We start from the raw sequence: 57671 nt of genomic DNA, 5'->3' as shown, positions 1-57671 counted from the left end.
AACCGCGAGCGACAGTTAGAAAAGAAAGAGGAATCTCTTGTAGCGAAACAACAACAGATTGAAGAGTTGGAAAGCAAAGTGGGAGAGTTAGTTCAAAAGCAACAAACAGAATTAGAGCGCATTTCCAATCTGACCCGCGAACAAGCGAAAGCAATTATTCTTGGTAAAGTGGAAAGTGAAGTTTCTCATGAAATTGCCGTTATGGTAAAAGAAAGTGAAGTTCGCGCGAAAGAAGAAGCGGATAAGAAGGCAAAAGAGATTTTATCTCTTGCAATGCAAAGATGTGCAGCTGATCATGTTGCTGAAACAACCGTTTCGGTTGTAAATCTTCCAAATGACGAAATGAAGGGACGTATTATCGGACGTGAAGGTCGTAACATTCGTACGTTAGAAACGTTAACAGGTATTGACCTTATTATCGATGATACACCAGAAGCTGTAATTCTATCTGGATTTGACCCGATTCGTCGTGAAACAGCTCGTATCGCTCTTGATAAACTAGTACAGGACGGACGTATTCACCCAGCGCGTATTGAAGAGATGGTCGAAAAATCAAGACGTGAAGTGGACGAGTATATTCGTGAAGTCGGAGAGCAAACAACGTTTGAAGTGGGTGTTCATGGCTTACATCCAGATTTAATTAAAATTTTAGGTCGTTTAAAATACCGTACAAGTTACGGACAAAACGTCTTAAAACACTCTATGGAAGTTGCATACTTAACTGGACTTATGGCAGCGGAGCTTGGTGAGGATGAAAAACTAGCAAGACGTGCTGGTCTATTACATGATATCGGAAAAGCAATCGATCATGAAGTAGAAGGTAGCCACGTTGAAATTGGTGTTGAACTCGCAACGAAATATAAAGAGCATCCTGTTGTAATAAACAGTATCGCATCTCACCATGGTGACACAGAACCAACTTCTATCATTGCAGTTCTAGTTGCTGCAGCAGATGCATTATCAGCTGCAAGACCGGGAGCTCGTAGTGAAACGCTTGAGAATTACATTCGTCGTCTTGAAAAGTTAGAAGAAATTTCAGAGTCTTATGAAGGCGTAGAAAAATCTTTCGCAATTCAAGCAGGACGTGAAGTTCGTATTCTGGTAAAACCAGATACAATTGATGATTTAGAAGCTCATCGTTTAGCTCGTGATATTCGAAAACGTATTGAAAATGAACTGGATTATCCAGGACATATTAAAGTAACTGTTATTCGTGAAACACGTGCAGTGGAATACGCAAAATAAAGTGGTGAAACACCACTTTATTTTTTTGTGTTGGAATTGGGTAAAATAAAGAAAATTATTTATGAGCAGTATGCAAGTGAAAGAAACTTATAATAGATAAATTGTAACTGTTGTAAGGAAATAGCTTTAAGGTTATAGTATGGTAATAAAAAATGTAGTACATAGAAAGGGTAAGACATATGAGAATATTATTTGTTGGGGATGTAGTAGGATCTCCTGGTAGAGACATGATTCAACAGTACGTACCGGCATTAAAGAAGAAATATACACCGACAGTAACAATTATTAATGGAGAAAATGCTGCGGGTGGACGTGGAATTACGGAAAAAATATATCGAAACTTTTTAGAGTGCGGGGCACAAGCGGTTACGCTTGGAAACCACGCTTGGGATAACCGTGAAGTATTTGAATTTATCGATGATGCAAAATATCTTGCAAGACCAGCTAACTTCCCAGAAGGAACGCCGGGAAAAGGGCTTATCTTTGTAAATTGTAATGGAACAGAAGTTGCAGTTATTAACTTACAAGGACGTACTTTCCTTCCTCCAATTGATTGTCCATTCCGTAAAGTGGATGAGTTAATCAGTATTGCAAAAAAACGTACAAACATTATCTTTGTTGATTTTCATGCTGAAACAACAAGTGAGAAGCAGGCGTTAGGTTGGTATGTAGACGGTCGTGCTACAGCGGTAGTAGGTACACATACACACGTTCCTACAGCTGATAATCGTATTTTACCAAGCGGAACAGCTTATATTACAGATGTTGGTATGACAGGCCCATATGATGGGATTTTAGGTATGGATCGCGAAGCGGTATTGAAGAAGTTTTTAACGAACTTACCAGTGCGTTTTGAAGTGACGAATGGTAGAACACAATTAAGTGCAGTGTTAATTGATGTGGATCCTAATACAGGGAAAGCAAAGAAAATTGAGCGCATTTTAATTAATGATGACCAGCCATTTTTTGACTGATTTTTAACGAAAAGTTAGAGAATTCGTTATATTTTAATTTTTTAGAAAAATTACAGAAATTTAGCAGGAATACGTGCCATTCCTCGTGAATATAAGTTAAAGTGAAATAATTGCTATTACTTTTTATAGAAACGAGGAGGAAACGCGGAATGGAAATATTAAAAGTTAAAGCAACGTCGGTCCCTAATTCTGTAGCTGGTGCACTTGCAGGTGTTATTCGCGAACGCGGAACAGCAGAAATTCAAGCTATTGGTGCAGGTGCATTGAACCAAGCGGTAAAGGCAGTAGCAATTGCAAGAGGATTTGTAGCGCCTAGCGGTTTGGACTTGATTTGTATCCCAGCGTTTACAGATATTATGATTGATGGTGAAGAGCGTACAGCGATAAAATTAATTGTAGAACCTCGTTAAGTTGAAACAACCTGTTTGCATGTATGCAAACAGGTTGTTTTTGTAATGGAGGAATGAAAATGAAAATTTTTGATGCACATTGCGATGTACTCTTTCAGTTATGGAGTGCAAAGGGAAAAAAAGACTTTCAAAACGATTCACAATTACATATTACATTTGAACAATTAATGAAAAGAAAAGGAAGTATACAATGCTTTGCTATATATATACCAGAAACAGTAGCGTATGAAAAGCGTTTTGAAGTTGCGCTGCAAATGATAGATATTTTTCATAATGAAATTCTATCGCTACCAGGAATGAAGTTTATTCAGACAAAAAACGATATTAACATGCTAAAACAGGACGAGATTGGAGCATTATTAACATTAGAAGGATGCGAAGCAATTGGAAAAGAAGAGATGAAATTACGTTTGTTTTATCGCTTAGGTGTACGTTCCTTTGGATTGACATGGAACTATGCCAATCTGTTAGCTGATGGAGCGCTAGAGGCACGTGGAGCAGGTTTAACTACATTTGGTAGACAAGTTGTACAAGAACTTAATACGTTACATTTATGGACCGATGTGTCTCACTTAAATGAAAGAAGCTTTTGGGATGTTATTGAAATTGCTAAAAACCCAATTGCATCTCATTCAAACTGTTATCAACTTTGTGGGCATCCACGCAATTTAACCGATGAACAAATAAGAGCCCTTATAAAGAAAAATAGCATTATTGGTATTACTTTCGTACCGCAGTTTTTAACGAATGAAAGACAAGCGAATATAGCAGATATATTAAGGCATGTGGAATATATTTGTTCATTAGGTGGAGAAAAAAATATAGGATTCGGTTCTGATTTTGATGGGATTTTAGAAACTGTTGTAGGTGTAGAAGTATATAGGGATTATGAAAATATAATTAATCAACTGTGTAAAAAGTATAATGAATCAACTGTAGAGCGATTTTTGTATAAAAATTTTGTTGACTGTATAACGTTCTAAAGAATATGTTTTAAAAATTCAGAAGAATTAAAATAAATTCACTTGAATTTATTGATTTTTTTAAGACCTAATACTAGAATGGTAAACGAAATAGCATTATACTAAAGATTCAGGGAAAACAGAAGAGGCATAATTTGCGTCCATTGTAGTTTATTTGCATAAAAAATGCTAAACTAATACTGTAAAAAAATACACTACAATGAATGCAGCCAAAAGGGGTGTAGGAGATGATTAGTCAACTTTCATGGAAAGTTGGAGGCCAACAAGGTGAAGGAATTGAAAGTACAGGGGAAATCTTCTGTATTGCATTAAACCGATTAGGATATTACCTATACGGTTACCGCCACTTCTCATCACGTATTAAAGGCGGCCATACAAATAATAAAATTCGTGTAAGTACAACAGAAGTACGCGCGATCTCAGATGATTTAGATATTTTAATTGCTTTTGATCAAGAAACAATTGATTTTAACTTCCACGAACTACGTCCGGGCGGAATTGTAGTTGCGGATGCGAAATTTAATCCGACAATACCTGATAATACAGATGTAAATCTATATGTGATACCGTTTACAGATATTGCTTCAGAATTAGGCACATCTTTAATGAAAAATATGGTTGCTGTTGGGGCATCTAGTGCGGTATTAGGATTAGACGAAACAGCTTATTTAGAGGTTGTTGAAGAAATCTTTGGTCGTAAAGGAGAGCAAGTCGTTCAAAAGAATATGGAAGCAATTAAACGCGGCTCTCAATACATGAAAGAATTGCTTGGTGAGAAAGTAAACATGATGCAGCTTGAAAAAGCTGACGGTAAGAAACGCATGTTTATGATTGGAAACGACGCAATCGCATTTGGTGCGGTAACTGGTGGCGCTCGCTTTATGTCTGCATATCCAATCACACCTGCATCTGAAATTATGGAATATTTAATTAAAAAGTTACCGAAAGTCGGCGGAACAGTAATCCAAACTGAGGATGAAATCGCAGCTTGTACAATGGCGATCGGTGCAAACTACGCTGGTGTTCGTACATTAACAGCATCTGCTGGTCCTGGTCTTTCTTTAATGATGGAAGCAATTGGTTTAGCAGGTATTACTGAAACACCGCTAGTTATCATTGATACACAACGCGGTGGTCCAAGTACGGGCTTACCAACAAAACAAGAGCAGTCTGACTTAATGGCTATGATTTACGGAACACATGGTGAAATTCCAAAAATCGTAATGGCGCCAAGTACAGTTGAAGAAGCTTTCTATGATATTGTAGAAGCGTTTAACTTAGCAGAAGAATATCAAGTGCCTGTTATTTTCTTAACAGATTTACAGCTTTCTTTAGGAAAGCAAACAGTAGAACCACTTAAGTTAGATAAAGTGGAAATTCGTCGTGGTAAGCTTGATTTAGAAGTAGAATTACCAGAACGTGAAAATAAAGCATACTTCAAGCGTTATGAAGTAACAGAAGATGGAATTTCACCACGTGTTTTACCTGGTATGAAAAATGGTATTCACCATGTTACAGGTGTAGAACATGATGAAACGGGTAAACCATCTGAATCAGCGTTAAATCGTAAAGATCAAATGGACAAACGTTTCCGTAAAATGGCGAATTTACAGTTTAATACCCCTATTTACAAAAATGCTAAGCATGATGACGCAGACGTATTGTTAGTAGGCTTTAACTCAACTCGTGGTGCGATCGAAGAGGCAATGCAGCGTTTAGAACAAGAAGGAATGAAAGTAAACCATGCCCATGTACGTTTAATTCATCCGTTCCCAACAGCTGAAATCGATCCACTTGTGAAAAAAGCGAAGCGTGTTGTAGTAGTAGAAAACAATGCAACTGGTCAGCTTGCTAACATTATGAAAATGAATCTTGGCAATGGTGAGAAAATTTCTAGTCTTTTAAAATACGATGGAAATCCATTCTTGCCGAAAGAGATTTACAACGAATGTAAAAAAGGGGTTGTATTAAATGGCAACATTTAAGGACTTTCGTAACAGCGTAAAACCAAACTGGTGCCCAGGTTGCGGAGATTTCTCGGTGCAGGCTGCGATTCAGCGTGCGGCAGCTAACGTTGGTTTAAATCCAGATGAGCTAGCTGTTATTTCTGGTATCGGCTGTTCCGGTCGTATTTCAGGGTATATTAATTCATATGGTTTGCATAGTATTCACGGACGTGCCCTTCCGATTGCACAAGGTGTGAAAATGGCAAATCGTGATTTAACAGTTATTGCATCCGGTGGTGACGGTGATGGTTTTGCGATTGGTATGGGACATACAATCCATTCTATTCGTCGTAACATTGATATTACGTACATCGTAATGGATAACCAAATTTACGGATTAACAAAAGGTCAAACTTCACCACGTAGTGAAGCTGGATTTAAAACGAAAAGTACACCACAAGGTTCAATTGAACCATCACTAAATGTTATGGAAATGGCTTTAACAGCTGGTGCGACATTTGTGGCGCAAAGCTTTTCAAGTGATTTAAAAGAATTAACGCAAATTATTGAAGCTGGTATTAACCATAAAGGCTTTTCATTAATTAATGTATTTAGTCCATGCGTTACTTATAATAAAGTAAATACTTATGATTGGTTTAAAGAGAATTTAACGAAACTAAGTACAGTAGAAGGATATGATCCATCTAACCGCATGATGGCTATGCAAACATTAATGGAAAAGAACGGGTTAGTAACAGGTTTAATTTATCAAAACACAAAGCAGCCTTCTTACCAAGAGCTTGTAAAAGACTATAGTGAAAAACCTTTAGTGCAAGCTGATTTGAATATGGATCAGAAAATGTTTGATGAGCTTGTTGCTGAATTTATGTAATGATCGGAGAGAAGGTTGCCGCTTGGTAACCTTCTTTTTGAGTGAATAAAAATAATTAATAGATTTGTTTACTTAGAAAATTCAGAATGATAAAATAATATATAAATCGTTGTATAAAAATAGCATGTTCAATAACTGTGAAATGAAATATAGGATAAGAAGCCTTCTTCGTTAAAGTTGGCTAAAGGCTCTATACTATGATAATGTGTATAGGGATAAAGCAATATACTTTTGGGTAGGACAAGATGAAATAAAAAAAGGGAATGTCTATTTGTGTGGGGAAGACTTCATTCTTACGGATGATTAGATCGATTACTCAAGTTTCAAAGGGCAAGTTATCTCTCATGCTATCTAACATCATTGAGATGGGTCTAAGCGCATTAAAATGGACTACAGAGTGTGTGTATAGTTAAGGGTGAAAGGAGATTACCGATGAACGAGCAACAACGATTAGCAAGTCGACAAGCAAATTCCTCTACGAAAAAAGAAGAGAAAGATTATAGTAAATACTTTGAAAGTGTATACCAACCACCTTCCTTGAAATTGGCGAAAAAGCGTGGGAAAGAAGAAGTTAAAATTGAAAGAGATTTTGGCCTACCTAAAGAGTTTCGCGATTTTGGCGCAGGAAGAAAGTTTTACATTCGTACATATGGCTGTCAAATGAATGAGCATGATACAGAAGTAATGGCTGGGATTTTTACAACACTTGGATATGAGCCAACCTTTTCAACTGAAGAGGCAGATGTGATTTTATTAAATACTTGTGCAATTCGTGAAAATGCTGAAAATAAAGTGTTCGGTGAACTTGGTCATTTAAAATCATTAAAGCGAAGAAATCCGGATCTTATAATTGGTGTATGTGGTTGTATGTCTCAAGAGGAATCTGTTGTAAATAAAATTATGCAAAAAAATCAGCATGTAGATATGGTGTTTGGTACACACAATATTCATAGATTACCGTATATCTTAAAGGACGCAATGTTCTCAAAAGAGACGGTAGTTGAAGTTTGGTCAAAAGAAGGGGATGTAATTGAAAACCTTCCGAAAGTACGTCGTGGTGATATTAAAGCTTGGGTAAATATTATGTATGGCTGTGATAAGTTTTGTACATATTGTATTGTACCGTATACACGCGGAAAAGAGCGTAGCAGACGTCCAGAAGATATTATTAAAGAAATTCGCCATCTAGCTGCGAACGGTTATAGAGAAATTACGTTACTTGGACAAAACGTAAACGCATACGGTAAAGACTTTGAAGATATACAATATGGTCTTGGCGATTTAATGGATGAACTTCGTAAAATCGATATCGCGCGTATTCGTTTTACAACGAGTCATCCACGTGATTTTGATGATCATTTAATTGATGTTCTTGGAAAAGGTGGTAACCTAGTAGAACATATCCACTTACCGGTTCAATCTGGTAGTACAGATATGCTCAAAATTATGGCGCGTAAATATTCGCGAGAACACTATTTAGAGCTTGTACGAAAAATTAAAGAAGCCATTCCGAATGCAGTGCTAACGACTGATATTATCGTTGGTTTCCCAAATGAAACGGATGAGCAGTTTGAAGAGACGATGTCGTTATATCGTGAAGTAGGATTTGATACGGCATTTACATTTATTTATTCTCCGCGTGAAGGTACACCAGCTGCAAAAATGCAAGATAATGTTCCGATGGAAGTGAAGAAAGAGCGATTGCAACGCTTAAATACACTAGTGAATGAATATGCAGTTAATAAGAATAAGCGTTATATAGGTCAAATTGTAGAAGTATTAGTTGAGGGAGAAAGTAAGAATAATCCTGAAGTACTTGCGGGATATACACGTACGAATAAACTTGTAAACTTTGTTGCTTCAAAATCTTTAATTGGTCAGCTTGTGAAAGTAAAAATAACGGAAGCAAAAACTTGGTCTCTTAACGGGGAATTGGTTAAGGAGCCGATTGAGGTGAAATAATAGATGAAAGTATATACGAAAGATGAAATTGTTGAGCAAGCGAAAGAATTAGCGAAAATGATCTCTGAAACAGAAGAAGTCGATTTCTTTAAGCGAGCAGAAGCACAAATTCATAAAAATGAAAATGTAAAGCGAGCAATTGATGAAATAAAAGCTTTGCAAAAACAAGCAGTAAATTTGCAACATTATGGGAAATGGGAAGCTTTGAAAAAAGTAGAAGCTGAAATTGATGCACTTCAAGATAAGTTAGATAATATCCCAGTTGTACAGGAGTTTAAATCTTCACAAACGTATGTAAATGACTTACTACAGCTAGTTGCTAGTACCATTTCTAACAATGTAACAGATGAAATATTAGTTTCAACTGGCGGCGATGTGTTGAAGGGTGAAACTGGTGCAGCAGTAGAAAGTAAAAAAGGAAATTGTGGTTGTTAAAGAGATGTCTTATTGACATCTCTTTTTTTTAGTGGGTTATATCGGAAATTCTTCTCAAAAAAAAGAATGACACATTCCGCTATTGTCACGCATATGATTAAGTGAATAGTGATTGAGGAGGGTTACGAATGTCCGAATTTAGAGAGATTATTACAAAAGCAGTGGTTGGAAAAGGACGTAAGTATACAAAGTCAACGCATACATGTGAATCGAATAATGAGCCAACAAGTATTTTAGGGTGCTGGGTAATTAACCATTCGTACGAAGCGAGAAAGAATGGAAAACATGTGGAAATTGAAGGTTTCTATGATGTAAACACTTGGTATTCATTTGATGGAAACACAAAGACTGAAGTTGTAACAGAACGTGTTAACTACAATGATGAAGTAAGTATTGGGTATCGTGATAAAAACTTCTCTGGTGACGATTTAGAAATTATCGCTCGTGTAATTCAGCCGCCAAATTGTTTAGAAGCTCTTGTATCGCCAAATGGTAATAAAATTGTTGTGACGGTAGAACGTGAATTTGTAACAGAAGTAGTTGGGGAAACGAAAATTTGTGTAAGTGTAAATCCTGAAGGTTGCGTAGAATCAGACGAGGATTTCCAAGTCGATGATGATGAGTTTGAAGAATTAGATCCGAACTTTATCGTCGATGCAGAAGAAGAGTAAGAGAAAGCTAGGGAGAAGTTCTTCCTAGCTTTTTACAGTACATAAGTGGTTCTGCATGAACATGATTCCTTATGAAATGTGCTATAATGAGGAAAGACTCCTGGAATAGGAGATATGGATGTCCGTGAAGTGTGACATATATGAATATAGATTATTATGTAAGAATTATGGAGGAAAGACATGACGCAATATACGCCTATGATACAGCAATACTTAAAGGTTAAGGCAGACTATCAAGATGCCTTTTTATTTTTCCGATTAGGTGATTTTTATGAAATGTTCTTTGAAGATGCGGTTAAAGCAGCTCATGAACTTGAAATTACATTAACGAGCCGAGATGGTGGTAGTAGTGAACGTATACCGATGTGTGGTGTACCGCATCATGCAGCTAAAAATTATATTGAACAACTTGTTGAAAAAGGATATAAAGTAGCTGTTTGTGAGCAAGTGGAAGACCCAAAAACAGCTAAAGGTGTAGTACGTCGTGAAGTAGTACAACTAATTACGCCAGGAACGATGATGGAAGGGCGTACAATAGACGAGAAGGAGAATAACTTCTTAGCAGCATTAACACATTTCGAAGATGGATCTTATGCGCTAGCTTGTAATGACTTAACGACTGGACAAAATACAGTGACGTTATTAACTGGTTCAGTAGAAGATATTTTATTAGAAGTGTATGCGACTGGTTCAAAAGAAATTGTTGTAGATTCTACATTTTCAAAAGATGAATTAAATAAGTTAACTGAAACATTAAAAATGACGATTTCGTATGAAGATACAACAACTATTCCAGAAGGATTAGAACATCTTGTGAAAAGTGTTTCCCAAGCAAAATTAATTAAAGCAATTGGACGCTTATTTAACTATGTGATAAGAACACAAAAACGTTCGTTAGATCACTTGCAACCAGTAGAAATTTATTACACGAATCAATTTATGAAAATTGATGTGCATTCAAAACGCAATTTAGAGTTAACAGAGACTCTTCGCACGAAGGAAAAGACAGGCTCATTATTATGGCTATTAGACAAAACAAAAACGGCTATGGGTGGGCGTATGTTAAAACAGTGGATGGAACGTCCACTTATCCAGAAAGAAAAAGTTGAAGAGCGTTTAGAAATGGTTGAAACGTTTGTAAATGATTACTTCTTACGTGAAGATTTAAAAGAAAAGTTAAAAGAAGTATATGATTTAGAGCGTTTAGCAGGGAAAGTTGCATTTGGTAATGTAAATGCACGGGACTTATTACAATTAAGACGTTCTTTACTGCAAGTACCAGCTATTTTAGAAGCGATTAGTCTGTTAGATAATGCTTATGCAGCAAGGTTAATTCAAGGTGCGGATCCATGTGAGAGCTTAACTGAATTACTAGGAAGAAGTATTCAAGAAAACCCACCGCTTTCTATTAAAGATGGAGATATTATTAAAGACGGTTATAATGACAAGCTTGATCAATATCGTTACGTTAGTAAAAACGGGAAAACGTGGATCGCTGAGCTTGAAAAACGAGAGCGTGATATTACAGGAGTTAAATCGTTAAAAATCGGGTACAACCGTATTTTCGGCTACTATATTGAAGTGACGAAGGCTAATCTTGCAGCACTTCCAGAAGGGCGCTATGAGCGTAAACAAACGCTTGCTAATGCTGAACGTTTCATAACAGATGAATTAAAAGAAAAAGAAACATTAATCTTAGAAGCAGAAGAGAAAATTGTACAATTAGAATACGATTTATTTACAGCGCTTCGCGAAGAAGTCAAAGTATTCATTCCGAAATTACAGCATTTAGCGAAAGTAATTAGTGAACTAGACGTACTGCAAAGCTTTGCGACAGTTAGTGAAGAAGAGCAGTTTGTAAAACCTGTTTTAACAAATAAGCGCGAAATCTTTATTAAAGATGGTCGTCATCCTGTCGTTGAAAAAGTATTGAACGGGAAATTGTATGTACCGAATGATTGTATTATGCCGGAGAAGATGGATGTCTTTTTAATTACAGGACCGAACATGTCTGGTAAAAGTACGTATATGAGACAATTAGCACTTGTTACTGTTATGTCACAAATTGGTTGTTTTGTACCAGCGACAGAAGCAGTATTACCTGTCTTCGATCAAATCTTTACGAGAATTGGTGCAGCGGATGATTTAATCTCAGGTCAAAGTACATTTATGGTTGAAATGTTAGAAGCGAAAAATGCAATTGCAAATGCATCAGAGAGAAGTTTAATTTTATTCGATGAAATTGGACGCGGTACATCTACGTATGATGGTATGGCACTTGCGCAAGCAATCATTGAACATATTCATGACCAAATTGGTGCGAAAACATTATTCTCTACACATTATCATGAATTAACAGTGTTAGAAGAAAGTTTAGACCAACTAAAGAATGTACATGTTTCAGCAATTGAAGAGAATGGAAAAGTAGTTTTCCTTCATAAAATTCAAGGTGGAGCGGCTGATAAAAGTTACGGAATTCACGTTGCTCAACTTGCCGAGCTTCCAGAGAGCTTAATCGCTCGCGCGAAAGAAGTGTTAGCACAACTAGAAGGACAGGAAGAAATTGTTATTCCGAAACGAGTAGAAGTGAAAGTGCCGGAAGTCGCTCCAGAACCAGTTGTTGTAAAAGAAGAACCAGCAGAAATACAAGAGACGAAAGTAGAGACTGAGGAAGAATCGCAATTATCATTCTTTGGTGGAGAACAGTCTTCGAAAAAACAAGACAAGTCAGTTCTAGATGCAAAAGAAACGGCAGTACTTGCACAAATTAAAAAGATTGATTTACTCGATATGACGCCTTTAGAAGCGATGAATGAACTGTATCGTTTACAGAAAAAGTTAAAGAAAGGATGAGTAAGTAGATGGGGAAAATTCGCAAACTCGATGATCAACTCTCTAACTTAATTGCGGCAGGGGAAGTAGTAGAGCGCCCTGCCTCAGTTGTAAAAGAACTCGTGGAAAATTCCATCGATGCGAATAGTACATCTATTGAAATCCACTTAGAAGAAGCTGGATTATCGAAGATTCGCATCATCGATAATGGAGATGGTATTGCTGAAGAAGATTGTATCGTTGCATTTGAACGACACGCAACGAGTAAAATTAAAGATGAAAATGATTTATTTCGTATAAGAACGCTCGGTTTCCGCGGAGAGGCCCTGCCGAGTATTGCCTCAGTGAGTGAATTAGAGTTAATTACGAGCACAGGTGATGCGCCTGGTACACACCTTAGTATTAAAGGTGGAGACATTATAAAACAAGAGAAAACGGCAAGCCGAAAAGGAACAGATATTACTGTACAAAACTTATTTTTTAATACACCAGCGCGCCTTAAATATATGAAAACGATTCATACAGAGCTTGGGAACATTACAGATATCGTGTATCGTATTGCAATGTCACATCCAGAAGTATCGTTAAAACTGTTTCATAATGAAAAGAAATTGCTTCATACATCAGGAAACGGTGATGTAAGACAAGTACTTGCATCGATTTACAGCATTCAAGTTGCGAAGAAGCTTATTCCGATTGAAGCTGAGTCTCTAGACTTTACAATTAAAGGTTATGTAACATTACCAGAAGTAACGAGAGCGTCGCGTAACTATATGTCAACGATTGTAAATGGCCGTTACGTTCGAAATTTTGTATTAATGAAAGCAATTCAGCAAGGATATCATACGTTATTGCCAATCGGAAGATACCCAATCGGCTTCTTATCAATTGAAATGGATCCAATGCTTGTTGATGTCAACGTACATCCAGCAAAATTAGAAGTACGCTTTAGTAAAGAACAAGAATTGCTAAAGCTTATCGAAGAAACATTGCAATCGGCATTCAAAAAAATACAACTCATTCCAGATGCTGGTGTAACAACGAAGAAAAAAGAAAAAGATGAAAGTGTGCAAGAACAGTTTAAGTTTGAGCATACAAAACCGAGAGAATCATCTATGCCTAACATCGTTTTACCAACAGGAATGGATGAGAAACAAGAAGAAACAACGACTGTAAAACAACCAGCACAACTGTGGCAACCGCCGAAGCAAGAATGGCAACCACCACAGTCACTCGTAAGAGAAGAGCAAAGCTGGCAGCCATCCTCTAAGCCGGAAACGGTTCGGGAGGAAAAGGAATGGACTAGCAACGATGACGATTTTGAATTAGAGGAATTGGAAGAAGAAGTCGGGGAGATAGAAGAGATTGAAATGAACGGTAATGACTTACCGCCGCTTTATCCAATTGGACAGATGCACGGAACATATATTTTCGCTCAAAATGATAATGGGTTATATATGATTGATCAGCACGCAGCGCAGGAACGTATCAATTATGAATATTTCCGTGATAAAGTAGGAAGAGTAGCGCAAGAAGTACAAGAACTACTTGTACCGTACCGTATTGACTTATCTCTTACTGAATTTTTACGTGTCGAAGAGCAGCTGGAAGAACTAAAAAAAGTCGGACTATTTTTAGAGCAATTCGGCCATCAATCCTTTATTGTCCGTTCGCATCCAACGTGGTTCCCAAAAGGACAAGAAACAGAAATCATTGATGAAATGATGGAGCAAGTCGTAAAACTGAAAAAAGTAGACATAAAAAAACTACGCGAAGAAGCAGCGATTATGATGAGCTGTAAAGCTTCAATTAAAGCAAATCAATATTTAACGAACGATCAAATATTCGCTTTACTCGAAGAACTACGTACAACAACAAATCCATACACATGTCCGCATGGAAGACCGATTCTGGTGCATCATTCTACTTATGAGTTGGAGAAGATGTTTAAGAGGGTTATGTAGGATTAATGTCCAAAGAGAAAAAGTTCGTTCCTAGTTATTTGAAACGGTTTGAAAGTGCCTAGTATTATTTATATGTGTTAAAATAAATATGTAATAGCAATGTTCTCTACAGTTATTTTAATAAAATATTGAGAGAAATAAAAAGGAGCGATAGTAACAAGTCGCTCCTTTTTAATATAATTCTTTTGCAACTATATTTTAAAAATTCATTTATAAACTAGAGATAACCTATTTGTAATTTATATGTGCTTCCTCATTTTTTTTGTAAGGAAAGGGGTTTTAATTTACAGATTTATCAGAATTATGTAAAGTGTATATAAAACCATAAAATGGGGTGTTCTTTATGTGTACTAGTTTGACATTACAGACAAAAAACGGTCAGCACCTTTTTGCAAGAACGATGGATTTTACATTAGATTTGAATCAAGAAGTAATAATCATTCCTCGACATTACCAGTGGAATAATATAACTGGTGAAATCATTAATACGAAACATGCTACGGTCGGAATGGGGATTAATCATCAAGGAAGGGTCATTATGGCGGACGGAGTAAATGAAGCAGGTATGACATGTGCAACACTCTATTTTCCAGGATTCGCTACTTATAGTAAAAGTATAGATAATAACAAAACGAATTTGGCTCCATTTGATTTTGTGACTTGGAGTCTCACACAATTCAATTCTGTCAAAGAGTTAAAGAAATCTGTAGATAGCATTACCTTTTTGGATATACCATTACCGGATTTAGGACTTACGCCGCCACTCCATTGGATTTTAGCGGATAAATGGGGAGATTGCATTGTACTGGAGCCAACAAATGAAGGATTAAAAATGTATGACAACCCACTAGGAGTGATGACGAATAGTCCGGAGTTTAGTTGGCATTTACAAAATTTAAGACAATATATTGGCCTTAAATCGCAGCCATTCGCGCCAACAGAGTGGAGTAATGTACCATTAAGTGCTTTTGGTCAGGGCTCAGGTTCAATGGGACTTCCAGGGGATTTCACCCCGCCATCAAGGTTTGTGCGAGCAGCATATGGCAAACAAAACATTCAAGGTATAGATAGTGAAGAAGAGGGAGTATCGGCCCTTTTTCATATCTTATCAAATTGCGAGGTTCCTAAAGGCGGAGTAATAACAGAAGAAGGTGCATTAGATAATACCATTTATACAAGCGTAATGTGTATGGAGTCCGGAACATATTATTATCATACTTACGATTGTAGACAAATTATAGCCATTCATTTATTTCATGAAAATTTAGATACAGATGAGATTAAAGCCTATCCGTTCCAACGGAAACAAAAAATATTTTATGAAAACTAAGTAGCTTTGAAACAACGCTTAGTAAATTTTCAAATATATATAATAGAGCAATAATGACCTATAAAAAGTAGGAATCGGAAGGAATATAATTGATAATCTAATAAGTAACCCGAATAAATACCCCTTAAGAAAAAATAGACGCAAAATATTCAAGGTATTATATATATTCAATCCAATGACTCCTACCAGTAAAATTCTGCTGGTAGGGGCAGGGGCATTGGCTAAGAAACTTATTTTTTCATTAAACTAGCTTTTATTTCTTCTAGAAGGCCCATTAAAGTGCTATTAGGTAAAATAAACATGGACGTACTACTCCATTTATAAATAGCAAAGCACAAAAAAGGTGTGGAAAATATCCATACCTTTTTTGTGCTTCTATTATCTATGTATAAAAAAGCGCCGTATATCAGCACTTTTTAAAGGTACGTAAATTGTATAATAAGGATTTCTACATTATTAAACACATAACTATGCATGGCCAAATATTGATTCTTATTTGGTTAATTGTTATAAGGATCTATACGGTTATTTATTTTTATTATTATTAATTTTTTCAGTATATAAAACCTGCTCTTTATAATGCTTTTTAATTGGGAAGTTATGTGTACCAGAGCCGTTTTTGAAAGTTTTATTGATGGGGTTTTTTAGAGGGACTGTTGTAGTTTCAGTAAATTCATATGGGTAATTTATTTTAGATTTATCTTCAAACATGAAAATGCCTCCTTTTTAGGATTTCCTGAATTCTTTACTATAACATGATATGCATATAGATTTTTTTTGGACTAGTTATTTATATAGGTTAATGGAATTTAATTACGTAACTACTGAAATATTTCAAAGGAAAACAATGTGAGAAATATATTATAATGATTTCTTTTATTTATTAGCGAAGGGAATCTTGCATATATATTCGTTATAGATTGTTTTTATAATGTAATATATATATAGTTTTCCTGATAATATAATGTGGAATATTATAGTGTTATTAGGTTATTAGGAACATTTAATGTTGTTTCACAACTGAAAGGGAATTGAAAAAAAACTGAAACTTTTCTCATAAAAATTCAATCTTACTTGAAAAATGAAAGGAAAATGAAATTTTTCAAAAGGAATTCTTTGTTAAGATAAAAAGCATACATACAAAAAAGTATTGACATATCTCAAAAAATGTATTTTCGAGATATAGTGGGGGAAAAGATGAGATTAGAAAAACAATTAATAAAAAAGATGTATTATGAAACATTCCTAATGGAGAATGAAACACACCCACCTCTTCAAGTACTTGGAGAAGCTTATGTAAACGAAGAAAAAAATAAGATTTCTGATGGATCTTATATTCGTTTTGCACAAGGTGAATTTTATTATCACCATCAAGATTTTGAAGCAGCTATTTTTAAATGGGAGAAAGTTAGTAATGAATTAGCGCCATGGGCACAAAAAAATATTGCGGATGCTTACTTCGAACTTAACCAATTATCAGTTGCTGAAAACGTGTATACTTCTATTAATACTGATAACAAAATACTGATGACCGAAATTGTACTGCAATTACTGTCTCTTTATATCGAGCAAAATAATTTTGATTCAGCTTTCGCTGTTATAAAAGAAGCGGTTTCTTTAAATCCCGATTATCCAAACGTCACAACAATTGCACGTTCCTTTTATGAAGAACAGCAAGATTTTGATAGTGCAGTAGAGCTTGCTGTGAACGAGTTAATTCGAACAGAATCTTATCCGTGGTTTGAGGTTCTAAAAGAATATATCGATAAAGGATTTACTAAAAATATTTCACCAGACTATTTTTATAAAGTATTAGTTACATTAAATAATGTAGATCAAGTACAATTTACGCAAATTGTTTCATCACTTTGGCACAGCTATAAAGATGAACAAAATTACTTATTATGGCTCAACACAATAAATGAATTTTTCATACATATCGAAATACATTCGTCCGATATATGGGACGAAATTTCTTCTCTTTACGAAGAAACATACTTTGAATTAATTCAAGGTCAATATATGCTTAGACAATTACACGATATCATTCCAAACCTGTTAACAAATTGGTTAAAGGTAGTCAATCCATCTCATGCTGTATTTCCATCTGCAGCAGTATTGGCATGGGATGAGATTTTTCCTTCTAAAATAGATTCAGCGGATATAAAAGATGCAGAAGACCTACTGTCATATTCTATTAATCATGTGAATGGCTTAGAGTATAGTTTACATCTTTTTGAATCTATTACACACTGGGCACAAGAACATGATTTAGAAATGGGTAACCGATTTAGCTGGTTAGTTGGTGAGCTTGCAGATTTAAGAACAAATCGCCTATTAGTAACTGGAACTTCAGGGAACGGAAAAGCTTCATTTATTAACTCTATTTTAGGAGAAAATATATTAGAAAACTCAATCTCAAATGTAGTTGTTTTTAAAAATGACGCTTATACAGAAATTAACGCTATAACAGATTCGGAAATTACAACAACTGAGAATTTCTCTGATTTCCATAACATGATGGCAGTGCATCGTCAAACATATAGAGATAGAGCGTGTGTTGAATTTAAATTACCATGCAGGTTTTTAAGTAAAAATAAACTTACATTCGTTGTTACACCTAGCTTTAATAGGAACAATGATGCGAGAGATGAGGTGTTTGAATATTTAAACTCTGTAGATGAATTATTATTCGTATTGAATACGGATTCACCTTTTACTGACAAAGAACGTGACATTCTATTAAGTATCCAAGAACATACACCAAATCTACAAGTTCATTTCTTATTAAATAAAATCGATAACATTTACAATGAAGCAGAAGCAAAAAGAGTTATACAAGATACGCAAGTGAGAATAAATACATATTTCCCTAATGCAAGAGTTTTCCCTTATTCTTCGTTATATACAAATAGTAAACAACTAAACGATTTAACTGAGTTTATTCATTTTAACTTTAACCATAAAAATATCGATGCAGAACGTACTGAAAAGCTATTGTTTTTCATTCGAAAAACAATTACATATCTTTTGGATAAACGCGTCGAGAGGGAAAATAATCTAGTGGATTCTATTAATTGGAATGAAGATATGTTAGTTAAACTAAATGCTTGTATTAATAACCTTACTGCTTTTGAGAAGGAAAAAATTCATTTAATTACAGAAACATATCGTACAATGAAAAACGAAATTACTAATGATCTTACAGAACATATTCCGAAATTATTGCAGAGTTGTTCCGATTTAATTAGTGAAGAAAGTGATTTTGGGCACATTGATATTGAACTAAATACAGCGATGAATGAAAGGGTGCAACAATATCTAGAACAAACTGTATTACCTAATCTTGCTCGCTCGATGCAAATTTGGATTGCGACTTCTAATAACGAGCTCCTTCAAAGTCAATTGTACTTAGCAGAAACCAGTGAAGGACTTAATTCTTTATTTGGAGAAAATCGAATACAGTTAGAATGTGACTTTAAAGTAATTGATGACTGGCGAAGAGATACTGATAGAATGACAACTAGAATACAAATGGAAGAAGTAAATATTTTACGCCGATTTACGCCAGCACAATTTTTACTGAAAAGTGCCGGTAAATTATTTGGAGTTCTTCCTAAAAATAAAGCTATGCTATATAACAAATACAAACAGTATTTAGAAAATGAAGATTATACCGATGTAACGGCTTCTATTATGAAGAAATTTTTCTTGCAGTTTGAGCTATTTGAAAACACACAAGAGCGGGATATTAATATGTTCTTTAGAAATCCATTTGGCTCGTTGGAACAAGCTGTAAAAAACACTCATTTAGAAATAAAAGAAAAACAAGATAAACTGCATAAAATGAAATCAAACCCTGAAGTTTATCATGATCCTATAACGCTCTTTGAATTGAGATTACGTCAATGTGAAGTAATCTTAAATATAGGTGAGGATAATGCCTATACAGATTTAACTTTAGAAACAAGCGTAGAATAAAAGTAAAATATATCAAGTTTTTTATATGAAATTGCATCATGTGTTATAAGAGGGGAAAAGGGAGCAACCGTAATGAGTTGCTCCCTTTCTTTATATAGATTACTTTTCAGTTTCTTTAATTTTAGTTTTTACTTCTCCAGTTTTAATTTTATTACTTTCTGAGAAACGTAATAAATCGCCTTCAATAATTTTGTCAGACATTCGTAATTCATTTTGTGCACGGTTAATCATTTCTTGAGCTTCTTTTTTTGGTAAATCTACAACCTCACCTGTTTCTCGATTATAAAAAGTATGATTTGTATATGCATACTTGTCTGTAATAAAGCTACCATCACGTAAAACAACAAAACCGGTATATTCATCTGAAAACATATCATGGCCAAAACGGATATCGTTAGTAGTATCAATCCCTAATAAATTTAGAATAGTAGGTTTCATATCGATTTGTCCCGTAGGCTTTGAGATAGTTTGACCTTCTGTTTGGCCAGGGATATGAATATATAAAGGTGTGCGTTGTAAATTTAAAGTATCAAATTCTGTTATTTGATCTTTTTCTAAAAACTGTGCCATTGCGCGATTATGTTTTTCAGAAATGCCGTAATGATCACCGTATAACACAATAATAGAATCATCATACATTCCCTCGGCTTTTAAACGCTCAATAAATTTTTTAATTGATTCGTCTAAGTAACGTGCTGTTACGATGTAACGATCAAATACGCCATTACCAGAGTTGTATGGTTCAATGAATTTTGTATCTTCATCATACGTAAATGGATAATGGTTTGTTAAAGTAAGGAAACGAGCGTAAAATGGTTGATCAACAGTTTTTAATATATCTACTGATTGATCAAAGTATTCGATATCTTTTAATCCCCAATTTAAATTTGTTTCTGGCGTAATTTTGTAATCAAGTTCATTATAGTAACGATCATAACCAAGAGCGGAGTACATAATATTACGATTCCAAAATGTTGCGTTATTCGCATGGAATACAGAAGTGAAATAGCCTTGCTGACGTAAAATTTCTGGAGTCGCAGTATAATCGTTGTTACCGTGCGTGAAAAATACAGCTCCTCGATTTAATGGATACAACGATGTATCTATTAGAAATTCAGAATCTGATGTTTTTCCTTGACCAGTTTGGTGGAAAAAGTTATCAAAGTAATAGCTTTCATTTATGAATTCATTCAAGAATGGCGTAACTTCTTGACCATTGACGGATGCACCTATTAAAAAGGTTTGCAAGGATTCAAGAGTAACGACAATTACGTTTTTTCCTTTAGCTGCACCAAACATGTTAGGATTCGGCTCGCTATGGTTTGCCTTTACGTAGTTTTCAGTTTCTTGTAATTTACTACTATCTGCGAGTGCCTTTTGGGATCCAGCTTTTACTTGTAGTGTTAAATCATATACTTGATGAGTATATAGTCCTAAATTTTTAACAAGCATTACTCGGTCGAAGGATCTCGTTAATAATTCAGGGCGCTCTTTTTCTGCAAGATGTAGATTCGCAAAAAATACAGCAATCGTTAAGAGAAAATATAACAAGCGTGCAGAATGAGTTACACGTCCTGTTTTAAAGACTATCGATTTCTTCTTTAACAAAATAAAGAAGAAAATAATGTCTACGAATGCGAGTATAATTTTGTAGTTTAATATTTCTTTAATACTGCCGCCTAACTGTGTAAAGTTAGATGTTTGTCCAAGTACTGGTAACGTAACAAAATCGCTATAAAAATCATAGAACATTACATTTCCAACGAGAACTATAGTTAATAAGAAATTAATACATAGCGCTATATAATTTCTCTTTTCACCGGTTGCAAATAATGCTAATCCAACAAATGCTAATGATGCAGCTAGAGGGCTAATAAACAAAATAAGTTCTTGTGTGGAAGACTCAATTTTCAAATCAAAACTGAATCGCGTAATAAGATATGTTTTTAACCATACTGCTAAAGCAATTATTAAAACAAAGCTTATATTTTGCATTTGTAAATTTATTTTATTCTTCATTTTTACACCTTCTTTATAGAGTTTATTTAACTAAGGTTATATATTATGTTTTTATAACTATTAGAGTGTGGTGAACCATTTAGATTATATTTTTCTAAAGGTAATAATTTGAAGTATTCATATACATACAATGGAGAATTTTAAAGCGAAGTAACATACATCTAATTTTTTTTGAAACAGAGCAGAAAAAATCATAGTCGTAGTAAAAAATACTTATAGACATCCTAACATATTAAACACTACGGCGATGTTACAAAATATCGAACAAATGAAAGTGAAAATGAATAGATGATTTTTAAACTATTGACATTCAATCAGTTTAAATTTTCAGAAAAGTCAACTTGAAGAAAACGGTTATATTAATTAGTAGAAAACTACATTCTATATAGAATGTAGTTTTTCATGTGTTTTCAATATATCCCGTAAAATCCTGATTCTTTGTGGCTTAATCATCAGCGGGGGAGGGATAATAATTTCGTTAAAGCTATTATTAGATAAATAAAGTGTTGGTGAAACTTAAAACATTTGACTGGCATCTTAATTAAAAAGTTTAAATACCTGATAAATATTTTCCAACATACAGACCACTTGCAGCTGCTTGAGATAATGAGTGAGTGACGCCTGAACAATCTCCAATTAAAAATAGCCCATTCATACTTGTTTCAAAGTGGTTATTGATTTTTATTGTAGGAGCATAGAACTTTCCATCAATTCCATATAATAAAGTATCTTTATCGATAGGTTCTTGGATAAATTGTTCTAAACGTAATAAAAATTTTTTGAGTCCTTCAATATATAATTGAGGAATTTCTTCATTCAAATCTCCATAATCTCCATGTAGTGTAGGCTGTATACGATTATGTTTCATGTTGTTCTCCGCTGTAGGTTGTTTCTTTATTAAGTCCTCTAAACGCTGTATAACAATCCGATCTCGTCCTTGGTTAATGCTTTTAATAATTGAACTTGCGTATACATTGGCTTCTTTGAGAGTTGGAAAATAGAGTGGGATAAATAAAGTGAAATTTAAGTTAGAAGTGCCAGTTCCTTGCTCTCGAAAATTTTGACCGTCAGGCATAACTAAACCTTCTTCGTACTTTCGAATAATGCGTCCTTTTGGATTCATACAGTAAGTAGTAGCCGTGAAATGTTCATGCTGATAAGAAAGTTTCGTCTCAAATGTATCTTTTAATATAGAACGTAATTGATGTTCTTTCATCTCTACCCTAATACCTAAATCTATACGGGTTTGTTCCTGTGCAATTTCAAGGGAAGAGCACATTTCTTTTAACCAATCAGCCCCGGAACGTCCTGTTGCAAATACGAGTTGCTTAGATTGAACTATCCCTTGATTTGTAGCTATTCTAAAATGATCTTTCTGCCTTATGATATGCTCTACATCTATATGAAATCGGATATTTATTTTCGTAAGTAAAAATTCGTAGAGCTGCTGAAAAATGTTACTTGAAAGTGTAGTGCCAAGATGCCTTACTTCTGTTGTGAGCATTTGTAAACCACACGCTTCAGCTCTCTTAGTGAGATTTAGATTTTCTGTAGAATATTTTGAAACGGAACTTCCACCAAACTGACATAGAATTTCATCTACTTCAGCCATGAGTTGTATAAAAGCTTTTTTACCTACTTTTTGCTCAAGTTCCCCACCAAATCCATTTGTATAATTAAATTTCCCTTCGGATTTTCCTAAACCACCAAATCCGAAATATTTATCACATGTAGTACAATTACACACTTTTCCTTGGTCTAAAGGACAATGGCGATCTTTTAGCGCTTTACCTTTATCAAGAATTAAAATCTTTTTGTTACTTTGGGCTAATGAATAAGCCATAAAGATGCTACTTACTCCAGCTCCGATAATTGTAACATCATACATATTCTTTCACCTGCTAACGAATAGTTTGTTTTTTATTTTCTTAGTGTATAACACTTTTATGAAGTTAAGAAATAGCTTTTATTAATAAAGAGGGAGTTTTTGAACTTGATGCTTTTTTAATTTCTCCGAGTGGTGGAGTAAATACAAATGTTTTTATTTGAAAGAAGAAATAGTTTTAAATGATCACTATGTCATATGATTAATAAAATCTTACATATAAAAAACAGACCTTTTAAGTGAAGAGGTCTGCTAATCATTTGAAATAGTTGTTAAGTGCATAAATTTGAAGAGAATTATAGTTTTATTTAGCGAAGACGTGGTTACCGATTACCGCTACTGTTTGACGTGTCGTAATCCATTTGTTTGTTGAAGTTTTTGGATTGTAAAAATAAAGCCAATCAGAATGTATTCCATTTGTAGAGATAGCCTCTTCTACTGCCATTTTTGCTTCTGCGCTTGCAGGCTGATTAATTCTACCATCGGTAACAGGAGTAAATGCATATCCGCGTTTAATAGGTTCATAAATAACACCTGTTATTGTATTTGGAAAACCATTTGCATTTACACGATTCAAGATAACTTTCGCCACCGCTACTTTTCCTTTATATGATTCGCCACCTGCCTCAGCAGTAACTAAGCGTGCCATTAAGTCTTTTTCTTTTTCTGAAATACTTGAATTGATTTTTAAATGTTGTCCTGTATAAAGCTTGTTTCCGACTGTATTGTTAATTTGTTTTATAGATTGAACGGTAACATTGTAACGCTTTGCTATAATTTCTAATGAATCTCCCGGCTGTACTTGATAAATAATTTGTCCAGAGATGTTCTTAGGTTTGTCGTTTTGATGAACAGTGACCTCATTTGATTTCATGGATCCTGGAATATGTAACTGTTCACCAATAAAAGTTTGATCTTTTCCTTTATTATTTGCTTGTTTAATAGATTGTATTGAAACTCCATATTGTTTACTGATACCCCAAAGTGTATCATTCTTTTTTACTGTATGAATGGTGGAAGCCTCAGCTACACCTTGATTACATACGAATGTAATTGCTGCCGCAGATAAAGGAATTATATGTTTTATTTTTAATAATTTCATTGTAAATCCTCCCAATAAAAAATTAAGTTTTAACTGTTGAGTAATGTAGTTCAGAGTATATAAGGTATGTATTTACATTTTAATATAAGTATATTAGCACGTATGGAATAAATAATCATTATAAGTTTTTTATTTATATCATGTAGGACCCAAATATGAAATATTGCATATGAAAGCCCATTGAAGTTCGAGTTGTTGATTACTATAATTTATCTAGTGAAAAGGGATATTAAATTTTTTTAATGCATTGAGATGAGAATATGTGGATGTTTTTAAATTTTACTTATATGCAATATTCCATATTTATGAAATGTTATTTATTAAGTAGCTTATGTTATATTCAATAAGTGTGATATAAAACAGAAAGAGAGAGGAATAAAAATGAGCAATAAGAAGTTTATTTTGAAATTATTCATATGTAGTACTATACTTAGCACATTTGTATTTGCTTTCAATGATAAGCAAGCAGTTGCTGCTAGCGCTGGTAATGGGCTTGAAAACTGGTCAAAATGGATGCAACCTATACCCGATAACGTACCGTTAGCACGAATTTCAATTCCAGGAACACATGATAGTGGAACGTTCAAGTTGCAAAATCCGATAAAGCAAGTATGGGGAATGACGCAAGAATATAATTTTCGTTACCAAATGGATCACGGAGCTAGAATTTTTGATATTAGAGGGCGTTTAACAGATGATAATACGATAGTTCTTCATCATGGGCCATTATATCTTTATGTAACATTGCATGAATTTATAAATGAAGCGAAACAATTTTTAAAAGATAATCCAAGTGAAACGATTATTATGTCTTTAAAAAAAGAGTATGAGGATATGAAAGGGGCAGAAGATTCATTTAGTAGTACATTTGAAAAAAATTATTTTCTTGATCCTATCTTTTTAAAAACAGAAGGGAATATAAGACTTGGAGATGCTCGAGGGAAAATTGTGCTACTCAAAAGATACAGTGGTAGTAATGAATCTGGAGGATATAATAATTTTTATTGGGCAGATAATGACACGTTTACGACAACTGTAAATCAAAATGTAAATGTAACAGTACAAGATAAATATAAAGTGAGTTATGATGAGAAAGTAACATCTATTAAAGATACTATAAATGAAACGATTAACAACAGTGAAGAGTGTAATCATCTATATATTAATTTTACAAGCTTGTCTTCTGGTGGTACAGCATGGAATAGTCCATATTATTATGCGTCCTACATAAATCCTGAAATTGCAAGCTATATGAAGCAAAAGAATCCTACGAGAGTGGGCTGGGTAATTCAAGATTATATAAATGAAAAATGGTCCCCAATACTTTATCAAGAAGTTATAAGAGCGAATAAGTCACTTGTAAAAGAGTAAAGATTGTCATAGTAAGAAGCGATGAAATACGTCGCTTCTTTTTTGTTTTCTAAAAATTAACATCAAATATAGTTTTACATATCGTATGTTCATGATAGAAAAAAATCGAAACTTAAGCTAAAATTACTACATATAAAATTTGTACCTATAAATTTTATATGTAGTAATGAATTTGATTTGTTGTAATGAAACGGAGGTATATATTATGAAGTTTCCACATGATTTTTTATTCGGAGCTGCTTCAGCTTCTTATCAAGTAGAAGGTGCATGGAATGAGGATGGAAAAGGTATTACGAATTGGGATGAGTTTTCAAAAATTCCTGGCAAAACATACGATGGAACAAATGGTGATGTAGCGGTTGATCATTATCATCGATATAAGGAAGATGTTCGTTTAATGGCTGAGATGGGATTGGAATCGTATCGTTTTTCGATTTCTTGGGCGAGAATATTGCCGACTGGAGATGGAGAGGTAAATGAAAAAGGAATTGAATTTTATAATAATTTAATTGATGAATGTTTAAAGTACGGGATTGTACCGTTTGCCACTTTATATCATTGGGATCTACCATTACCGTTAGAAAAAGATGGTGGGTGGACGAATAAACGAACAGCAGAGGCTTTTGTAAAGTATGCAGAAATTTGCTTTAAGGCATTTGGTGATAGAGTGAAACATTGGATTACTTTTAATGAAACAGTGATGTTTTGTGGATTAGGCTATTTAAAAGGTGCACATCCACCAGGAATACAAAATGATGTTCCAAAGTATTTTCAAGCGACTCATTATGTATTTTATGCGCATGCGAAAATAGTTGCGGTGTACAAGCAGCTGAAACAGTATGGGGAGATAGGGATTACACATGTTTTCTTACCTGCTTATAGTGTGGATGATCAAAAAGAAAATATACTAGCAGCAAATCATGCGAATGAATATGAAACGTATTGGTACTACGATCCAGTTTTAAAAGGTGAGTATCCGTCTTATGTTGTACAACAATTAAAGGAAAATGGGTGGACTCCTAATTGGACGGTTGAAGAATTAGAAATCATTAAACAAAATGCCGAAAAAAATGATTTTATCGGCTTGAATTATTATCAGCCAATACGAGTAGAAAGATATGATATGGATATAAAGAGCGAGGAGCATTCTCGAGAAAACTCAACACTTGCTCCAGGTAATCCTTCTTTTGATGGTTTTTATCGAACAGTAAAAATGGATGATAAAACATATACCAAATGGGGTTGGGAAATATCTCCCGAAGGTTTCTTAGATGGATTGCATATGTTGAAAGCGCGTTACGGTGACATAAAGATGTATGTAACGGAAAATGGACTTGGTGATGAAGATCCAATCATTGACGGAGAAATTGTAGATGTTCCGCGAATTAAATTTATTGAAGAGCATTTAAAAGTAATGAAGTGTGCAATTCAAGAGGGAATTAATTTAAAAGGTTATTATGCATGGTCAGTTATTGATTTGTTAAGTTGGTTAAATGGATATAAAAAGCAATATGGCTTTATTTTTGTCGATCATAATGATAACTTAAAACGTAAGAAGAAACTTTCGTTTCATTGGTATAAACATGTGATCGAAACGAGAGGAGAAGAGTTATAACAGATAAAAGAGTATTTTAGGAGAAAGTGTATGAGTGCAAAGTATAAACAAATTGCAGATGTGTTAGAGCAAAACATTCGAGATGGGCTTTTTAATGAAACGAAAAAATTACCTACAGAAGAAGCGTTGATGAATCGATTTGAAGTAAGCCGTAATACGATACGTAAAGTAATTAGTCAACTTGTGAATAGAGGTTATATTTTTCAAGTGCAAGGTAGTGGTATGTTTTTACGTGAAACTTCTGTAACAGATTACATTAATTTAGGAAGTTTACGTGGATTAACGAAAAATCTCGTTTCACAAAATATTGAAACGAAAGTGCTAGAGATTGAAGTAATAGAGGCAAATGAAGAGATAGTAGAACGGATGCAATGTGAGATTGGAACTAGACTATATTTTTTGAAGCGTTTAAGAATTGTAGACGGTAAACCATTCTCTATTGAAGTAAGTTATTTCAAAAAAGATATCATTCCTTATTTGAATGAAGAAATAGCATTAAGTTCTGTATACAGTTATTTCATTGAGGATTTACGATTAAATATTGGCTTTGCCGATAAAGTTATTAGTTGTGAAAAAATAAATAAAGAAAATGCAAAGCTTTTAGAACTAAATGTAGGTGATCCAGCGCTTCTTATTGAAAATACAGTTTATCTTGTAAATGGAACAATTTTCGAGCTATCTCAATCAATGTTTCATTATGAAAAGACCAAACTTTTAAATCGAATTAATTTTAATTGAAAATGAATATAAGTAGCCTTGTAAAAAAGCAACTGGTCCTAAGTGAGCAGTTGCTTTTTATTTTTAAAGTGGATGAGCAAAAAAACACAAAAGTGGTTGGTCCGTTTTTTACAAACTTCTATTATGATAAGAGAAGAAAGGTAGTATTTTATTCATGCTATTAAAATAGACTGGCCTTAGAGAGGTGGAAGACAATGAGTTTTGCGATTTCACTAGTTGTTATTATTGTAGTTGTATCACTGTTTGGGACCGTACTAGTCGCACGAAATGTAGAGGAGAATTACGGTAAGTCTACAAAGAGGAATGTGAAAAACTTATCCGCTATCTATGTCATTCTTCTTTTAGTGCTTCTTGTAGGAGTTACTTGGTATGCGGTCGTTATTTTATAAAGTTTGTATATGATGAAGGAGTTAATATATTGATGAAAAATGAGCGCCACGTTTTAGTTGTTTTCCCGCATCCGGATGATGAGTCGTATTGCGTGGCTGGAACAATTTTGGCTTATACTGAGCAGAAAGTCCCTCTTACTTATGTTTGCTTAACACTTGGTGAAATGGGGAGAGCGATGGGGAATCCACCTTTTGCAACTCGTGAATCTTTATATACAATTAGAGAGAAAGAGTTAAAGCGAGCTACAAATATTTTAGGGATTGAAGATTTACGTATGATGGGATATCGTGATAAAACTCTTGAATTTGAAGAGCCTGGAAAATTAAGAAGCTTGATTCAAAACTGTATTGAAGAATTGGATCCTTCTGTAGTTATTTCTTTCTATCCTGGGTATGCAGTTCATCCGGATCACGATGCAACTGGGGAAGCAGTAGTAGAGGCCTTAGCTAATATTTCGGAAAGTAAACGACCAGCCTTTTATGCTGTAGCTTTTTCGAAAAATCATGAAGACGAAATAGGACCTCCAGATTTTAAAAATGAAGTGAAAAAATATGTTCCGAAAAAATTGGAAGCATTACGAGCACATGCATCACAATTTACAACTAAAGTGGATGAGCTGGAAAGGGAGTATGAAGACGGTATTTCAGGCACAGTTGAGTGGTTAGAAAGAGAACCGTTTTGGATATATTCATTCAAAGATAAAAATATGTGATGCTACATCTGAAGGTGATGAATATGTATTTTGAATATAAGAATCGAAAGATTTTTTACAATATAGAAGGATCGGGTCCTGTCATATTGTTTTTACACGGTCTTGGAGGAAATTCGAATAATTGGTTATATCAAAGAAAATACTTCAAGAAGACATGGACCGTAATCTCACTCGATTTACCTGGGCATGGGAAATCCGAAGGGATGGAAATTAGTTTTAAAGAATATTCAAATGTTTTATATGAGTTATGTAATCATTTAAAGTTAAAATCAGTAACAATTTGTGGTCTTTCAAAAGGAGCTAGAGTGGGTATCGATTTTGCTATTCAATATCCACGTTTTGTTTCTAGCTTAATTGTTGTAAATGCATTTCCCTATTTAGAACCGGCAGATCGTAAAGAACGACTTGAAGTATATGATTTACTTAGCTTGCAGGATAAAGGGAAAACTTGGGCTGATACGTTATTGAGAGCAATGGGAGTAGAAGATAATGATGCAATTGTCCGAGGATTTCATCAATCCCTACAAACGATTCATCCGACGCATATTCAAAGGCTATTCGCTGAATTAGTTGATTACGATCAAAGACCATACATCTCTAACATTGCATGTCCTGCATTAATAATACGAGGAGAGAATGATTATTTTGTTCCGGAAAAGTATGTGAGAGAATTTGAAAAACACCTGAGAAACGTGACTTTCGTTGAGTTGAAAAATAGTGGGCACTTGCCTTATTTAGAACAGCCTACTAGCTTTAATGTGACGGTAGAGGCATTTTTAAATCATGCGCTTGATTAATACCATTTTTGCAGTGAATACTGTTATTAATGAGTTCAGGACACCAGCTTGGAGAGGAGGGAACTAAATGGAATGGCAACCGAATCGTGAAGATAAGATACCAGTTTATAAACAAATTGCTGATTACATTGAAAGAGGCATTTCTACCGGTGAATTCCCTTCTGATAGAAAATTACCTTCCGAGCGTATGTTAGCACAGAATTTACAAGTGAACCGGAGTACGGTCGTAGCTGCTTATGAGGAATTGAAATCACTTGGGGTAGTAGAACGGAAAAAAGGAAGCGGCACTCGGGTGAATACAGATATATGGGGTGTGTCACATAAACGAATACCGAACTGGGGTAGGTACGTTGAGGATGGATCGTTCTTACCTAATGTACCACTTGTTCAACAAATTCGAACGGAAACACAAAAAGATGATTTAATCAATTTAGCGAGTGGTGAATTGTCATCAGATTTAATTCCGAGTGATAGATTTCGAACAATTTTGTCGGAGAAAACATTTATGGGAAATCTCGGTTATGACCATCCGCTTGGAAATGAAATGTTGCGAAAAACCATTGCGGCACATGTCGAGCAATATAAACAAATAGAAGCAGATTCAAGCTCTATTCTTATTACATCTGGAGCTCAGCAAGCACTTAATCTTATCGTTCAATGTTTGTTAAAGCCTGGAGATGCGATTGCAATTGAGGATCCCTCCTATTGTTATTCACTTCCGATGTTTAAATCAGCAGGTTTAAAAATATTCCGTTTACCAGTTGATCAGCATGGTATGAATCCAGATGACTTAATCGATTTGCACAAAAAGCATCGCATTCGTATGGTGTTTTTAAATCCGGATTATCAAAATCCAACTGGAACGGTACTTTCATTGGCAAGACGTAAAAAGGTTTTAGAACTATCTTCTGAATTTGGTATACCGATTGTAGAAGATGATCCGTATAGTTTGACTTCTTTTAATGGAGAAGTGAATCCAACATTGAAATCGATGGATCAAAATGGGAATGTTCTTTATGTGAGCTCATTATCAAAAATTGTTGCATCAGGATTACGTATTGGTTGGGTAATTGGCCCCACGCGCGTAATTGAGAGATTGGCAGATGCGAAGCAGCAAGTTGATTTCGGTCATAGTGTATTTACACAGTGGGTAGCGAACCAATTTTTAGAATCTGAGGATTTTCATACGCATATTACGATGCTCCGTGGACAACTGAAACAAAGAAGAGATGAGTTAATTAGAAAGCTTGAAGAAATATTAGGGGATCAGATTGAATTTTTTGTTCCTGAGGGCGGAATACATTTATGGTGCAAAGTGCAAGGAACGTTTGATGAATATCATTTACTAGGTGAATCTATACAAAATGGTGTAGCATTTGTCCCAGGAAGCGTCCTAGGTTCGAAAAGTGAATATATCCGATTTACTTTTGGCAGAGCGAATGTAGAACAAATTCAGCTTGGAGTTACAAGGTTTGCGGAAACATTAAATGAGATTTCATAATAGCGAAGCGTAATATGGAAATGAGGGAAAGAAATGAAGTACGTGACGCTTTTACTTCAAGTAGGCGTGCTATATGTGTTTAGCTTAGCTGGTACGTGGATTCAAGGAGTATTCCATCTGTCGATGCCAGGAAGTTTAATAGGGATGTTAATATTGTTTCTACTCCTTTCTACTCGTATTTTTCCATTAAAGTGGTTTGAGGTAGGGGCAGAAAAGTTAATAGTATTTTTACCGTTATTTCTAATTCCTTCGACAACAGGATTAATGGAATATGGATCTTTTCTTTTAAGTAAGGGGAGTGTTATATTCCTTTTAGTAATTGCAAGTACGGTAGTAACATTGATTGTTTCAGGGTATGTAAGTCAATTATTAGTAACATCAAAAAAATAAAATCGACAAGGTGCACGATTCAAATGGTCTTAATTATTATTACTGTAGTAATTTATTTATTGGCGACAAAGTTATATAAAAAATTTACGTTTCCATTTACGTTACCGGTATTAACAGTTACAGCAATTATGATTTGCTTATTTTTGATATTTGGTATTTCTCATCATGAGTATAAGGAAAATGGGGGAGACATTCTTTCAGGTTTTTTGAGTCCTGCAATTGTAGCGTTAGCCATACCTCTATTTAAAGAGCGAAAGATACTTATGAAAAACTTTTTAGCAATACTAATCGGCGTAGTGATAGGTATAGTCGCTTTAACGAGTATGAATATAGTGATTGGTGGAATTTTAAATATAGATAAGGAACTTATATTAACAACTTTACCACAATTAGCGACAATGCCTATTGCCATTTCATTAGCGGATCAAATTGGTGGCATTCCATCTATGACTTCTAGTTTTGTAGTTGTTGCAGGAATAACAGGTGCTATTATCGGACCGACAGTACTTAAGTTTTTCCGTATAACAAGTACGATTGGAAAAGGAGTGGGTATGGGCTGCGCATCACATATTATTGGTGTGAGCCGTCTAGTGAAAGAAGGAGAGAAAGAGGCAACTATCGGTTCGGTAACGATGATTGTAACAGGGATACTTATTAGTATATTAGTACCTTATGGAGTGAAATTTTTATTTTGAAAATTAATGAATCGTAATAAGGAGTATAACACTACTCATTTTAGAGCGTAATGGAGATGATTAAAATGACAACATGGTTTATAGTTACATTATTTATTTTTGGTGCTCTTAAAGTACTAGTTTCTAGTATGCCAACTTCTGTTGTAGAATCAATTATTAGTAGATTTGAGTTACACCAAAAACTTGATGAGGAAAATACTACTGTAACGGTAGATGGGGAAAGTATAGAAGGAGAAATGAAACTTCAAGTTATTCATGAATTTAACGAGGCTTTATTTTTAGATAAACATTATTTTCCGCCGCAGGGGAATGGTACACCGATAGTCATGGAGACGAAGAAAGGAAAAAGAGAGATTAGATTTTCTATATATAGCTACGAGGAACACGTTGATGTAGTAAAGCAATATAAGAAGAAAGTAGTTGCATATCGTTTGCGATCAAAAAGCCTTCAAAGTCGTTCAGTAGCAGTAACTGAAGATTACGCTTAAGGAGAGACCGTTATTATAACGGTCTCTTTATTTTTGCATCCAAGTATATAATTTCCAAATAAGAGAAAAGAAAATGATATATCCAAATAAAGAATAAGCATGATGCCAATTCCCGTTATGTACAAATAAACCTAACCTCTCAGCAACTTGTTCAAAAATACTAGCACAAAGCCCTATTAAAATAATAAATAGAGTTCTAGAAACTGCAGATAATGTTTTTGAAATTTGTATGAAAATGATTGTTAAAATTGGTAGCACAAACAACGTAAAGCCTATGTTAACTGAAAATATAGATGAGAAAGGTCTAACTGGAAAGGAATATATTTGTGTATGCACAAAGAAAGCATCTAAGCAAGTTCCAATAATAGAAGAAAGTAAGACTGTAACTAATAATGCTAAAAAATCATTCTTCTTCTCGAAGGAGGACATTTTTCTTTGCGAGAATTGCGAGTTCAATTTTTTCGAGTGTTTTGCAGTAGTCTTCTGTAATTTGTCCATTTATATTTTCCTCCTTATCAACTAAATAATTTACAACTTGCCAATCGTTAAACCAATCTTCATTTTCAACTTCTTCATGTTTCATATCCCGCCATGCATAGATGAGTGCAGGGCTGTATATACGATACGCGTCACTACGTAACTGGCATTTCTTTATTCGGCGTTTATAAAACTCACGCGAAAAAGATTCATTTACACTAGAAAATAAATGAGGCCAGTAATCTTTTCTTGAGCCTGTATGTGGATGGTGATGGACCCAGTTTATTATTTGAGATAAAATATGTGTATCCCGAAATAACAATGAATACAACCGTTTTCCAAGTGAAATTCGTTCATGCAAAGAAGTGAAATGTTTCATTGTATCACCAAATAGTAATACTTTTTGCTTTTTATCATTTTCGTAAAATGGGAAAAGGATATGATTAAACTGAAAAAAATCAAAGAGTTTAAATCCAATACTATTTAATACAGTCTTTTTAAAGTGTGCATTTTGAATAACTCTTTTTTCTAAGTAGTTTTGTTCATTAACAATAGTTGCGATCGCTAATGTTTTTTTGTTACCTGTTTTCCAAAAATAGTTCCACATTGTTTCCATAAATGTAGAAACATTTAAGTGAGTGAGAAGGTGAAATAGCTTTTTTGATTTTTTTACACTTTGCTCATATAGTAAAAATTGAGGATATACATCTTGGAAAATGAGCCAATTTCCTCTTTCTAAAAAAGAGAAAAATGTAATTTGATCTTTCTCGGATAAAAGCCTCGTATATAAATCTCCCTTTAAATCTGTCATATTCCAGCCACCGTTACGTGATACGATATGCCCAAGTAGTGCCCAATGTATTTCTGGATATTGAATGTAAAATTGGTAGTATGCACGTGTTCTTGTGACGTTATTTTTATTTAGTTCTTTTGTCTGAGCTTTAATTTTATCGATGATAAGTTGCTCTTCTTTCGTTAATTTATATATGGTAACAGAAGAGATGAGATCGCTTTTTTGTTGTAACTCGTTTTTTACGTCGAATAGGGAGAGAGGGAGTGCTTTTGAGAATTCTTTAGACGTATTGTTTGAATTGCTTTGGTACATTTCATTACCTCCCTTTTCTATGAGTTTAAATGTGGTATTGGTTATGAATCATTCCATTTATCCCGCTATTAACGAGCAGTAAGACTCCCATCTCAAAAGTCGGCTAAAGCAAAGAAGTTAGGTGAGGGTGGGGCTGCTCGTAAAAGCCCGATTGATTCAACTAATAATCAGTGGGGGATGGACAAAATCCCCACTAATTAAAGTTTCACTTTATTTTATTACGAGTATAAGAAATAAATGAGCGGTGTTTTTTAAACCAGTAATATAGTTATCATTCAAACAGTATAAAGAAAATCTAATTGCTAAGAAGTGAAATGAAAAACAGAAACTATTAAAAAATAGTTTCTGTTTTTTTATTTTGTCAATTAAATGTAACAAACGACGATTATGATTTGAATCAATTGAAAATAATTCAATAACCTTAATAAATACAATTTGAATTGAAATGTATGGTAGGAGGAAAAGGAATGCTTAATAAAATAATTTTAATTACTGGTGGTACAGGTTCGTGGGGACATGAACTTATAAAACAACTATTAGAAAAATCACCGAAAGAAATTAGAGTTTTTTCAAGGAATGAAACGGTTCAGTTTGAAATGCAGCAACAGTTTATAAATGAAGAGAGATTGAAATTTATTATTGGAGATATTCGTGATAAAGAGCAACTAGTATATGCTTGGCAAGGTGTACATTATGTATTTCATCTTGCAGCTTTAAAGCATGTTCCAGTATGTGAATATTATCCTTATGAAGCTATAAAAACAAATATACATGGTACGCAAAATGTAATTGAAGCATCTATCCAGAATCAAGTTGAGAAAGTTATATATGTTTCAACTGATAAAGCGGCCGATCCATCAAATACGTATGGGATGACAAAAGCAATTGGTGAAAAATTAATGGTTCATGCGAATGTGCAAACGAAGAAAACAAAATTCATTTGTGTTCGTGGCGGAAATGTTTTAGGAACGAGTGGAAGTGTGGTACCGCTTTTTAAAAAGCAAATTAAGCAATCTTCAAAAGTAGGGATTACCGATGCAAATATGACTAGATTTTTCTTAACCATTGAAGATGCTGTTGGATTGTTATTTAAAGCAGCATCTGAAGGAAGAGGAGGAGAAATCTTTGTTATGAAAATGCCAGCATGTAAAATAACGGATTTAGCAAGAATATTGATTGAAGATTCAAAAAAAGAAAACGTGAAGATAAAAGAGGTAGGGATAAGACCTGGTGAAAAATTAAGTGAAATGCTTTTATCTGAGGTAGAGAGTAAAACAAGTATTAGTTTTGATCAAAATTATTTTGTGGTACTACCGACTATTCCTATAGAAGGACTTCAAGAATATTATGCTAGTTATCCGCTTGTGGATGTGAAGAGTTTTAGTTCTCAACAAGACTTACTTACAAAACATGAGGTGAAACAAATGTTAGAAAAAGGAGGGTTTTTACGATGAAAAGAAATGCGAGCCTTTTAATAACTGGTGCAAATGGCTTCACAGGACGTCATGCTTGCCAATATTTTTTAGAGCAGGGCTTTCATGTAATTCCTATGTTTCAAAATCGTTCACATAGAGAAAAAATCGAAAATGGTATTACTTGTGATTTAACAAATAAGAGTGAAGTAATGAAGGTAATTAAACAAATAAAACCAGACTATGTATTGCATTTAGCAGGAAGAAACTCAGTTAATGAGTCTTGGACAGCTTCTCTGGAATATATAGAGATTAACGTAATAGGGACTTTATATTTATTAGAAGCCATTAAGCAGGAAGCCTCGCATTGTAAAACATTAGTTATAGGATCTGCATTGCAAGCAGATAGTATGAAAAACATAAAAGTTTCAAATCCATATAGTTTAAGTAAAACTATGCAAGTCATTATTGCGGAGGCTTGGGGCGGATTAATGGATTCAAATATTATCATTGCAAAGCCCTCAAATTTAATTGGTCCAGGAGTATCGAATGGTGTTTGTTCAATTCTCGCAAAAAAAATGATAGATATAGAATCGGGTAGAAGTAAGGCGATTATTGAAGTAAACAGTTTGAAAGATAGTAGAGACTTTCTAGATGTACGTGATGCAGTTAAAGCGTATCATGTGTTATTACGTGATGGTATAAATGGAAAACAATATAATATTGGATCAGGAGTAAAACGCTCTTTATTAGATGTATTGGAACAATATAAAGGATTAACACAGTTGAATTTTACTATAAAAGAAACAGAGAATAGTGAGAGCGGCTCAAATGAAAGTTTAGTATTAGAGGATATAAAAAAGTTAGGTTGGGTTCCAGAAATCCCATTTCAGCAATCATTAAAAGATGTACTTGAGTATGCGAAGTGTAGTGACATCTGCATTTAATGAAAAATATAAAAGGATGTAAGAAATATATGAATTGTTATGAGACTATAAATAATCAAAATATGCTATCGCTTTCGATTGTTGATATGCTGGATTGGAAAGATGAAGAAGAACATGTTTTGCGCATCTATGAGGCGATAAATACATGTCGAGCATATGTGGAAAAGGTTAATCGAAAACCCAAAACAATATATACAGGAACTAGGCCTGTAATCCAAGTCTTTACTCAGTATGAATGTAGTGAGTATGGAAATGATTTTTATGAACTCATCAAAGATCTTTTGCAAGACATAGGTCTGGAGTTAAAGATTTATATAAATCATAGTAAGTTAATGTACATTTGAAAGATTACTATAAAGCTAGACTTTAAATGATAAAGGTGGATATAAGTTATGAATAAAAAGATTCTCTTTACTGGGGGCGGTACAGCCGGACACGTAATGATTAATATGGTATTGATTCCTAAATTTATGGAAAAAGGATGGGGAGTTGAGTATATTGGATCTCAAAATGGAATTGAAAAAGTATTAGTTCAAAATGTTAAGTACAATAGTATTTCAACGGGGAAGCTCCGGAGATATTGGGATTGGGAGAACTTTAAAGATCCTTTTAAAATTATAAAAGGCTGCTTACAAAGTTATAAATTAATTAAGAAAATAAAGCCTGACGTTATCTTTTCGGCAGGAGGATTTGTTTCAGTTCCTGTAGTAATAGGGGCATGGTTAAATAGTGTACCTATCGTAATACGTGAACCAGATAGCACGTTAGGACTTGCAAATAAAATAGCATTACCTTTTGTTACAAAACTATGCACAACATTCCCTCATACAGGGAAGAATGTAAGTAATGAGAAAAAGGTTTATGTAGGACCAATTGTAAGGGAAGAAATTGAGAGAGGTAACGTATTACGAGGAAGAAGGTATTGTGAATTTCAGCAAGATAAACCGGTATTGTTAATAATGGGTGGGAGTCAAGGTGCTAAGTGGATAAATGATATGGTAAGGAAAAGTTTAGATACATTATTATTAAGTTTTAATATTGTTCATATGTGTGGTAAAGGGAAGGTGGATCCTTCTATCGGAATGGAAGGTTATATGCAATTTGAATATATAGGGGAAGAGTTGCCACATATACTGAATATGGCAAGTGTTGTAGTTTCCAGGGCTGGTTCTACTGCTATTTCTGAATTGTTATTTTTGAAGAAACCGATGTTGCTTATTCCGTTAACTAATGGTTCCAGTAGAGGGGATCAAGTTTTAAATGCTGACTATTTTTCTAGGCAAGGATATGCGGAAGTATTACTTCAAGATAGAATAAGCACCAGTACATTTACAGATGTGGTAAATAAGTTGTATGTAAATAAGGAGAGATATATTCAAAACATGAATGGATTTAAGAAAACAAATGAGGAGGGAATTCATCAATTAATAGATTTAATAAATGAAGTAGTTAAATAATAAAAAAAGGAAAGAAATTATTTTCTTTCCTTTTTACTATAGTTGTTCAAATTCATTATTACCTATAACGATTACATTCCGTATAGAGTTATAGGCATTTTGATTTACTATGGACGAATACCGTTTTCTAACAGCTTAGTAAATGCATTGGCATAAATAGGTTTACTGTAATAGTAACCTTGAATAAACTGACATTTATTTTTTTGAAGGAAATTTACGTGTTCTTTCGTTTCTACGCCTTCAGCAATGACAGACATTCCTAATGTATTTGCTAATGTGATGATTGTTTTAATGATTTCCATTCCATCTTCACACGTTTCAGACATTGTAATAAATTCTCTTGGGATTTTTAACGTATCGATTGGATATAAAGGTAAGTAGGCTAGGGAAGAATAGCCTGTACCAAAGTCGTCGATTGAAATGTGAATCCCTAAACTTTTTAGTGTACGCAGTTTTATCAATGTTTCTCTCTCATCCATCATTGCAATTCGTTCTGTTAATTCTAGATCAAGGGAACTTGCTGGTAAGCCTGTAGTTGCTAAAGTAGAAGAAATAGATTTTACAAAGCCTTCTTGTTCAAATTCTTTAGCAGATAAATTTACCCCTATTTTTAAATGCGAATATCCCAGTGCGTGCCAACGTTTCATTTGCTCACAAGCCTGCTGTAATGTCCATTTTCCTATTGGAATAATTTGTAGTGTTTCTTCTGCAATCGGAATAAACTCGTATGGAGAAATAACACCTAATTCAGGATGATTCCACCTGATTAAAGCTTCTGCACCGATAATTTTATTAGATTCACTATCAACTTGAGGTTGATACAAAAGGAACAATTCTTCATTTTGTATTGCGTTTGGTAAATCTTTTTCTAATCGTAATCGTCTTTCGATTTTTTTAGCGATTACATCGTCATAAATAGAGACAGAGTTAAGCTCTTTTGCCTTTGCATCATACATTGCAACATTAGCGTTTTTCAGAAGTGTAGCGGTATCGATTCCGGAATGTGGATAAATGGAGATACCGATACTCAGTGATAAAGTTAATTTATGCTCATGTATGACAAACGGCTTTTCCATGCTTTCAAATAATTGGTTACATAACTCGAATAAGGAATCTTCGTCAGTATAGTTTTCAATTAAGATTGTAAACTCATCACCACCGATTCTTGACAGATGAGTATGTGATGGAAGACATGATTGGAAACGTTTTGCTACTTCTTCTAATATGTAATCACCTGACGAATGTCCAAGTGTATCGTTAATTACTTTAAAGCGATCTAAATCTAAATATAATAATGCAAACTCACTTTGTGTTGTTTGAGCATTTTTTATAAATTTTCTTAACTTCCTATGGAAAAAGGATCGGTTCCCAATTTTCGTTACAGTATCGTGGAATGCTAAATATTTTATTTCTTCTTGTTGTTTTTTTAGTGCGGTAATATCCTTTACCATAATATAGCTTCCTGAAATTTGTCCATCTATCATAATAGGAACGATGGTAACGTATAAAAAATAAGTAAAGCCATCTTTATATTGAGAACTAAGTTGTAAGGATGCTGATTCTTGTTGTTTAACTTTTTCTAATGCAGATATCAGTTTATGTTTATCTGCATCTAAAATAATAGAAAAACATGTCTCACCAAGTAACTCGTTCGTTGGTGCTCCAAGTAGTATGCTTCCTGCTTTATTTACATTTAAGAATATTCCATTTAAATCAATCGTAAAAATGGGATCAGGATGATATTCATATAATGATTTGAATTTTTGTTGTTTCTGAGATAGGGCCTCTGATTTATGGACTAAATCAAAAGTTCTTAAAGTAACTTTTTCTTCTAGTTGAGCATTAAATACTTGTAAACGTTTTGTTAGGGTGTCGTTTTGCATACGCACAATAGAATGGCGAATAAGTACGAAAACAAAAGCGATACAATTTCCTGTAATGAGAGTTGAAGACGATGTTTGTTCTTTTAATGTAAACCCGATTAGTATTGCAACAGCAAGATAGGGAAATACGACTAATACTTTTTTTCCTAGTATAGGGTTTACAATGAAATAATTTTTATGGCTATTATCATCTTCTGAAATAGACCCAGCTATTGCGATAAGCAATATAGGTATTCTATATAAAAGACGTAAAAATGTTATAGTGTCAGTTGATAAATGGGTATTTAAGTAAAAATAAATATAGTTAAAAGTTGCAGAACTAATCAATACAAAAATAAAGATATAAATTTTCCGCTTGGACTTAAAAATTGTTGGGCGGAAAAAGAGACTAACACCTAGTAGAAGAAATAATAGATCTGCAATTGGATATAGAAATGAAAGGAAAATATCTCCGAGTGAAAGTGAGAATATATTTAAATTTGGCTGATTAAATAAATACCATTCTAATGTGAATATGGAAGTAAGTACTATACATATATCACAAATAAAGAAAGCTCTTTCCCATTTAGTGCATTCTTTTAAGATCTTATAGCAGAAAGCGATAAGGCAGAAGAATAGAAAAAACATGTAAAATACATCAGAAATAGTAAAATGATGTATTGGAAGTTCGAAAAAGGTATCTTGATACGTATATACTACTTTTCCTAATAAAAAACTACCAATTGCAATTGTAATACATATCCAAAAAGGATTTGAACTAACTTTTTTAGAGTATATAGAGTAAATTAGCGATATAAATGTAATGACTTCAACGATGAGTGAAGCGAAGCGTACATTGAAATTTGAAAAATTAGTAGGGAACAGAAAGAAAAACATAAAATAGATTGAATAGCATATTAATGTTGTGATTAATATACATAGCTGTAAATTTTTATTTAATTTCAAAAAGATCACCTTCTTTAAGTATGTACTATATTCGTAATATCTATACATAATAATATTACTTAAGGATTGTATCAGATTTCCTTATAAAAAGCATGCTTATAAGGAAAAAAAACAAGAGTGCAATAATTCTTGAAAATGAAAAAACACTACATTTAATGATTTTTAGTGTATCAAGATTTTAGATGGGAATTGTATATTTAGTCATCCAGTATATTTTAAAGGTTTTTTAGTGCTTTGCAAGTGGAGATGCAAATTTGCATATAAAATGATGGGATTTTCTTTCTAGGTGAGTTTTTGATTGTTATAGGCTAGTAAGTAACACCTTTGTATGTATCTATTTTCATACTAATGAGGGATTTCAAAAATGTTTTAAGTATATACAATAAAATATAGTCATTCATTACGTTTTTAGTATGGGAGGAAAAGCATGAAAAATTGGGTGAAGTTTCGAATAGCACGTCCAACAGATAAGTTTGAAGAGGTTATAGCATTCTATGAAAAAGGATTAGGTTTAAAGCGTATAGGTGAATTTTACGGTCATGAAGGTTACGATGGCGTCATGTTTGGACTACCAGATGAAGAATATCATTTAGAATTTACAAGATATATAGATGGGAGCCCATGTCCAGCTCCAACAAAAGATAACTTACTTGTATTTTACATGCGAGAAGATAGTGAAATGAAAAAAGTGAGTAAAAGGCTGCATACAATGGGGTATGGTGAAGTAGAACCAGAAAATCCGTATTGGAAAGAAAAGGGGATAACGATAGAAGATCCGGATGGTTGGAGAATTGTATTGATGAAAATAGAAGAATGAGGTGTGGCGAAACTAGAGGAGAAAGACGTTTCGAGTTTTGATAGTGTAAAAGAAAATATATATAAGCTTCCTTGAATGGGATAAAATCAAGGGGAAGCTTTTTTGTGAATTTATCTGAAGATTAACATTTGATAATTTGTTCTGGAAAGATATGAAATAAGAACGTATATTCTTATGGGTTGATAGTCATGTCTTTAAAGAGGGATATAGAAAAGGGAGGAATTATGAATACATATATCTATATGGTTAGGCATGGTGAATCGCCAAAATTAGAAGGAAATGAAAGAACACGTGGATTAACTGAGAAGGGAATTTTAGATGCTCAAAGAATAACTGAGATATTAGAAACAGAGGGAATTAATACTTTCATTTCAAGTCCGTATAAGAGGGCTATGTTAACGATAGAAGAGTCAGCGAATCTCCATGAAAAAGAAATGTTAGTATATGAAGATCTTAAAGAGTGTAAGTTTTCAAATGAAAATAAAATTATATCGGATAAGGAAGTGTACCCACTTGTAAAGGAGATGTTTTTTAATCCAGAATATGCACTGACAGATGGAGAGTCATATGCGGATTGTCAGCGAAGAGTAGTGAGAGTGTTAAAAGAAATATTAATGAATTTTCAAGGACATAAAATTGTAATTGGTACACATGGGCTTGTAATGACACTAATGATGAACTATTTTGATAATCAATATGGACTTGAATTTTTAATGAATACATCCAAACCGGATATATATAAGCTAGAATTTAAAGAAGAGCAATTAATGAATGTAGAGAGATTATGGAGAGAAGAATGAAATGGGGTATATGGAGTGTGTTTTAAAAATTACTTTTAAAACACACTCTTTTGCATTAAGTTGAGTTTTAAATATTTTCACTAATACGTTCTTTGTTTTTGTTATTTAAAGTATGTAAGAGTTTTTGAAATACCTTAAATGAATGCTGGAATATTGGACTTTGAATAAAAGTGTATAGAAAAGTTACGATAAAAACAGGACCTCCTAGCATGAATCCAATGACTAGTACAAAGCATTCTACAATGATTCGAGCACGGCTAATAGATAACCCAGTTTTGTCAGAAATGGTAAGCATGAATCCATCGCGTGGTCCAGCACCAATGCCAGCTGCGACGTACATGCCGCCCCCAATTCCTGTAATTGCAATACCAAAAAATAAAATGAGTAAGTTTATCCATAAATAATCACTAGCGTTTGGAAGGATTTTTGATTGTAAGAAAAAGTCCATAATAGGACCGATAAGTAGTGCATTTAAAAATGTGCCCACGTTTATATATTTTCGATCTACTAGTAAAGAGATAAGAACGAGACATAATCCACATATGACACTCCAAGTACCAATTGTCCACCCAAATCGTTGGTAGAGAGCCATATTTAAAACTTCCCAAGGATGTAAACCGAGGAATTTAACTTTGACTGCGAGAGCATTTCCAAGTCCAAAAAAAATTAATCCTAGGAAAAAAAGAAAATAGCGAAAAAGAGTTAGCCTCATCTTTAAAACCTCCCAATATATAATGATGTATATTACATGTTTGAATTTAAATGTACAAATGTTATGTCTTTTTATGATTTATTAAAAATGTAAATGGATATATATTTTCATAGTCAAAAAAGTTAAAATATTTCGTTATAAGGATTATAATAGAGAGAGAACTATAAAAGGAGTGAACGAATTTGAAACAAGAACTTATTGAAAGATTTACGAGATATGTAAAGATTGATACACAATCAAATGAAGAAAGTCATACAGTGCCTACAACACCAGGGCAAATTGAGTTTGGTAAGTTATTAGTGGAAGAGTTGAAAGAGATTGGGTTATCAGAAGTGACGATGGATGAAAAAGGTTACGTAATGGCAACACTGCCTGCTAATACAGATAAGGATGTTCCTGTAATCGGCTTTTTAGCTCATTTAGACACAGCAACAGATTTTACAGGGAAAAACGTAAAACCACAAATTCATGAAAATTTTGATGGTAATGCGATTACGTTAAATGAAGAATTAAATGTTGTGTTAACACCTGAACAGTTCCCGGAATTACCATCATATAAAGGACATACAATTATTACAACTGATGGTACAACACTTCTTGGAGCAGATGATAAAGCTGGTCTTACAGAAATCATGGTCGCAATGAATTATTTAATACATAATCCGCAAATTAAGCATGGAAAAATAAGAGTAGCATTTACACCGGATGAAGAAATTGGCCGTGGACCATCGCATTTTGATGTAGAAGCGTTTGGTGCATCGTTTGCTTATACAATGGACGGAGGTCCATTAGGTGGTTTAGAATATGAGAGTTTTAACGCTGCAAGTGCCAAATTAACTTTTAGAGGGACAAATACACATCCTGGAACAGCGAAAAACAAAATGCGTAACGCAAGTAAACTCGCTATGGAATTCGATAGACAGTTGCCAGTAGAAGAGGCGCCAGAATATACAGAGGGATATGAAGGGTTTTATCATTTACTCTCTTTAAATGGTGATGTCGAGCAAAGTAAAGCTTACTATATTATTCGAGATTTTGATCGTAATCATTTTGAAGCGCGTAAAAATAACATTAAAGATATTGTGAAAAACATGCAAGAGAAGTACGGCGAAGATGCAATCGTTTTAGAGATGAATGATCAGTATTATAATATGCTTGAAAAAATTGAACCGGTGAGAGAAATTGTTGATATTGCGTATGAGGCAATGAAAAGTTTAAATATTGAACCGAATATTCATCCAATTCGCGGTGGAACAGATGGATCGCAATTATCATATATGGGATTACCAACGCCAAATATTTTCACTGGTGGTGAAAACTATCACGGTAAATTTGAGTATGTTTCGGTAGATACTATGGAAAAAGCTGTTCAAGTAATTGTAGAAATCGCAAGACGATTTGAAGAACAAGCTTAAAAAGAGAACCAAGTAGTAATGAAGTGCTACTTGGTTCTTTTCTATAGTAAAAAATACAAAGTGAAACTTGTTACAAGACGTTTGTAAAAGGGGGAAATGTTATGAGTGAAAATCAGTTTCATGGTTATATAGGGACATATACCAAAGCAGAGAGTAAGGGGATTTATAAATTTATACTTGATACGAACATCGGAGAACTTAAAGGGATTGAATTAGCAGCTCATATAGGAAGTCCGACATATGTAACGATTAGTCATAACAACGAGTACCTTTATTCTGTTGTGAAAGATAATGGGTTAGGTGGAATTGCTAGTTTTTCTATTCATAATAAATCCGGTAATCTAAATTCGATTAGCATGCAAGTTTTAGAAGGGGCATCGCCGTGCTATGTAAGTGTGAATCGGGAGAATAGTATAGTAGTAGCAGCTAATTATCATAAAGGAACAGTAGAGTCCTATTTAGTGAAAAAGGATAATGGAAGTTTAAATGCTGCTACGGTAATTGTAGAACATAAAGGGTCAGGACCAAATAAGGAAAGGCAAGAAAAGGCACATGCTCATTATATAGATTTTACTCCTGATGAAAAATATGTAGTAGCAGTTGATTTAGGAATAGACAAGGTGATTACATATAAAGAAAGTGATGGAGAACTAATAGAAGTTACACGGTTATCTGTAAAACATGGTAGTGGTCCAAGGCATCTTATATTTCATCCAAGTGCGCAGTATGCATATGTTATGACAGAATTAAGTTCAGAGATTATTGTACTTCAATATGATGCAAAGAGTGGCAGTTTTAAAGAAAAACAATACATTTCTACATTACCTGAAGATTTTAGAAAAGATAGTTACGGAAGTGCAATTCACATTTCTTCTGATGGCAAGTTTGTTTACGCAGCAAATAGGGGACATAATAGTATCGCGGTTTTCCGAGTGAATGAGCACAATGGAGAGCTCGCTTTTATTGAAACAGTATCGACAGAAGGTGATTGGCCACGTGATTTTTCTTTAGATCCTGATGAAAAATTTTTAATTGCAGCGAATGAAAGATCTAATACTTTGACTTTATTTGCTAGGGATGAAATGACAGGGGAGCTAACGCTTGTACAGACGGACGTAAATGTTCCAGAGCCAGTATGTGTGAAGTTTTTACATGTGAAAAAATAGATAGGTTTCCCTATCTATTTTTTATTAGGAAATTTTAATATAGCACCCGCCACAAATAAAAAGTCGCGTAAGACTCCCAATTTGTCCAATTTGATGCAAATTCTTTTATTTCATTTTTAGTCGGTTTCTTTTCGGAACCTGCTATAAATTTAATTGTATTATGCAAACCAACATCATCAATTGGAAAAGCTGAAGGGAATCGTAAACAACGCATCAAAACATAGTGAGCTGTCCATGGCCCTATACCGCGAATGCTAGTTAATTGTTTTTCAGCTTGCTTCACATCTTGTATTTGTAATAGAGATTCTTTTGATAATTTACCTTCTGTAATGAGCTGCGCGACGTCAATTAAGTATTCGCACTTTCTTGTAGTCATTTTTAATGTTGCGAGATCTTCTACATCTAAATTTGCTATTACTTCAGGTGATGGGAATATCCAATGTTTTCTACCGTTCCAATCTACATAATCGCCAAAATTTTCGACTAATCTTCTTTTTAGAGTATAGGCATATGTGAGGTTGATTTGTTGACCTAGAATCCCCCAGCATAGTGCTTCAAATAAATCCGGAATTCCCAAAGTACGAAGACCGTAAAATTCTTTAATGGGTTTTTGAAGGAGTGGGTCGTGTTTAGCTAATTTATAGAAGGGAGCTAAATCAGTAGTTAAATCAAACCACTCTTTTACATAGTTAGATACGGCATCGTGTGCCCATTTTTCAGAGACATATGATTCTCCTAAAAAACGTATTTGAATATTACTATCGGCATTAAAACCAATTTCAACTAATGGATTTATGTTTTGAACAGGAATGACTTTATAGATTTTATTATTTTCAATATGAAACATACATTCATTTTTAGAACGCGATAGATAGCGTAAGTTTTCTTGAAAACTAAATTCTTTTGGAACGACTAAAGACAATATTTCATTACAATCCTCTGTCATATTTACTCCTCCCGAAGCGCTTCTAATTTGAGCAATTCTTTTTTCATTTCTAAACCACCTCTAAAACCGGTAAGTTTACCATTTTTCCCAATAACGCGGTGACAAGGAATAGTGATAAGCAGAGGATTTGCCCCAACGGCAGTCCCAACTGCACGTACAGCGTTAGGTTTTTGAATTCTTTCCGCAATCTCTGAATAAGAATGTGTCTCCCCATAAGGAATTTCACGTACCGTATTCCAAACAGCTAATTGAAATGCAGTTCCGTAAACATCGATAGGAATTGTAAAGGTTTCTAGTTTGGTTTCCAAATACTCGATAAGTTCTTTTGTATATGTTTGCAGATAATCTGGATTTTGGATGAATGTATGTTGTGGCAGTTTTTTGCTAGCCCACGTATTTAGTTCTTCAAAAGTTTCATTTTGCGATCCGATGAAGCATAATCCATTTGAAGTAGCTGCAGTATGCATACGCCAATGTTTATGAATAAGCAATGTCCAATATATAGTTTTATTTTCATGTGGTTTCATTATTTCATACCTCTTTTATTCCGTTCTTTTTTCGATATTCAGTAGGGGTAAATCCTGTCTTCTTTTTAAATAAAGTCGCGAAATACTCCGGATTTTCTATCCCGACATCAGTACTAATTTCCATAATGGATTGATTTGTATGTGAAAGGTATTCTGCCGCTTTTTTAATTCTGAATTGCTGTATATATTCTATTGGACTAATCCCTACAATTTTCTTGAAAGTGCGTTGTAGATGATAAGGGCTACCATGGCATATTTCTGCGAGTAAGTCGAGGGTTAGCACGTCACAATAATGTTTTTGGATATATTCTTTAATTTGCTCTACCCATTCTTCATTGGGTAAAGTTAGCCCGTTTGGTTTACAACGTTTACACGGACGAAAATTTTCATGTAATGCTTGCTCTGCCTTAAGAAAAATACGTACATTGTTTTTATTCGGTATTCTCGATTTACATGATGGTCGGCAAAAAATACCGGTTGATTTTACAGCGTAAAAGAATTTGTCATCATATGTGGAGTCATTATGAATAATTGCTTGCCAATACTCATTTGTTACTGTGAACTCTTCATTATGCACAGAACATCACCTCTGGCATTAGTATAACCTGAATAAAGTACGTATGTACGTATTTACGAATGTAAGAGCAAGATTACAAAGATGAAACTATGATAGGGTATCTATTTTGTGTTAGCATGAAAATTGAAAATGCACATCAAGAGGAGGAACATAGATGAAGTTGATTTCATGGAATGTAAATGGTTTGCGAGCAGTTATTGCAAAAGGTGGATTTCTAGAATATCTAGAAGAATCTAATGCAGATATATTTTGTTTACAGGAAATTAAATTACAAAGTGGACAAATTGATTTAAATCCCGAGGGATATTATACATATTGGAATTATGCTGTGAAAAAAGGCTACTCAGGAACGGCTATTTTCACGAAAAAAGAACCGATTTCTGTTACATATGGTTTAGGGATTGAAGAGCATGATCAAGAAGGACGAGTTATTACGTTAGAATTTGATGATTTTTATATGATAACGCTGTATACACCAAATTCTAAACGAGGATTAGAACGTTTAGATTACAGAATGGAATGGGAAGATGATTTCAGGGCCTATATTAAGCGATTAGATGAAAAGAAACCAGTTATTTTTTGTGGAGATTTAAATGTTGCCCATAAAGAAGTAGATTTAAAAAATCCGAAAAATAATCGGAAAAATCCTGGTTTTTCGGATGAAGAAAGAGAGAAATTCACATGTGTTTTAGAGGAGGGATTCATTGATACGTATCGCTATCTTTATCCTGATCAAGAAGGAGCGTACTCATGGTGGTCATACCGTATGGATGCAAGAGCGAAAAATATCGGTTGGCGTTTAGACTACTTTGTGATTTCTGAAAGGATAAAACATAAAATTACCGATGCGAAAATTAACAGTGAAATAATGGGATCAGACCATTGTCCAGTTGAATTACATATAAATTTCTAAAAAAAGAAGTATCTCGCTAATAATAGGCGGATACTTCTTTTTAATTCAGTTTGTTAAAATTTTTCAAATCATTCTTGAAATAATTGCATATTAAATATATACTTAGTAACGATAATCATTATCAATGAAAAAGGTTATCGATGGATGAAGTGTAAAAGAATTATAGTTTAGGGGAAGTGAATGAGAATGAGTTCCGGATAAAATTATTAATCTAATGAAATATATGTTTGGGACAAGTTTCATGTAGTTAAGTTTTCATATGAAAATAATCTATTTACAAGTTTTGAGAGGAGATATATAAAGATGAACAAGAAGTTATTTACATTAGGGATGGTTACAGTTTTAAGTGTAGGTTTAGCAGCATGTAATAGTACGGATAAAACTTCAGGGGAACAAAAGCAACAGACAAAAGCTACGGAAACAAAAAAAGATGAAAAACGAAAAATTACATATTTAGGTAAAGAATATACAGTACCAGCAAAAGTAGATAAAATTGCGACAGCTAGTTTAGAGTCAATGGAAGATGCAGCAGTACTTGGAATTAAACCAGTCGGTGCAATTACTGTAGGTGGTAAATTACCAAAGTATCTTGAAAAAGAATTAGAGGGTGCAAAATCTGTGGGTGAAAAAATGCAACCTAATTTTGAAACATTACTTCAATTAAAACCGGATGTTATTACATCTAGTACGAAATTCCCAGCAGAAACAGCTGAAAAGTTTACGAAAGTAGCTCCGACGTTCCCGGTATCACACGTTTCAACAGATTGGGAAGATAACTTAAAGTTAATGGGAGAATTAACTGGTAAAAAAGATAAAGCAGAAAAAATTATTAAAGATTACAATGCGGACGCTGAAAAAGCAAAAGCAAAATTAGGAGATAAGTTAAAAGACAAAAAAGTACTTGTAATTAGACTAAGAGCAAATGAATTATTCCTATATCCAGAAGGAGTATACTTCAACCCTGTAATTTATAAAGATCTTGGACTAACTGCTCCAGAACAACTTAAAACTGTAAAAGCACAAGAGAAAATTTCATTTGAAAAACTTGCTGAACTTAACCCAGATTATGTTTTCTTACAATATGAGGCAAGTGAAAATAAAAACCCGAAAGTGCTAGAAGAAATTGAAAGCAATCCAATTTGGCAAAGTATGAATGCTGCGAAAGAAAAGAAAGTATTTGTAAACGTTGTAGATCCAATGGCCCAAGGTGGCACAGCATGGAGTAAAACAGCATTCTTAAAAGAAGCAGTGAAAAATTTATCTAAATAATACAATAAGTAAGGTGCGTTGAATGATATGCAGAAAACGAATGCGGTACCAGTAACCATTTTATGTATAGCACCCATATTGATTTTATTTACAGTTATACTTTCTGTTTTATATGGGGCGAAAAACATTGATGCTGAAACAGTGTGGAATGCTTTATTTCATTTTGATTCAAGCGATGTAAATCATAATATTATTATTACTTCACGTTTACCAAGGGTAGTTGCAGCTCTTTTAGTCGGAGCATTTCTAGCCATATCAGGAGCACTTATGCAGGGGATGACAAGAAACTATCTTGCATCCCCTTCTATTATGGGTGTGACGGATGGTGCAGCCTTTGTTATTACACTTTGTATGATTTTTCTTCCAGGAATGTCATCGATTGGTATGGTTTTATGTTCAATGATTGGCTCTGCACTAGGAGCCGGTATAGTGTTTGGTTTTGGCTCACTCCTTCAAAATGGCTTATCCCCAGTTAGATTAGCAATTATAGGGACAGTTATTGGAACATTTTTAAGTAGTGTATCGGCTGCAATGGCTTCATATTTCCAAATTTCTCAAAATGTTAGTTTTTGGTTTAATGCAAAGTTAGATCAAGTGGACCCTAATATCATTAAAATCACGATACCATTTGGGATAATTGGTATAATTTTAGCACTGTTAATATCAAAATCTATTACCATTCTTTCTTTAGGAGAAGAAGTTTCTATTAATCTAGGGCAGCGTACAAAACTAGTTAAAGCGATGGCAATTTTATCAGTTATTTTTTTAACAGGAACAGCAGTTGCTTTAGTGGGGAAAGTTGGTTTTGTAGGTTTAATTATTCCACACATTACGCGCTTTATAATTGGAGTAGATTATAAGTGGATTTTGCCTTGCGCAGGCGTTATTGGTGGAGTTTTCTTAGCATTATGTGACATTTTAAGTAGATTTGTAAACTATCCATTTGAAACGCCAATTGGAGTCGTTACTTCCTTAATTGGAATTCCTTTCTTCCTTTATTTAATCCGTACAAGAGGAGGAGAGAGACATGCTTAAAAGTTCAAGTCAACGTTTTGGAATGACAATGGGGATTAGTATATTTTTAATATTATGTGCTATTTATATTAGTTTAACGAATGGTACGTTTGATATTACGATTACAGATGTATTTAAAACACTCTTTAGAATAGATCCAGTACCAGACCATGATTTAGTTATTTTTGAGTTTCGCCTTCCGCGCATTGTAATTGCTGGATTAGTAGGATTAGGCCTCGGTGTTGCGGGTGCTGTAATTCAAGGGATTACGAGAAATGGATTGGCGGACCCAGGTATTTTAGGAGTGAATGCCGGAGCAGGTACAGCCATCGTAATTTTCATGTTCTTCTTTCAAGGGCAATTAAAGAGCACAGACTGGGTTTCTATTATGATGATGCCGATGTTTGGTTTAGTCGGTGGGCTAGGAGCCGCTATAATAATTTATCTGTTTTCTTGGAAAAACGGTAAGTTAGACTCGCAACGTCTTTTATTAACAGGGATTGCAATTGGATCTGGATTTGGAGCGTTTTCTATGTATTTATCGCTCAAAATGAAGTCAACTGATTTCGAGATGGCTGCAGTTTGGGTGTCTGGAAGCATATATAGTGCAAACTGGAAGTATATTGTTGCTATGTTGCCGTGGCTTATCATATTAATTCCGCTTATACAAAAGAAAGCTTATTTATTAGATTTATTTCAATTGGAAGAAACGAGTATTACAAGTCTAGGTGTTTCAGTAGAAAGAGAGAAATCTATTTTACTATTAAGTAGTATCGGACTTGTGAGCGCATGTGTTGCTGTTTCAGGAAGTATTGGTTTCATTGGACTAATGGCACCGCATATAGCGAAAAGACTTGTCGGTATTCAGCATAAGCATATAATTCCTACGTGCGGAGTAATCGGAATGTTCCTTGTAATTGCTTCAGACTTTATTGCAAAAACAGTTTTCACACCTGTAGAGTTACCAGTTGGAATCGTTATTTCTATTGTCGGTGTACCGTATTTCTTATATTTACTTTATAAGGCGAAAGCGTAAGAGGAGGAATAAAAGTGAGTATTTTAAGTGCAAAAAATTTAGAGACGAGTTATGAAAAGCTTACAGTGTTTCGCGATTTAAATGTGGAAATACAAGAAGGAAAAGTAACGACAATTATAGGGCCAAACGGGTGCGGTAAATCGACATTGTTAAAAACAATGGGAAGAATCTTAAAGCAAAAGAGCGGTAAAGTATATTTGCAAGGACAGGATTTAAATACAATTCCAACGAAAGAAATTGCGAAGCAGTTAGCTTTACTTCCGCAAACTCCAATTGCACCAGGAGAGCTTAAAGTAGAAGAGTTAATTTCTTATGGACGCTATCCACATCGAAATAACGTAAATAAGTTAACTTCAAAAGATAAAGAAATGATTGATTGGGCATTAGAAATAACGAAAACTTCTGAATTTAGAACGAGACAAATTGCAAATTTATCAGGTGGTCAACGACAGAAGGTATGGCTAGCGATGGCTTTAGCACAAGAGACAGAAGTGTTGCTATTAGATGAGCCAACTACATATCTTGATATGTCTCATCAATTAGATGTATTACAAATTGTGGAGAAGTTAAATAAAGAACATAATTGTACGGTCGTTATGGTATTACATGATATTAACCATGCAGCAAGGTTTTCAGATGAAATTATTGCAATGAAGGAAGGGGAAATCGTTACAACTGGTAGCCCAGAAGAAATAATTACAAATGAAGTGTTAAAAGAAGTATTTCATATTGATGCACGTGTCATGATTGATCCGTATAATGGGTCTCCTGTTTGTTTCGGTTACGATAGCGTTGTATCTCAAAAAGAGAAAGTAGAAATATATGTAACGAGTTAAGAAGGGGGGATATAAGATGAATACTACTATTGAAAAACAGCAGATTATTACATTTAATACAGAACAGTGGAAAATGTATTCAAAATTAGAAGGTAAAGAATATCAAATTCATATTTCAAAGCCGAGGCAGCCAGCACCAGAGTCAGGATATCCTGTTATATACGTATTAGATGGCAATGCCTTTTTTCAAACATTCCATGAAGCGGTTAAAATACAATCAGTTAGAGCAGAGAAAACAGGTGTTTCACCAGCTATTATAGTAGGTATTGGTTATCCAATTGAAGGGGCATTTTCAGGAGAAGAAAGATGCTATGATCTTACACCTGTCGTAATTTCAAAAGATGCCCCGTTAAAACCGGACGGTAAACCGTGGCCTAAAACAGGGGGAGCGCATAATTTCTTTACTTTTATTGAAGAAGAATTGAAACCACAAATTGAAAAGGAATTTGAGATTGATAAAGGAAAGCAAACGTTATTTGGACATTCTTTAGGTGGTCTATTTGCTTTACATATACTATTCACAAACGTAAATGCCTTTCAAAATTATTTTATAAGTAGTCCATCTATTTGGTGGAATAACCAATCCGTGCTTGAAAAAGAAAGGAATCTTATAAATGAATTAAACAATAAGGTTGAAACGGGAGTATTCCTTACAGTTGGGTCATTGGAACGAGAGCATATGGTTTTAGGTGCAAACGAATTATCAGAGCGCCTTCTCCAAGTAAAACACGATCAGTTTAGATTTATGTTTTATGAAGCTGAAGGGGAGAATCATGCATCTGTTGTGCCGACTTCTTTAAGTAAAGGATTGAGATTTATTAGTCAAGTGTAGAAGACGTATATGAAAAAAGGTAAGCAATTGCTTACCTTTTTTCATTATTGTTTTATTACTACGTATCCATCAATTAAAAAGCTTGTGAAAAAGCGATTGATTTGAGTAAATCCACATTCCTCCATGATAGCTAGTAGATTCGTTTCGGAAATAGGAAATATTTCTGTTTCAAAAGAATTTTCAAATCGGTTCCAATCTTCTAATGGAATTTGATTTTGCATCATGTGGTTGCGCCAAGCATTCAATTGTGCAGAAAACATACTTGTATGGGGTACACCATTTATTGTAGAGAGAAAGAATGGAGCACCAGGTTTTAAGCGACTACTAATTTCATTAAGAAGCTCTTTTTTCTCCTTAATAGTTGGGATGAAATGAAGAACAAGCATACAAGTAGCAGCGTCAAATAATGGATTGGTTAATAATGAATGGACAGTTCCATGTACAAAGTGAATTTGATTTTGTATGCCTTCGCTTTCAATTCTTTTTTTAGCTAGCTGTAGCATGCTTTCAGATGGATCAACACCTGTAAAAGATAAGTTGCTATTTTGTTTGCCTATTGAGAGAATTTCTTGTCCACCACCAGCACCTATAACTAGAAAATTTGGATTCATATTTTCTTTAGGGAGTGTAGTAAACAAGAAATGATTCATCATTTCATATAGGTTGTAGTAGCCTGGGATTTTACATGGAATTCTTTGTTCATATGAATTTACGGTAGTATCATTCCAATTCATTTTTAACCTCCTAAGTATGTGTGTTATAGGTTTATTATGGAATGAAATTATGAAGGGAAACAATCCCGTAAATCTGGGGGGAAGAGGATGTATGAAAAAATAACGAAAGAAATTACAATGGTAGCGAATCGTATAAGTTCTATAAGGACATTTCAAGAGTCATTTCTCCACTTAATACGTAAAGTCATTGATTTTGACGCCGCTTGTTTTACAGCTATAGACCCAATTTCTTTTTTATCTACTGGGGCATTTACGGATGAAAGTGTTGAAAAGATTCATCCACAATTGTTTATGAATGAATTTCTAGAAGATGATTTTAATAAATTTAAATATTTATCAGAACACTATCCTCATGTTGCTTCTCTTAGTATGGTGACAAATGGTGAACAAAAGAAAAGCTCTAGATACCGAAATATTTTAAAACCAGCAAGTTTTGGAGATGAATTAAGGGGCGTTTGTATGAGTAAGGGGAACTGTTTTGGGCATCTTAGTTTATTTCGAGGGAGTACAAGTCCCGCTTTTCATATAGATAATTGTAAGTATTTGGCAACTATAGTCCCGATTGCTGGAGAGGCTTTAAAAAAGGCATTTCCTAAACCTTTTTCAGAAGAGAAGGTAATAGGGACAGGTACGATTATATTAAGTGAGGATTTTAATTTATTATATTGGAATCAAGATGGCAGCGATTGGCTCTCAAATTTTAGAAAGTATGAACAGTTAAATATAAAAGAAATACCAAGGCCAATACGTGCGGTTTGTTCGAAAGTAAAGGCTAACGAATATAATGTAGGTTGTATGAATAGAGAAGAAAAAGTTTGTATACCTTTAGCCTATGGACATTTTTTAATCATTCGGGCCAGTAAGTTAGAACGTACAAGTAGTTTTCAGGGTGGTTATGTTGTTCTATTCGAAAGAGCAAGACCGGAAGAAATCTTTCCGCTTATTACGGAAGTGTATAGTTTTACAACACGTGAGAAGCAAGTAATACGTAAAATTCTTACAGGTATGTCGACAAAGGAATTGGCCCATGAACTTTGTATATCTATATACACGGTACAAGATCATTTAAAATCCATTTTTGAAAAGACTGGGGTAAGTAGTAGAAATGAACTCGTGTGGGAAGTTTTTTCAAGATTTTGTTTTGATGGCGATGAATAAAAATAAAATAACTCTACAAAAATCACATGAAGTACGGTGGATGAGTTGTAGAATAGGGCTGAAAAAAGGTTATGGATGAAACATTCCATAACCTTTTTTATAAGTAGAATTGTCCTTTTTGAAAGTTTTGTTTCAACTTTTCGTCTAAATAGACAAAAAGTTGTCACAATTCGGTCACAATTAGCATAAACATAAAATAGACGAAATGAACTTATTTCCAAAAAGGCTTGATTCATTCCATTCATGATTAGTAGAGCTGAAAAAGCATGGATTAAAAGTTCACTATATTCTCAAGGAGGTAGATCGTATGAAAACTATTCTTGCTATCGCTGGGTTTATTTGGGTTTTATCACATGGCATTCCAATTTATGAAGGAGAACAAATTCGCAGTGCTCTGAATAAAAATTTTAATGAATACCATATCATTGATCGGCAAGATAATGTTGTGACAGTTCGTGTAAATGACTGTTTTCATACGGTAACCGTTGAAGGAACTTCAGTAGTGAATGATACAAAAGTATGTGATCAGCAATAATTATATATAGGAAGAAAAAAGTCTCAATTTACACGTGTGAAAATTGAGACTTTTATATTTGTGGATGAATAATAAGCGGGGAGGGACAATCCCTGCTTATTATTGTTTTTTTGAAAAAAAGAAAGGGTATCATATTAATTGAGACTGAGAAGCTAATGATGTGTTAAGAATAATCATAAAGCGAAAATATACTCATATGGGGTATCCTACATAGATATTTGATGATATAATTGGTATACTCATAAAAGCAATTGTTTTATTGGATGAAGAGAAACTTTAAGAAGGTGATAATATGGATCATAAGGACCATGAATCAGTAACACATAGATCAGAAAAAGAAAAAGAACAAATTATAAATAGATTAAAGAGAATTGAAGGCCAAGTCCGTGGTATTCAAAATATGATTGAAAATGATCGTTATTGCGTGGATATTTTAGTTCAAATTTCTGCGATTAATGCAGCGATGAAAAAAGTAGGAATGGGTGTCTTAAAAAATCATACGAGTCATTGTGTTTCAGGAGCTATTAAAAATGGTAATGGTGACGAAGCAATTGAAGAATTAATGACAGTATTTGAACGTTTTTCAAAAGCATAAAAGCCAAGCTAGTATTTGACTAGCTTGGCTTTTGTTTATATAGGAGAAGATATATAAATTCATAATTGGAGCAAAAAAATAAAGATTTTAGAAAAAAATAAAAATCATGATATAAAACCATTGATTACCTTAGGGGGGTATGGTAAGATGTAGTTGTGATTAATAAACAATGAATAAACAAGAGGAGGATTTTAAATGGAACAGTTAACATTAAAAGTTGAGGGTATGTCTTGTG

53 protein-coding genes (2 of these 53 only partly in view) are annotated in these 57671 nt (G+C 34.0%); 41 read left to right on the top strand and 12 right to left on the bottom strand.

From position 1 onward, the window contains the following. The 12 genes from rny to NSQ08_RS17155 all read left to right on the top strand — a co-directional run. A protein-coding gene (rny, locus tag NSQ08_RS17210; protein WP_002014600.1) for a ribonuclease Y crosses the window boundary here: on the top strand, positions 1-1245 show its 3' portion. 321 nt of this gene lie to the left of the window's left edge; only the last 1245 of its 1566 coding nucleotides appear in the window; the start codon falls outside the window, past its left edge; the stop codon is at positions 1243-1245. A 179-nt stretch (positions 1246-1424) separates the two neighbouring features. Then, the gene (locus NSQ08_RS17205) at positions 1425-2219 is read left to right on the top strand and encodes a TIGR00282 family metallophosphoesterase (RefSeq protein WP_002014601.1); all 795 of its coding nucleotides are present in this window, start codon (positions 1425-1427) and stop codon (positions 2217-2219) included. Positions 2220-2368: 149 nt separating this feature from the next. After that, the gene (spoVS, locus tag NSQ08_RS17200; protein ID WP_000404341.1) at positions 2369-2629 is read left to right on the top strand and encodes a stage V sporulation protein SpoVS; all 261 of its coding nucleotides are present in this window, start codon (positions 2369-2371) and stop codon (positions 2627-2629) included. Between the two features lie 59 nt (positions 2630-2688). Further along, positions 2689-3612, top strand: a complete 924-nt coding sequence (locus tag NSQ08_RS17195; protein ID WP_012261534.1) for a dipeptidase — start codon at positions 2689-2691, stop codon at positions 3610-3612. A 227-nt stretch (positions 3613-3839) separates the two neighbouring features. Next, positions 3840-5597 carry a 2-oxoacid:acceptor oxidoreductase subunit alpha gene (locus tag NSQ08_RS17190; protein WP_002014603.1) on the top strand — a complete coding sequence of 586 codons (1758 nt, stop codon included), beginning with the start codon at positions 3840-3842 and terminating at the stop codon, positions 5595-5597. Further along, on the top strand, positions 5584-6450 hold the full coding sequence (locus tag NSQ08_RS17185; protein ID WP_002088040.1) for a 2-oxoacid:ferredoxin oxidoreductase subunit beta: 867 nt from the start codon (positions 5584-5586) through the stop codon (positions 6448-6450). Before NSQ08_RS17190 ends, NSQ08_RS17185 begins: the two co-directional genes overlap by 14 nt. Positions 6451-6882: 432 nt before the next feature. Beyond that, positions 6883-8412, top strand: a complete 1530-nt coding sequence (gene miaB / locus NSQ08_RS17180; RefSeq protein ID WP_340777257.1) for a tRNA (N6-isopentenyl adenosine(37)-C2)-methylthiotransferase MiaB — start codon at positions 6883-6885, stop codon at positions 8410-8412. Positions 8413-8415: 3 nt separating this feature from the next. Continuing rightward, positions 8416-8847 carry a RicAFT regulatory complex protein RicA family protein gene (locus NSQ08_RS17175; protein WP_002033698.1) on the top strand — a complete coding sequence of 144 codons (432 nt, stop codon included), beginning with the start codon at positions 8416-8418 and terminating at the stop codon, positions 8845-8847. A 128-nt stretch (positions 8848-8975) separates the two neighbouring features. After that, on the top strand, positions 8976-9518 hold the full coding sequence (gene cotE, locus NSQ08_RS17170) for an outer spore coat protein CotE (protein WP_002014610.1): 543 nt from the start codon (positions 8976-8978) through the stop codon (positions 9516-9518). Positions 9519-9698: 180 nt separating this feature from the next. Then, positions 9699-12371 (top strand): DNA mismatch repair protein MutS, encoded by a 2673-nt coding sequence (mutS, locus tag NSQ08_RS17165; protein ID WP_340777251.1) that lies wholly within the window; start codon positions 9699-9701, stop codon positions 12369-12371. An 8-nt stretch (positions 12372-12379) separates the two neighbouring features. Further along, complete coding sequence (gene mutL / locus NSQ08_RS17160; RefSeq protein ID WP_340777249.1) at positions 12380-14314, top strand: DNA mismatch repair endonuclease MutL; 1935 nt, start codon at positions 12380-12382, stop codon at positions 14312-14314. 343 nt (positions 14315-14657) lie between these two features. After that, on the top strand, positions 14658-15644 hold the full coding sequence (locus NSQ08_RS17155) for a choloylglycine hydrolase family protein (RefSeq protein WP_002185086.1): 987 nt from the start codon (positions 14658-14660) through the stop codon (positions 15642-15644). 525 nt (positions 15645-16169) lie between these two features. Here NSQ08_RS17155 and NSQ08_RS17150 read toward each other — a convergent pair. Next, complete coding sequence (locus NSQ08_RS17150; protein ID WP_000461142.1) at positions 16170-16355, bottom strand: hypothetical protein; 186 nt, start codon at positions 16353-16355, stop codon at positions 16170-16172. A 486-nt stretch (positions 16356-16841) separates the two neighbouring features. Here NSQ08_RS17150 and NSQ08_RS17145 point away from each other — a divergent pair, with 486 nt between their 5' ends. Next, the gene (locus NSQ08_RS17145) at positions 16842-19625 is read left to right on the top strand and encodes a dynamin family protein (protein WP_340777245.1); all 2784 of its coding nucleotides are present in this window, start codon (positions 16842-16844) and stop codon (positions 19623-19625) included. A gap of 99 nt (positions 19626-19724) precedes the next feature. On the opposite strand, the gene NSQ08_RS17140 is transcribed toward NSQ08_RS17145, so the two are convergent. From NSQ08_RS17140 to NSQ08_RS17130, 3 genes are all read right to left on the bottom strand, one after another. Continuing rightward, complete coding sequence (locus NSQ08_RS17140; protein WP_113710417.1) at positions 19725-21644, bottom strand: LTA synthase family protein; 1920 nt, start codon at positions 21642-21644, stop codon at positions 19725-19727. Positions 21645-22194: 550 nt separating this feature from the next. Next, the gene (locus tag NSQ08_RS17135; protein ID WP_215590104.1) at positions 22195-23532 is read right to left on the bottom strand and encodes an NAD(P)/FAD-dependent oxidoreductase; all 1338 of its coding nucleotides are present in this window, start codon (positions 23530-23532) and stop codon (positions 22195-22197) included. Between the two features lie 301 nt (positions 23533-23833). Then, complete coding sequence (locus NSQ08_RS17130) at positions 23834-24631, bottom strand: cell wall hydrolase (RefSeq protein ID WP_002088026.1); 798 nt, start codon at positions 24629-24631, stop codon at positions 23834-23836. A gap of 381 nt (positions 24632-25012) precedes the next feature. Between NSQ08_RS17130 and NSQ08_RS17125 the strand changes: the two genes are divergently transcribed. The 10 genes from NSQ08_RS17125 (at position 25013) to NSQ08_RS17080 (ending at position 33328) form a co-directional block, all read left to right on the top strand. Beyond that, positions 25013-26002 carry a phosphatidylinositol-specific phospholipase C gene (locus tag NSQ08_RS17125; protein ID WP_113769738.1) on the top strand — a complete coding sequence of 330 codons (990 nt, stop codon included), beginning with the start codon at positions 25013-25015 and terminating at the stop codon, positions 26000-26002. 205 nt (positions 26003-26207) lie between these two features. Beyond that, positions 26208-27617 carry a glycoside hydrolase family 1 protein gene (locus NSQ08_RS17120; protein WP_340777234.1) on the top strand — a complete coding sequence of 470 codons (1410 nt, stop codon included), beginning with the start codon at positions 26208-26210 and terminating at the stop codon, positions 27615-27617. 30 nt (positions 27618-27647) lie between these two features. Next, a complete protein-coding gene (locus NSQ08_RS17115; RefSeq protein ID WP_113769736.1) occupies positions 27648-28355 on the top strand; it encodes a GntR family transcriptional regulator in 708 nt (235 codons plus the stop codon). A 194-nt stretch (positions 28356-28549) separates the two neighbouring features. Beyond that, positions 28550-28744, top strand: coding sequence for a hypothetical protein (locus tag NSQ08_RS17110; RefSeq protein WP_002033711.1), 195 nt, complete (start codon positions 28550-28552; stop codon positions 28742-28744). 32 nt (positions 28745-28776) lie between these two features. Next, a complete protein-coding gene (gene bshB2 / locus NSQ08_RS17105; RefSeq protein ID WP_002033712.1) occupies positions 28777-29457 on the top strand; it encodes a bacillithiol biosynthesis deacetylase BshB2 in 681 nt (226 codons plus the stop codon). After that, positions 29457-30254, top strand: a complete 798-nt coding sequence (locus tag NSQ08_RS17100) for an alpha/beta fold hydrolase (RefSeq protein ID WP_340777225.1) — start codon at positions 29457-29459, stop codon at positions 30252-30254. The genes bshB2 and NSQ08_RS17100 overlap by 1 nt, the downstream gene beginning before the upstream one ends. Before the next feature lie 67 nt (positions 30255-30321). Continuing rightward, a complete protein-coding gene (gene pdxR / locus NSQ08_RS17095) occupies positions 30322-31755 on the top strand; it encodes a MocR-like pyridoxine biosynthesis transcription factor PdxR (RefSeq protein WP_002088019.1) in 1434 nt (477 codons plus the stop codon). 33 nt (positions 31756-31788) lie between these two features. After that, on the top strand, positions 31789-32145 hold the full coding sequence (locus NSQ08_RS17090) for a CidA/LrgA family holin-like protein (RefSeq protein WP_002190466.1): 357 nt from the start codon (positions 31789-31791) through the stop codon (positions 32143-32145). Positions 32146-32168: 23 nt separating this feature from the next. Next, the gene (locus NSQ08_RS17085; protein ID WP_016100781.1) at positions 32169-32840 is read left to right on the top strand and encodes an LrgB family protein; all 672 of its coding nucleotides are present in this window, start codon (positions 32169-32171) and stop codon (positions 32838-32840) included. Between the two features lie 65 nt (positions 32841-32905). Beyond that, entirely contained in the window at positions 32906-33328 is a 423-nt protein-coding gene (locus NSQ08_RS17080) for a YfmQ family protein (RefSeq protein ID WP_002088014.1), read from the top strand. 27 nt (positions 33329-33355) lie between these two features. On the opposite strand, the gene NSQ08_RS17075 is transcribed toward NSQ08_RS17080, so the two are convergent. After that, positions 33356-33757, bottom strand: coding sequence for a CBO0543 family protein (locus NSQ08_RS17075; protein WP_044442960.1), 402 nt, complete (start codon positions 33755-33757; stop codon positions 33356-33358). Then, positions 33732-34910: a DUF2515 domain-containing protein gene (locus NSQ08_RS17070; protein ID WP_340777217.1), complete on the bottom strand. Its 1179-nt coding sequence runs from the start codon at positions 34908-34910 to the stop codon at positions 33732-33734. The genes NSQ08_RS17075 and NSQ08_RS17070 overlap by 26 nt, the downstream gene beginning before the upstream one ends. A 467-nt stretch (positions 34911-35377) precedes the next feature. Here NSQ08_RS17070 and NSQ08_RS17065 point away from each other — a divergent pair, with 467 nt between their 5' ends. From NSQ08_RS17065 to NSQ08_RS17050, 4 genes are read left to right on the top strand one after another with little or no spacing between them, the layout of a single operon-like run. Further along, complete coding sequence (locus NSQ08_RS17065; RefSeq protein ID WP_340777214.1) at positions 35378-36364, top strand: UDP-N-acetylglucosamine 4,6-dehydratase family protein; 987 nt, start codon at positions 35378-35380, stop codon at positions 36362-36364. Then, positions 36361-37269, top strand: a complete 909-nt coding sequence (locus NSQ08_RS17060) for an NAD-dependent epimerase/dehydratase family protein (protein WP_002128673.1) — start codon at positions 36361-36363, stop codon at positions 37267-37269. Before NSQ08_RS17065 ends, NSQ08_RS17060 begins: the two co-directional genes overlap by 4 nt. Next, positions 37269-37613, top strand: a complete 345-nt coding sequence (locus NSQ08_RS17055) for a DUF6572 domain-containing protein (protein WP_340777210.1) — start codon at positions 37269-37271, stop codon at positions 37611-37613. The genes NSQ08_RS17060 and NSQ08_RS17055 overlap by 1 nt, the downstream gene beginning before the upstream one ends. 48 nt (positions 37614-37661) lie before the next feature. Further along, positions 37662-38726 (top strand): undecaprenyldiphospho-muramoylpentapeptide beta-N-acetylglucosaminyltransferase, encoded by a 1065-nt coding sequence (locus NSQ08_RS17050; RefSeq protein ID WP_340777207.1) that lies wholly within the window; start codon positions 37662-37664, stop codon positions 38724-38726. A 107-nt stretch (positions 38727-38833) separates the two neighbouring features. On the opposite strand, the gene NSQ08_RS17045 is transcribed toward NSQ08_RS17050, so the two are convergent. Next, on the bottom strand, positions 38834-41554 hold the full coding sequence (locus tag NSQ08_RS17045; protein ID WP_340777203.1) for a putative bifunctional diguanylate cyclase/phosphodiesterase: 2721 nt from the start codon (positions 41552-41554) through the stop codon (positions 38834-38836). Positions 41555-41981: 427 nt separating this feature from the next. Here NSQ08_RS17045 and NSQ08_RS17040 point away from each other — a divergent pair, with 427 nt between their 5' ends. Together NSQ08_RS17040 and NSQ08_RS17035 are read left to right on the top strand one after the other, a co-directional pair. Continuing rightward, positions 41982-42371: a VOC family protein gene (locus NSQ08_RS17040; protein ID WP_002014647.1), complete on the top strand. Its 390-nt coding sequence runs from the start codon at positions 41982-41984 to the stop codon at positions 42369-42371. Positions 42372-42595: 224 nt separating this feature from the next. Beyond that, positions 42596-43171, top strand: a complete 576-nt coding sequence (locus NSQ08_RS17035) for a histidine phosphatase family protein (RefSeq protein WP_002142816.1) — start codon at positions 42596-42598, stop codon at positions 43169-43171. 67 nt (positions 43172-43238) lie between these two features. Here NSQ08_RS17035 and NSQ08_RS17030 read toward each other — a convergent pair whose 3' ends face one another. Continuing rightward, on the bottom strand, positions 43239-43883 hold the full coding sequence (locus NSQ08_RS17030; RefSeq protein ID WP_002190457.1) for a YczE/YyaS/YitT family protein: 645 nt from the start codon (positions 43881-43883) through the stop codon (positions 43239-43241). Between the two features lie 182 nt (positions 43884-44065). Between NSQ08_RS17030 and pepT the strand changes: the two genes are divergently transcribed. Next, positions 44066-45298: a peptidase T gene (gene pepT, locus NSQ08_RS17025; RefSeq protein WP_012261523.1), complete on the top strand. Its 1233-nt coding sequence runs from the start codon at positions 44066-44068 to the stop codon at positions 45296-45298. Between the two features lie 101 nt (positions 45299-45399). Continuing rightward, on the top strand, positions 45400-46464 hold the full coding sequence (locus NSQ08_RS17020) for a lactonase family protein (RefSeq protein ID WP_340777193.1): 1065 nt from the start codon (positions 45400-45402) through the stop codon (positions 46462-46464). Between the two features lie 34 nt (positions 46465-46498). On the opposite strand, the gene NSQ08_RS17015 is transcribed toward NSQ08_RS17020, so the two are convergent. Genes NSQ08_RS17015 through NSQ08_RS17005 form a run of 3 tightly spaced genes read right to left on the bottom strand, consistent with a single transcriptional unit; the run spans position 46499 to position 48514 of the window. Next, on the bottom strand, positions 46499-47410 hold the full coding sequence (locus NSQ08_RS17015) for a DNA-3-methyladenine glycosylase 2 (RefSeq protein ID WP_340777190.1): 912 nt from the start codon (positions 47408-47410) through the stop codon (positions 46499-46501). Positions 47411-47412: 2 nt separating this feature from the next. Continuing rightward, positions 47413-47937 carry a methylated-DNA--[protein]-cysteine S-methyltransferase gene (locus NSQ08_RS17010; RefSeq protein WP_215590095.1) on the bottom strand — a complete coding sequence of 175 codons (525 nt, stop codon included), beginning with the start codon at positions 47935-47937 and terminating at the stop codon, positions 47413-47415. 4 nt (positions 47938-47941) lie between these two features. Then, positions 47942-48514 carry a bifunctional transcriptional activator/DNA repair enzyme AdaA gene (locus NSQ08_RS17005; RefSeq protein WP_215590094.1) on the bottom strand — a complete coding sequence of 191 codons (573 nt, stop codon included), beginning with the start codon at positions 48512-48514 and terminating at the stop codon, positions 47942-47944. 154 nt (positions 48515-48668) lie between these two features. Here NSQ08_RS17005 and NSQ08_RS17000 point away from each other — a divergent pair, with 154 nt between their 5' ends. The 6 genes from NSQ08_RS17000 to NSQ08_RS16975 all read left to right on the top strand — a co-directional run bounded on the left by NSQ08_RS17000 (position 48669) and on the right by NSQ08_RS16975 (position 54414). Continuing rightward, complete coding sequence (locus NSQ08_RS17000) at positions 48669-49427, top strand: exodeoxyribonuclease III (protein ID WP_340777184.1); 759 nt, start codon at positions 48669-48671, stop codon at positions 49425-49427. Positions 49428-49730: 303 nt separating this feature from the next. Continuing rightward, positions 49731-50696 (top strand): iron-hydroxamate ABC transporter substrate-binding protein, encoded by a 966-nt coding sequence (locus tag NSQ08_RS16995; protein ID WP_002014659.1) that lies wholly within the window; start codon positions 49731-49733, stop codon positions 50694-50696. Positions 50697-50723: 27 nt separating this feature from the next. Next, positions 50724-51731 carry a FecCD family ABC transporter permease gene (locus NSQ08_RS16990; protein ID WP_002014660.1) on the top strand — a complete coding sequence of 336 codons (1008 nt, stop codon included), beginning with the start codon at positions 50724-50726 and terminating at the stop codon, positions 51729-51731. Beyond that, positions 51724-52746, top strand: a complete 1023-nt coding sequence (locus NSQ08_RS16985; RefSeq protein WP_002142808.1) for a FecCD family ABC transporter permease — start codon at positions 51724-51726, stop codon at positions 52744-52746. Before NSQ08_RS16990 ends, NSQ08_RS16985 begins: the two co-directional genes overlap by 8 nt. 14 nt (positions 52747-52760) lie before the next feature. Further along, positions 52761-53582 carry an ABC transporter ATP-binding protein gene (locus tag NSQ08_RS16980; protein WP_002142804.1) on the top strand — a complete coding sequence of 274 codons (822 nt, stop codon included), beginning with the start codon at positions 52761-52763 and terminating at the stop codon, positions 53580-53582. Between the two features lie 16 nt (positions 53583-53598). After that, positions 53599-54414 carry an alpha/beta hydrolase gene (locus tag NSQ08_RS16975; protein WP_340777176.1) on the top strand — a complete coding sequence of 272 codons (816 nt, stop codon included), beginning with the start codon at positions 53599-53601 and terminating at the stop codon, positions 54412-54414. 44 nt (positions 54415-54458) lie between these two features. On the opposite strand, the gene NSQ08_RS16970 is transcribed toward NSQ08_RS16975, so the two are convergent. Next, positions 54459-55148: a class I SAM-dependent methyltransferase gene (locus tag NSQ08_RS16970; RefSeq protein ID WP_340777173.1), complete on the bottom strand. Its 690-nt coding sequence runs from the start codon at positions 55146-55148 to the stop codon at positions 54459-54461. A gap of 87 nt (positions 55149-55235) precedes the next feature. On the opposite strand from NSQ08_RS16970, the gene NSQ08_RS16965 reads away from it, so the two are divergent. The 4 genes from NSQ08_RS16965 to copZ all read left to right on the top strand — a co-directional run. Beyond that, positions 55236-56306, top strand: a complete 1071-nt coding sequence (locus NSQ08_RS16965; protein WP_340777169.1) for a helix-turn-helix transcriptional regulator — start codon at positions 55236-55238, stop codon at positions 56304-56306. Positions 56307-56613: 307 nt separating this feature from the next. After that, entirely contained in the window at positions 56614-56841 is a 228-nt protein-coding gene (locus NSQ08_RS16960; protein ID WP_002014667.1) for a hypothetical protein, read from the top strand. Between the two features lie 292 nt (positions 56842-57133). Further along, complete coding sequence (locus NSQ08_RS16955; protein ID WP_002014668.1) at positions 57134-57436, top strand: metal-sensing transcriptional repressor; 303 nt, start codon at positions 57134-57136, stop codon at positions 57434-57436. Between the two features lie 195 nt (positions 57437-57631). Beyond that, on the top strand, positions 57632-57671 hold the 5' portion of the coding sequence (gene copZ / locus NSQ08_RS16950) for a copper chaperone CopZ (RefSeq protein WP_002033654.1). Its footprint extends 167 nt past the window's final position; 40 of the gene's 207 nt are visible here — the first part of the coding sequence; it begins with the start codon at positions 57632-57634; its stop codon lies beyond the right edge, outside the window.

The sequence above is a fragment of the Bacillus sp. FSL E2-8887 genome (genome assembly GCF_038007205.1).
In the GTDB taxonomy this organism is placed as follows: Bacteria; Bacillota; Bacilli; order Bacillales; family Bacillaceae_G; genus Bacillus_A; species Bacillus_A mycoides.
The sequence above is the reverse complement of the archived record's forward strand: the minus strand, read 5'-3'. Positions and strand labels throughout refer to the sequence as shown.

Excerpts from the sequence above, each read along its gene's own strand:
- NSQ08_RS17000 (WP_340777184.1), top strand. The coding sequence starts at position 48,669 with ATGAAGTTGATTTCATGGAATGTAAATGGTTTGCGAGCAGTTATTGCA.
- NSQ08_RS17135 (WP_215590104.1), bottom strand. The coding sequence starts at position 23,532 with ATGTATGATGTTACAATTATCGGAGCTGGAGTAAGTAGCATCTTTATG.
- NSQ08_RS17040 (WP_002014647.1), top strand. The coding sequence starts at position 41,982 with ATGAAAAATTGGGTGAAGTTTCGAATAGCACGTCCAACAGATAAGTTT.
- NSQ08_RS16975 (WP_340777176.1), top strand. The coding sequence starts at position 53,599 with ATGAATACTACTATTGAAAAACAGCAGATTATTACATTTAATACAGAA.
- NSQ08_RS17190 (WP_002014603.1), top strand. The coding sequence starts at position 3,840 with ATGATTAGTCAACTTTCATGGAAAGTTGGAGGCCAACAAGGTGAAGGA.
- NSQ08_RS17120 (WP_340777234.1), top strand. The coding sequence starts at position 26,208 with ATGAAGTTTCCACATGATTTTTTATTCGGAGCTGCTTCAGCTTCTTAT.
- NSQ08_RS17195 (WP_012261534.1), top strand. The coding sequence starts at position 2,689 with ATGAAAATTTTTGATGCACATTGCGATGTACTCTTTCAGTTATGGAGT.
- NSQ08_RS16995 (WP_002014659.1), top strand. The coding sequence starts at position 49,731 with ATGAACAAGAAGTTATTTACATTAGGGATGGTTACAGTTTTAAGTGTA.
- NSQ08_RS16990 (WP_002014660.1), top strand. The coding sequence starts at position 50,724 with ATGCAGAAAACGAATGCGGTACCAGTAACCATTTTATGTATAGCACCC.
- NSQ08_RS16985 (WP_002142808.1), top strand. The coding sequence starts at position 51,724 with ATGCTTAAAAGTTCAAGTCAACGTTTTGGAATGACAATGGGGATTAGT.
- NSQ08_RS17035 (WP_002142816.1), top strand. The coding sequence starts at position 42,596 with ATGAATACATATATCTATATGGTTAGGCATGGTGAATCGCCAAAATTA.
- NSQ08_RS16970 (WP_340777173.1), bottom strand. The coding sequence starts at position 55,148 with ATGAATTGGAATGATACTACCGTAAATTCATATGAACAAAGAATTCCA.
- NSQ08_RS17060 (WP_002128673.1), top strand. The coding sequence starts at position 36,361 with ATGAAAAGAAATGCGAGCCTTTTAATAACTGGTGCAAATGGCTTCACA.
- bshB2 (WP_002033712.1), top strand. The coding sequence starts at position 28,777 with ATGAAAAATGAGCGCCACGTTTTAGTTGTTTTCCCGCATCCGGATGAT.
- NSQ08_RS17185 (WP_002088040.1), top strand. The coding sequence starts at position 5,584 with ATGGCAACATTTAAGGACTTTCGTAACAGCGTAAAACCAAACTGGTGC.
- NSQ08_RS17015 (WP_340777190.1), bottom strand. The coding sequence starts at position 47,410 with ATGACAGAGGATTGTAATGAAATATTGTCTTTAGTCGTTCCAAAAGAA.
- NSQ08_RS17075 (WP_044442960.1), bottom strand. The coding sequence starts at position 33,757 with ATGTCCTCCTTCGAGAAGAAGAATGATTTTTTAGCATTATTAGTTACA.
- NSQ08_RS17065 (WP_340777214.1), top strand. The coding sequence starts at position 35,378 with ATGCTTAATAAAATAATTTTAATTACTGGTGGTACAGGTTCGTGGGGA.
- NSQ08_RS17155 (WP_002185086.1), top strand. The coding sequence starts at position 14,658 with ATGTGTACTAGTTTGACATTACAGACAAAAAACGGTCAGCACCTTTTT.
- miaB (WP_340777257.1), top strand. The coding sequence starts at position 6,883 with ATGAACGAGCAACAACGATTAGCAAGTCGACAAGCAAATTCCTCTACG.
- NSQ08_RS17070 (WP_340777217.1), bottom strand. The coding sequence starts at position 34,910 with ATGTACCAAAGCAATTCAAACAATACGTCTAAAGAATTCTCAAAAGCA.
- NSQ08_RS17020 (WP_340777193.1), top strand. The coding sequence starts at position 45,400 with ATGAGTGAAAATCAGTTTCATGGTTATATAGGGACATATACCAAAGCA.
- NSQ08_RS17010 (WP_215590095.1), bottom strand. The coding sequence starts at position 47,937 with ATGAAACCACATGAAAATAAAACTATATATTGGACATTGCTTATTCAT.
- NSQ08_RS17150 (WP_000461142.1), bottom strand. The coding sequence starts at position 16,355 with ATGTTTGAAGATAAATCTAAAATAAATTACCCATATGAATTTACTGAA.
- NSQ08_RS17125 (WP_113769738.1), top strand. The coding sequence starts at position 25,013 with ATGAGCAATAAGAAGTTTATTTTGAAATTATTCATATGTAGTACTATA.
- pdxR (WP_002088019.1), top strand. The coding sequence starts at position 30,322 with ATGGAATGGCAACCGAATCGTGAAGATAAGATACCAGTTTATAAACAA.
- NSQ08_RS17175 (WP_002033698.1), top strand. The coding sequence starts at position 8,416 with ATGAAAGTATATACGAAAGATGAAATTGTTGAGCAAGCGAAAGAATTA.
- NSQ08_RS17080 (WP_002088014.1), top strand. The coding sequence starts at position 32,906 with ATGACAACATGGTTTATAGTTACATTATTTATTTTTGGTGCTCTTAAA.
- NSQ08_RS17110 (WP_002033711.1), top strand. The coding sequence starts at position 28,550 with ATGAGTTTTGCGATTTCACTAGTTGTTATTATTGTAGTTGTATCACTG.
- cotE (WP_002014610.1), top strand. The coding sequence starts at position 8,976 with ATGTCCGAATTTAGAGAGATTATTACAAAAGCAGTGGTTGGAAAAGGA.
- NSQ08_RS16960 (WP_002014667.1), top strand. The coding sequence starts at position 56,614 with ATGAAAACTATTCTTGCTATCGCTGGGTTTATTTGGGTTTTATCACAT.
- NSQ08_RS17050 (WP_340777207.1), top strand. The coding sequence starts at position 37,662 with ATGAATAAAAAGATTCTCTTTACTGGGGGCGGTACAGCCGGACACGTA.
- mutL (WP_340777249.1), top strand. The coding sequence starts at position 12,380 with ATGGGGAAAATTCGCAAACTCGATGATCAACTCTCTAACTTAATTGCG.
- spoVS (WP_000404341.1), top strand. The coding sequence starts at position 2,369 with ATGGAAATATTAAAAGTTAAAGCAACGTCGGTCCCTAATTCTGTAGCT.
- NSQ08_RS17030 (WP_002190457.1), bottom strand. The coding sequence starts at position 43,883 with ATGAGGCTAACTCTTTTTCGCTATTTTCTTTTTTTCCTAGGATTAATT.
- mutS (WP_340777251.1), top strand. The coding sequence starts at position 9,699 with ATGACGCAATATACGCCTATGATACAGCAATACTTAAAGGTTAAGGCA.
- NSQ08_RS16965 (WP_340777169.1), top strand. The coding sequence starts at position 55,236 with ATGTATGAAAAAATAACGAAAGAAATTACAATGGTAGCGAATCGTATA.
- NSQ08_RS16955 (WP_002014668.1), top strand. The coding sequence starts at position 57,134 with ATGGATCATAAGGACCATGAATCAGTAACACATAGATCAGAAAAAGAA.
- NSQ08_RS17140 (WP_113710417.1), bottom strand. The coding sequence starts at position 21,644 with ATGAAGAATAAAATAAATTTACAAATGCAAAATATAAGCTTTGTTTTA.
- NSQ08_RS17205 (WP_002014601.1), top strand. The coding sequence starts at position 1,425 with ATGAGAATATTATTTGTTGGGGATGTAGTAGGATCTCCTGGTAGAGAC.
- NSQ08_RS17055 (WP_340777210.1), top strand. The coding sequence starts at position 37,269 with ATGAAAAATATAAAAGGATGTAAGAAATATATGAATTGTTATGAGACT.
- NSQ08_RS17090 (WP_002190466.1), top strand. The coding sequence starts at position 31,789 with ATGAAGTACGTGACGCTTTTACTTCAAGTAGGCGTGCTATATGTGTTT.
- NSQ08_RS17145 (WP_340777245.1), top strand. The coding sequence starts at position 16,842 with ATGAGATTAGAAAAACAATTAATAAAAAAGATGTATTATGAAACATTC.
- NSQ08_RS17130 (WP_002088026.1), bottom strand. The coding sequence starts at position 24,631 with ATGAAATTATTAAAAATAAAACATATAATTCCTTTATCTGCGGCAGCA.
- NSQ08_RS17115 (WP_113769736.1), top strand. The coding sequence starts at position 27,648 with ATGAGTGCAAAGTATAAACAAATTGCAGATGTGTTAGAGCAAAACATT.
- NSQ08_RS17100 (WP_340777225.1), top strand. The coding sequence starts at position 29,457 with ATGCTACATCTGAAGGTGATGAATATGTATTTTGAATATAAGAATCGA.
- NSQ08_RS17085 (WP_016100781.1), top strand. The coding sequence starts at position 32,169 with ATGGTCTTAATTATTATTACTGTAGTAATTTATTTATTGGCGACAAAG.